Annotated in this window: 53 protein-coding genes and 1 pseudogene (2 of these 54 cut by a window edge); 39 read left to right on the top strand and 15 right to left on the bottom strand. The window is 63.1% G+C overall.

Annotation, left to right across the window (positions count from 1 at the left end):
• Both NKH63_RS12035 and NKH63_RS12030 read left to right on the top strand, forming a co-directional pair.
• Positions 1-931, top strand: the 3' portion of a protein-coding gene (locus NKH63_RS12035; protein WP_352917903.1) for a MaoC family dehydratase. Its footprint begins 74 nt before the window's first position; the window shows 931 of its 1,005 coding nt (coding positions 75-1,005); its start codon lies off the left edge, out of view; its stop codon occupies positions 929-931.
• Positions 928-2,142 carry a CoA transferase gene (locus tag NKH63_RS12030; RefSeq protein WP_031193340.1) on the top strand — a complete coding sequence of 405 codons (1,215 nt, stop codon included), beginning with the start codon at positions 928-930 and terminating at the stop codon, positions 2,140-2,142. The genes NKH63_RS12035 and NKH63_RS12030 overlap by 4 nt, the downstream gene beginning before the upstream one ends.
• Positions 2,143-2,254: 112 nt before the next feature.
• Here the strand turns inward: NKH63_RS12030 and NKH63_RS12025 are convergent, their stop codons facing one another.
• Together NKH63_RS12025 and NKH63_RS12020 are read right to left on the bottom strand one after the other, a co-directional pair.
• Positions 2,255-3,271 carry a LacI family DNA-binding transcriptional regulator gene (locus tag NKH63_RS12025; protein ID WP_352484090.1) on the bottom strand — a complete coding sequence of 339 codons (1,017 nt, stop codon included), beginning with the start codon at positions 3,269-3,271 and terminating at the stop codon, positions 2,255-2,257.
• Between the two features lie 5 nt (positions 3,272-3,276).
• On the bottom strand, positions 3,277-4,074 hold the full coding sequence (locus NKH63_RS12020; protein WP_352917902.1) for an SDR family NAD(P)-dependent oxidoreductase: 798 nt from the start codon (positions 4,072-4,074) through the stop codon (positions 3,277-3,279).
• A gap of 294 nt (positions 4,075-4,368) precedes the next feature.
• Here NKH63_RS12020 and NKH63_RS12015 point away from each other — a divergent pair, with 294 nt between their 5' ends.
• The 9 genes from NKH63_RS12015 to NKH63_RS11975 all read left to right on the top strand — a co-directional run bounded on the left by NKH63_RS12015 (position 4,369) and on the right by NKH63_RS11975 (position 13,587).
• Positions 4,369-5,811 carry an extracellular solute-binding protein gene (locus NKH63_RS12015; protein ID WP_023716812.1) on the top strand — a complete coding sequence of 481 codons (1,443 nt, stop codon included), beginning with the start codon at positions 4,369-4,371 and terminating at the stop codon, positions 5,809-5,811.
• A gap of 37 nt (positions 5,812-5,848) precedes the next feature.
• Positions 5,849-6,772: a carbohydrate ABC transporter permease gene (locus NKH63_RS12010; protein ID WP_352484091.1), complete on the top strand. Its 924-nt coding sequence runs from the start codon at positions 5,849-5,851 to the stop codon at positions 6,770-6,772.
• Complete coding sequence (locus NKH63_RS12005) at positions 6,769-7,602, top strand: carbohydrate ABC transporter permease (protein ID WP_023716810.1); 834 nt, start codon at positions 6,769-6,771, stop codon at positions 7,600-7,602. The genes NKH63_RS12010 and NKH63_RS12005 overlap by 4 nt, the downstream gene beginning before the upstream one ends.
• Positions 7,599-8,507, top strand: coding sequence for an SMP-30/gluconolactonase/LRE family protein (locus NKH63_RS12000; protein WP_352515634.1), 909 nt, complete (start codon positions 7,599-7,601; stop codon positions 8,505-8,507). Before NKH63_RS12005 ends, NKH63_RS12000 begins: the two co-directional genes overlap by 4 nt.
• Complete coding sequence (locus tag NKH63_RS11995; protein WP_352588911.1) at positions 8,504-9,331, top strand: SDR family NAD(P)-dependent oxidoreductase; 828 nt, start codon at positions 8,504-8,506, stop codon at positions 9,329-9,331. Before NKH63_RS12000 ends, NKH63_RS11995 begins: the two co-directional genes overlap by 4 nt.
• A gap of 357 nt (positions 9,332-9,688) precedes the next feature.
• Positions 9,689-10,621 carry a substrate-binding domain-containing protein gene (locus NKH63_RS11990; protein WP_352917901.1) on the top strand — a complete coding sequence of 311 codons (933 nt, stop codon included), beginning with the start codon at positions 9,689-9,691 and terminating at the stop codon, positions 10,619-10,621.
• 107 nt (positions 10,622-10,728) lie between these two features.
• A complete protein-coding gene (locus NKH63_RS11985; protein WP_352493998.1) occupies positions 10,729-11,715 on the top strand; it encodes an ABC transporter permease in 987 nt (328 codons plus the stop codon).
• Positions 11,716-11,719: 4 nt separating this feature from the next.
• Positions 11,720-12,514 carry an ATP-binding cassette domain-containing protein gene (locus NKH63_RS11980; protein ID WP_023716805.1) on the top strand — a complete coding sequence of 265 codons (795 nt, stop codon included), beginning with the start codon at positions 11,720-11,722 and terminating at the stop codon, positions 12,512-12,514.
• A gap of 50 nt (positions 12,515-12,564) precedes the next feature.
• Positions 12,565-13,587 carry a LacI family DNA-binding transcriptional regulator gene (locus NKH63_RS11975; RefSeq protein WP_352548708.1) on the top strand — a complete coding sequence of 341 codons (1,023 nt, stop codon included), beginning with the start codon at positions 12,565-12,567 and terminating at the stop codon, positions 13,585-13,587.
• A gap of 552 nt (positions 13,588-14,139) precedes the next feature.
• Here the strand turns inward: NKH63_RS11975 and NKH63_RS11970 are convergent.
• A complete protein-coding gene (locus NKH63_RS11970; protein ID WP_023716803.1) occupies positions 14,140-14,721 on the bottom strand; it encodes a TetR/AcrR family transcriptional regulator in 582 nt (193 codons plus the stop codon).
• A gap of 252 nt (positions 14,722-14,973) precedes the next feature.
• Here NKH63_RS11970 and NKH63_RS11965 point away from each other — a divergent pair, with 252 nt between their 5' ends.
• The 7 genes from NKH63_RS11965 (at position 14,974) to NKH63_RS11935 (ending at position 24,811) form a co-directional block, all read left to right on the top strand.
• Complete coding sequence (locus NKH63_RS11965; protein WP_023716802.1) at positions 14,974-15,249, top strand: hypothetical protein; 276 nt, start codon at positions 14,974-14,976, stop codon at positions 15,247-15,249.
• Complete coding sequence (locus tag NKH63_RS11960; RefSeq protein WP_352917900.1) at positions 15,243-18,422, top strand: efflux RND transporter permease subunit; 3,180 nt, start codon at positions 15,243-15,245, stop codon at positions 18,420-18,422. The genes NKH63_RS11965 and NKH63_RS11960 overlap by 7 nt, the downstream gene beginning before the upstream one ends.
• Positions 18,423-18,438: 16 nt before the next feature.
• On the top strand, positions 18,439-19,593 hold the full coding sequence (locus tag NKH63_RS11955; protein WP_023716800.1) for an efflux RND transporter periplasmic adaptor subunit: 1,155 nt from the start codon (positions 18,439-18,441) through the stop codon (positions 19,591-19,593).
• A 256-nt stretch (positions 19,594-19,849) separates the two neighbouring features.
• A complete protein-coding gene (locus NKH63_RS11950; protein ID WP_352548712.1) occupies positions 19,850-20,587 on the top strand; it encodes a GntR family transcriptional regulator in 738 nt (245 codons plus the stop codon).
• Between the two features lie 50 nt (positions 20,588-20,637).
• The gene (locus tag NKH63_RS11945; protein ID WP_352548714.1) at positions 20,638-21,744 is read left to right on the top strand and encodes a mandelate racemase/muconate lactonizing enzyme family protein; all 1,107 of its coding nucleotides are present in this window, start codon (positions 20,638-20,640) and stop codon (positions 21,742-21,744) included.
• Positions 21,745-21,968: 224 nt separating this feature from the next.
• Positions 21,969-23,291 (top strand): NAD(P)H-dependent oxidoreductase, encoded by a 1,323-nt coding sequence (locus tag NKH63_RS11940; protein ID WP_352917899.1) that lies wholly within the window; start codon positions 21,969-21,971, stop codon positions 23,289-23,291.
• Positions 23,292-23,311: 20 nt separating this feature from the next.
• Positions 23,312-24,811 (top strand): xylulokinase, encoded by a 1,500-nt coding sequence (locus NKH63_RS11935; protein WP_352548716.1) that lies wholly within the window; start codon positions 23,312-23,314, stop codon positions 24,809-24,811.
• Here the strand turns inward: NKH63_RS11935 and NKH63_RS11930 are convergent.
• Complete coding sequence (locus tag NKH63_RS11930; protein WP_031193335.1) at positions 24,801-25,763, bottom strand: sugar-binding transcriptional regulator; 963 nt, start codon at positions 25,761-25,763, stop codon at positions 24,801-24,803. The genes NKH63_RS11935 and NKH63_RS11930 overlap by 11 nt on opposite strands.
• A 293-nt stretch (positions 25,764-26,056) precedes the next feature.
• Here NKH63_RS11930 and NKH63_RS11925 point away from each other — a divergent pair, with 293 nt between their 5' ends.
• From NKH63_RS11925 to NKH63_RS11900, 6 genes are all read left to right on the top strand, one after another.
• A complete protein-coding gene (locus tag NKH63_RS11925) occupies positions 26,057-27,040 on the top strand; it encodes an ABC transporter permease (protein WP_502896325.1) in 984 nt (327 codons plus the stop codon).
• Positions 27,041-27,189: 149 nt separating this feature from the next.
• A complete protein-coding gene (locus tag NKH63_RS11920) occupies positions 27,190-28,128 on the top strand; it encodes a sugar ABC transporter substrate-binding protein (RefSeq protein WP_352484098.1) in 939 nt (312 codons plus the stop codon).
• Between the two features lie 33 nt (positions 28,129-28,161).
• Positions 28,162-29,670, top strand: coding sequence for a sugar ABC transporter ATP-binding protein (locus NKH63_RS11915; RefSeq protein WP_023716792.1), 1,509 nt, complete (start codon positions 28,162-28,164; stop codon positions 29,668-29,670).
• Positions 29,671-29,721: 51 nt separating this feature from the next.
• On the top strand, positions 29,722-30,660 hold the full coding sequence (locus tag NKH63_RS11910) for a Bug family tripartite tricarboxylate transporter substrate binding protein (protein WP_352917897.1): 939 nt from the start codon (positions 29,722-29,724) through the stop codon (positions 30,658-30,660).
• Positions 30,661-30,941: 281 nt separating this feature from the next.
• A complete protein-coding gene (locus NKH63_RS11905; RefSeq protein WP_023716791.1) occupies positions 30,942-31,706 on the top strand; it encodes an SDR family oxidoreductase in 765 nt (254 codons plus the stop codon).
• An 8-nt stretch (positions 31,707-31,714) separates the two neighbouring features.
• Positions 31,715-32,500: an SDR family oxidoreductase gene (locus NKH63_RS11900; protein WP_352484100.1), complete on the top strand. Its 786-nt coding sequence runs from the start codon at positions 31,715-31,717 to the stop codon at positions 32,498-32,500.
• 56 nt (positions 32,501-32,556) lie between these two features.
• On the opposite strand, the pseudogene NKH63_RS11895 reads toward NKH63_RS11900, so the two are convergent.
• A pseudogene (locus NKH63_RS11895) lies at positions 32,557-33,631 on the bottom strand (D-alanine--D-alanine ligase family protein).
• A gap of 21 nt (positions 33,632-33,652) precedes the next feature.
• Between NKH63_RS11895 and NKH63_RS11890 the strand changes: the two are divergent.
• The 6 genes from NKH63_RS11890 (at position 33,653) to NKH63_RS11865 (ending at position 40,017) form a co-directional block, all read left to right on the top strand.
• Positions 33,653-33,883 (top strand): hypothetical protein, encoded by a 231-nt coding sequence (locus tag NKH63_RS11890; protein WP_352588893.1) that lies wholly within the window; start codon positions 33,653-33,655, stop codon positions 33,881-33,883.
• A gap of 306 nt (positions 33,884-34,189) precedes the next feature.
• Positions 34,190-35,164, top strand: coding sequence for an ABC transporter substrate-binding protein (locus NKH63_RS11885; RefSeq protein ID WP_352493991.1), 975 nt, complete (start codon positions 34,190-34,192; stop codon positions 35,162-35,164).
• Between the two features lie 73 nt (positions 35,165-35,237).
• The gene (locus NKH63_RS11880) at positions 35,238-36,314 is read left to right on the top strand and encodes a quaternary amine ABC transporter ATP-binding protein (RefSeq protein WP_352917896.1); all 1,077 of its coding nucleotides are present in this window, start codon (positions 35,238-35,240) and stop codon (positions 36,312-36,314) included.
• A complete protein-coding gene (locus tag NKH63_RS11875) occupies positions 36,311-38,293 on the top strand; it encodes an ABC transporter permease (protein ID WP_352917895.1) in 1,983 nt (660 codons plus the stop codon). The genes NKH63_RS11880 and NKH63_RS11875 overlap by 4 nt, the downstream gene beginning before the upstream one ends.
• Before the next feature lie 160 nt (positions 38,294-38,453).
• Positions 38,454-39,485 carry a calcium-binding protein gene (locus tag NKH63_RS11870; RefSeq protein WP_352917894.1) on the top strand — a complete coding sequence of 344 codons (1,032 nt, stop codon included), beginning with the start codon at positions 38,454-38,456 and terminating at the stop codon, positions 39,483-39,485.
• Complete coding sequence (locus tag NKH63_RS11865; protein WP_352917893.1) at positions 39,472-40,017, top strand: hypothetical protein; 546 nt, start codon at positions 39,472-39,474, stop codon at positions 40,015-40,017. The genes NKH63_RS11870 and NKH63_RS11865 overlap by 14 nt, the downstream gene beginning before the upstream one ends.
• 123 nt (positions 40,018-40,140) lie before the next feature.
• On the opposite strand, the gene NKH63_RS11860 is transcribed toward NKH63_RS11865, so the two are convergent.
• Genes NKH63_RS11860 through NKH63_RS11840 form a run of 5 tightly spaced genes read right to left on the bottom strand, consistent with a single transcriptional unit; the run spans position 40,141 to position 44,931 of the window.
• A complete protein-coding gene (locus tag NKH63_RS11860; protein WP_352917892.1) occupies positions 40,141-41,322 on the bottom strand; it encodes a M20 aminoacylase family protein in 1,182 nt (393 codons plus the stop codon).
• A gap of 42 nt (positions 41,323-41,364) precedes the next feature.
• A complete protein-coding gene (locus tag NKH63_RS11855) occupies positions 41,365-42,138 on the bottom strand; it encodes an amino acid ABC transporter ATP-binding protein (RefSeq protein WP_352908484.1) in 774 nt (257 codons plus the stop codon).
• Positions 42,125-43,045 carry an amino acid ABC transporter permease gene (locus NKH63_RS11850; RefSeq protein WP_352639048.1) on the bottom strand — a complete coding sequence of 307 codons (921 nt, stop codon included), beginning with the start codon at positions 43,043-43,045 and terminating at the stop codon, positions 42,125-42,127. The genes NKH63_RS11855 and NKH63_RS11850 overlap by 14 nt, the downstream gene beginning before the upstream one ends.
• 8 nt (positions 43,046-43,053) lie before the next feature.
• Positions 43,054-43,923: an ABC transporter substrate-binding protein gene (locus NKH63_RS11845; RefSeq protein ID WP_352895553.1), complete on the bottom strand. Its 870-nt coding sequence runs from the start codon at positions 43,921-43,923 to the stop codon at positions 43,054-43,056.
• A gap of 33 nt (positions 43,924-43,956) precedes the next feature.
• Positions 43,957-44,931, bottom strand: coding sequence for a substrate-binding domain-containing protein (locus NKH63_RS11840; RefSeq protein WP_352484111.1), 975 nt, complete (start codon positions 44,929-44,931; stop codon positions 43,957-43,959).
• Between the two features lie 108 nt (positions 44,932-45,039).
• Between NKH63_RS11840 and NKH63_RS11835 the strand changes: the two genes are divergently transcribed.
• Complete coding sequence (locus NKH63_RS11835; protein ID WP_352484112.1) at positions 45,040-46,377, top strand: aminotransferase-like domain-containing protein; 1,338 nt, start codon at positions 45,040-45,042, stop codon at positions 46,375-46,377.
• Positions 46,378-46,403: 26 nt separating this feature from the next.
• On the opposite strand, the gene NKH63_RS11830 is transcribed toward NKH63_RS11835, so the two are convergent.
• On the bottom strand, positions 46,404-47,762 hold the full coding sequence (locus tag NKH63_RS11830; protein ID WP_352917891.1) for a trimethylamine monooxygenase: 1,359 nt from the start codon (positions 47,760-47,762) through the stop codon (positions 46,404-46,406).
• A gap of 261 nt (positions 47,763-48,023) precedes the next feature.
• Here NKH63_RS11830 and NKH63_RS11825 point away from each other — a divergent pair, with 261 nt between their 5' ends.
• On the top strand, positions 48,024-48,740 hold the full coding sequence (locus NKH63_RS11825) for a helix-turn-helix domain-containing protein (RefSeq protein ID WP_023716777.1): 717 nt from the start codon (positions 48,024-48,026) through the stop codon (positions 48,738-48,740).
• 168 nt (positions 48,741-48,908) lie between these two features.
• Here NKH63_RS11825 and NKH63_RS11820 read toward each other — a convergent pair whose 3' ends face one another.
• Genes NKH63_RS11820 through NKH63_RS11805 form a run of 4 tightly spaced genes read right to left on the bottom strand, consistent with a single transcriptional unit; the run spans position 48,909 to position 52,665 of the window.
• Positions 48,909-49,949, bottom strand: a complete 1,041-nt coding sequence (locus tag NKH63_RS11820; protein WP_352850444.1) for a heme-dependent oxidative N-demethylase family protein — start codon at positions 49,947-49,949, stop codon at positions 48,909-48,911.
• Positions 49,950-49,958: 9 nt separating this feature from the next.
• Positions 49,959-50,924: a PDR/VanB family oxidoreductase gene (locus tag NKH63_RS11815; protein WP_352917890.1), complete on the bottom strand. Its 966-nt coding sequence runs from the start codon at positions 50,922-50,924 to the stop codon at positions 49,959-49,961.
• Complete coding sequence (locus tag NKH63_RS11810) at positions 50,921-51,517, bottom strand: dimethylamine monooxygenase subunit DmmA family protein (RefSeq protein ID WP_352917889.1); 597 nt, start codon at positions 51,515-51,517, stop codon at positions 50,921-50,923. Before NKH63_RS11810 ends, NKH63_RS11815 begins: the two co-directional genes overlap by 4 nt.
• Before the next feature lie 14 nt (positions 51,518-51,531).
• Positions 51,532-52,665 (bottom strand): aminomethyl transferase family protein, encoded by a 1,134-nt coding sequence (locus NKH63_RS11805; protein ID WP_352850450.1) that lies wholly within the window; start codon positions 52,663-52,665, stop codon positions 51,532-51,534.
• A 248-nt stretch (positions 52,666-52,913) separates the two neighbouring features.
• Here NKH63_RS11805 and NKH63_RS11800 point away from each other — a divergent pair, with 248 nt between their 5' ends.
• The 7 genes from NKH63_RS11800 to NKH63_RS11770 form a co-directional block, all read left to right on the top strand.
• Entirely contained in the window at positions 52,914-53,201 is a 288-nt protein-coding gene (locus tag NKH63_RS11800) for a hypothetical protein (RefSeq protein WP_023716771.1), read from the top strand.
• An 11-nt stretch (positions 53,202-53,212) separates the two neighbouring features.
• The gene (locus tag NKH63_RS11795; protein WP_023716770.1) at positions 53,213-53,590 is read left to right on the top strand and encodes a hypothetical protein; all 378 of its coding nucleotides are present in this window, start codon (positions 53,213-53,215) and stop codon (positions 53,588-53,590) included.
• 17 nt (positions 53,591-53,607) lie between these two features.
• The gene (locus NKH63_RS11790; protein ID WP_023716769.1) at positions 53,608-53,769 is read left to right on the top strand and encodes a hypothetical protein; all 162 of its coding nucleotides are present in this window, start codon (positions 53,608-53,610) and stop codon (positions 53,767-53,769) included.
• Between the two features lie 15 nt (positions 53,770-53,784).
• Positions 53,785-55,185, top strand: coding sequence for an APC family permease (locus NKH63_RS11785; RefSeq protein WP_031193329.1), 1,401 nt, complete (start codon positions 53,785-53,787; stop codon positions 55,183-55,185).
• A gap of 309 nt (positions 55,186-55,494) precedes the next feature.
• The gene (locus tag NKH63_RS11780; protein WP_502895880.1) at positions 55,495-56,124 is read left to right on the top strand and encodes a hypothetical protein; all 630 of its coding nucleotides are present in this window, start codon (positions 55,495-55,497) and stop codon (positions 56,122-56,124) included.
• Positions 56,121-56,441, top strand: a complete 321-nt coding sequence (locus NKH63_RS11775) for a hypothetical protein (RefSeq protein WP_031193328.1) — start codon at positions 56,121-56,123, stop codon at positions 56,439-56,441. Before NKH63_RS11780 ends, NKH63_RS11775 begins: the two co-directional genes overlap by 4 nt.
• A 95-nt stretch (positions 56,442-56,536) precedes the next feature.
• Positions 56,537-56,585: the beginning of a class II glutamine amidotransferase gene (locus tag NKH63_RS11770; protein WP_023716765.1), read on the top strand. 845 nt of this gene lie beyond the right edge of the window; only the first 49 of its 894 coding nucleotides appear in the window; it begins with the start codon at positions 56,537-56,539; its stop codon lies beyond the right edge, outside the window.

Here is a 56,585-nt window from a genome sequence, read left to right as displayed (position 1 = left end):
CGGAGCGCCGGTGATGCGGCTGAGCGATGGCCTTGCCGCTGCCCACCATGCAATCGTCGGCGGCAGGCTGAGGCTGGCCTTCGATGCGGCACTGTCGGCATCCGTGACCGGACTAAAGCAGCCTTTTGCCGCGCCGGCGCTGGTCTGGGACGTGGCGATCGGCCAGTCGACGCTGGTGACGCAGCGGGCGATCGCCAACCTCTTCTACCGCGGTCTGATCTTTCGCCGGGCGCCGGCGATCGGCGACAGTTTGAAGACCGTCACCACCATCATCGGGCTGCGGTCCGCCGCCGCCAGGCCGGGGCGTGCGTCGCGCGGCCTGGTCACCATGCGGATCGCCACCAGCGATCAGGAGGACCGACCGGTACTCGATTTCTGCCGGTGCGCGCTACTACCGGCCAGACAGGCAGGGGATGGTGCCGCGCAGGGCGAAACCGATCCGCCGCGATCCGAGTTCATGGGAGCGCCGGCGGCGATCGGCGGATGGAACCTCGACGCTTACCGCAAGGCGGTGCCTGGCCCGCATTTCAACGATCTCAGCGCCGGCACCATCCATCGCCTTGCCGGCGGCGATGTGGTGAGCAGCGCGCCGGAGCTGGCGCGGCTGACGATGAACCTGGCGACGATCCACCATGACCGCACCCAGACGGGGCAGCGCCTCGTCTATGGCGGCCATACGATCGGGCTGGCAGCGGCACAGTTGACCCGTGCACTGCCGTCGCTGGTAACCATTTTGGGCTGGCAGGACTGCGATCATCTGGGGCCGGTGCACGAGGGCGACACGCTGCACTCCGAAATCGGCATCGGGCGCTGCGAGCCTCTGCCCGGCGGCGGTGGGCTGGTGCATTTGCGCTCACTGGTGCGGGCGACCGCTTCCGATGGCGGGATTTCCGACGTGCTCGACTGGCGATCAGTGGGGCTGTTCGCATGAGCGGCGGCATTCTCGCCGGCCTTAGCATCGTCGAGGGCTCGGCCTTCGTGGCGGCACCGCTCGGCGGCATGACGCTGGCACAATTGGGGGCCGACGTGATCCGCTACGACCAGATCGGCGGTGGGCTCGACCATGGCCGGTGGCCAGTGGCGGACAACGGCCAGAGCCTGTTCTGGGCCGGCATGAACAAGGGCAAGCGTTCGATCCAGATCAACCTGCAGTCGCCCGAAGGGCAGGACGTCGTGGCCAGTCTGATCGCGAGACCGGGGCCGGGCAACGGCATCTTCCTGACCAATTTTGCGGCGCGCGGCGCCCTCTCCTACGAGGCCCTGAAGCACCGGCGCAACGACGTCATCATGATCGCGCTGACCGGCAACAATGATGGAACCAGCGAGGTCGACTATACCGTCAACGCGGCAACCGGCTTTGCCGAAATCACCGGCGCGCGCGGCGCCACGGAGCCTACCAATAGCGTGCTGCCGGCCTGGGACATCGCGATGGGCGAGATGGCGGCGGTGGGCGTGCTTGCCGCCGACCGCCACCGCAGCCGCACCGGCAACGGGTCATTGGTGAAACTGGCGCTATCGGACGTAGCGCTGGCCATGACCGGCAATCTCGGTCGGCTGGCGCAGGCCGAACTTGGAGGCAGTGCCGAAAAGGACGGCAACTATCTCTATGGTGCGTTCGGGCGGGATTTCCTCACCGCCGACGACCGCCGCGTCATGGTGATGGCGCTGACCGGCCGGCAATGGGCCGTACTGCTGCAGGCGACCGGGCTGGACACGGCAAAGCTCGCGGCAACAAGCGGCGCCGACCTCGACAGCGAAGGCGGGCGTTATGCGGCGCGCGAGGCGATCGCCGCCCTACTGGCGCCGTGGTTTTCGGCACGGAGCTTCGCCGACGTGCGGCGCAGCTTCACGGCATCCGGCGTCTCGTGGGGGCCTTACCAGACATTCCGGCAATTGTTGGTCGAGGATCCGCGCTGCTCGACGGACAACCCGATGTTCGCAAAGGTCGATCACCCCGGTCTCGGATCGCTGCTGACGCCGACTTCGCCACTGGATTTCTCCTCGGTGGAACGGCTTCCTGCAGTCCGCGCGCCCGTACTTGGCGAGCACACCGACGAGATCCTGACCGAACTGGGGTTGAGCGACGGCGAGATCGGAAGCCTGCACGACCGCGGCATCGTCGCCGGTCCGGCGACGGCTTGAGCCGCGAAGGCTTTAGCGCAATTCCAGGAAAGGTGTGAAACGGTTTTCCGTCCGGAATTGCGTAGAAACAAAGAGATAGAGCGGTTCGGCGTTTCCGAAACGATGAACCGCTTTAGCGAGGCGGCGGCGCCACGGATTCGCGGTAAACCAGCTTCGGCGGGATATCGATGACGACATCCTGCGGTTCGCGCCCCTGGATCATGGCTTCGAGCTCGACGACGGCGCGCGCGCCCATTTCGGCGAGCGGGGTAATGATGGCGGTCAGCGGCGGCGCGGTAAAGATGGCGTCCTCGCCGTCGAGCGTGACCACCGAAAGATCGTCCGGCACGCGCACGCCGCGCACACGGGCCGCCGCCAGCGCACCGATGCCGACCAGCATGTTGAAGGCGAAGACGCCGGTCGGGCGTTGCGCCTCATCGAGCAGCCTGTGCAAGGCATCGTAGCCACCGCGGCGCGAGACCGGGCCGGCAATTTCGACGACGGCTGGCAGGCCGGCAGCCTGGCAGACTTCGACGAAGCCATGGCGCCGGCGTCGCGAGGTGTCGAGTTCGGGCAACGCGCCGATGAAGCCGAGGCGCCGATGGCCGGCCTCGATCAGGGTCTGCGCGGCAAGCCGTCCCGAAGCCTGGTCGTCGACGGTGACGCTGCGGCCGATGCTGGAACGGCGGTTGACGAAGACGTGCGGCACCGGATTGTTCTCGATGGCAGCGATCATCTCGCTGGTTTCGGCGCTGACGGCGATGATCAGCCCGTCGATGCGGCGTTCGCTGACCAACCGCATATAGGCGGCGGCGGAGGTGCGCTCGTCCGCAACCTCGGCAATGAGCATGACGTAGCCGGACCGTTCGGCCTGGCGCATCGCACCATGCACCGTCTCGGCATAGATTGGATTGGTGAGGTCGGGCAGCAGAATGCCGAGTGCGCCGGTGCGCTGGGTGCGCAGGTTGCGAGCAAGCGCATGTGGGCGATAGTTGACCCGGCTTGCCTCGTCGATGATTGCTTGGCGCGTCTGCGGCCGCACGCTGATGCCGCCGTCGTTGAGCACCTTGGAAACGGTGGAAACGTCGACGCCGACAGTGCGGGCAATGTCCTTCAGCGTGGCGCGCCCCGGCGGGCTGATTGGCTTCAAAGGCTTCAGCCCTTTCCGTACATGGCGAGCAGTTGCGCGTCGGGCGCATAGCGGTAGCAGCGCGAGGTCAAGCCGCCATCGACGGCCAGCGACTGGCCGGTGACGAACGAGGCCTCGGACGAAATCAGCCACGAGACGGCGGCCGCGATCTCCTCCGGCTCGCCGATGCGCTCGAGCGGATGCTGAATCGACATTTCCTTTTCAGCCACCGCGCTGTCGGGGCTGTCGCGGATCAGGCGTTGCACCAGCGCCGTACGGACGGCGCCGGGCGCGACCGCATTGGCGCGGATGCCGATCGGCCCGTATTCGACCGCGATATAGCGGGTCAGCGCATCGATGCCGGCCTTGGCCACATCATAGGCCGCCCACATGTTGAAGGCCGAGCGGCCATGCACCGAGGAGACATTGACGATCGAACCGGTCGCCCGGTCTCGAACCCACGTCCGGATGGCTTCGGACGAGCCCCAGAAATGCGACATCAGGTTGACGGCGAACAAACGCTCGACCTCGGGCTCATTGGGTTCATGCAGATTGCCCATCAAGGCGATGCCGACATTGTTGACCCATCCGCGCAACGGCGCGAGTTGTTCCGCCGCCTCGCGGGCGGCTTTCAGCACCGAGCGGTCGGATGCGTCGCCGCACACCGCATGATGGCCGTTGCCAAGCGTCTTGCCAAGCGCCTCGGCTGCCGCCCGGTCAAGTTCGAGGCCGACGACATTCCAGCCGTCGGCGGCCAATCGGATCGCTATGGCGCGTCCTATGCCGTCGCCCGCACCTGTCACGACAACGCTTCCCAGGCTCATCGACGACCTCCCTGTCGGTTCGGGCTTCGGATGCGCTGGAAGGCCGCCATTCAGTCGCCTGGCACATTGTTGTTTGCCAGCGTGTAGAGGCCGTGCGCGACAGCTGTCAAGCGCCTGCGCCCGAGACAATTTTCACCCATAGAGCACGGCATCGATAACACGACGTGTTTGTTCAAGCAATCGTTTGAGCGATCATTAAGCAATCGATTGACTATTTAGATCGCCGGATGCAATCTGCCGTCCGGACCGATGCAGTCCCGTCGGCAGAACAAAGAAGAAACTGGGGAGTGAGACATGAGCGGAAAAGAGCAGACGGATCACCCGCGGCCCGGCGAAAACGCCGCCGTGGATACAGGCGGCCTGACGCGCCGCGACCTGATGCAGCGCGCCGGCATGCTGGGCCTGGCAACGGCGTTTGGAGGACTTGGCGGCACCGTGCCGCTCTACGCCGCCGGTTTCGACATGAAGAAGTTCGCCGGCACCAAAATCAACATCCTGATGACCGGCGATGAGAACGACCATCGCGCGCTCGCCGACATGATGCCGAAATTCGTCGAGGAGACCGGCATGGAACTGGAGATCACCTCGCCGGCACTCGGCGCGCTGATCGAAAAGACATTGCAGAACCTCAAGGCAGACAAATCCTCGTTCGAATTGATCGAGTATCTTGGGTTCCTGACGACCCAGCAGGTCGGCGGCGGCTATTACGAGCAGCTCAACGCCTATATCGACGATCCCGCAAAAACGCCGCCGGACTGGGATTTCGCCGATCTCATCCCGGCGGCGATGAAGAATGTCGGCATTTTCGACATGGCCTCCGGCACGGTTGGCAAAGGCAAGGACGTCTACGGCATACCCGGCCTGCATTCCGGGTCGGTCATCTATTTCTATCGCAAGGACCTGTTCGACGCGGCAGGCCTGCAGCCGGCCAAGACCTGGGACGAGTTCAAGGCTGCCGCCGAGAAGCTCAACACCGACGACGTGGCCGGTTGCTCCTTCATCGGCGCCAACGATTTCTCGCTCGCCGCGGTCGACTGGTACACTCGCTTCATCACCACTGGCGGCGTGCTGATGACCGGCAGCGCCAAGGAGAAGAATTTTAAGCCGCAGGTCAATTCCAAGGAAGGCATCGGCGCCTTGCAGATGCTGATCGACCTGCTGCCCTATGCGCCGAAGAATGTGACCAAATACGGCTTTGCCGAAAACGTCGACGGCTTCTCCACCGGCAAGATCGCGCAGATGATCTTCTGGTCTACAATTGCCGGGCCGATCCTGAACAGCGAGAATTCCATGGTCGCCGAGACCACCGCGACCACCCCGGTTCCTTCCGGCGACGGCAAGTCGCCGCGGGCAATCCAAGGCGGCTGGGGGGTCGGCATCCCGAAGAATATCGACCCGGCGAAGAAGGACGCCGCCTGGCTGGCGCTGACCTGGATCACCAGCAAGGCGGTGAACCGCTATTCCATCGAGAAATACAACATCGATGCGAACCGCACCTCGGCTTTCACAGATCCCGAGCTGGTGGCGAAGTTCCCCTACCTCAAGGACGCGCTGACGGCGATCGAGACGGCCGACACCATACCGACGTCGCTGATCCCGGAATTCTTTCAACTCAACGATGTCATGAACGTCGAGTTCAACGCGGCGCTGATCGGCACGCAAGATGCCAAGACTGCCTGTGAAAAAGTGCAGACCCAGTGGGAGGCGATCTTGCGGAAGGCAGGCCACCTTGCCTGATCGGTGCCCGCGCGGATCGCTGTGGATGTGATTTTCGATGAGCCTTGCGACAACCGCCGCCACCCAGACGAAATTCGTCTTCGGCACACGTGACGAGCCGGGGAGAGCCGTGTGGCTGCTCCTCGGCCCGTGCCTGCTTTACCTGATCGTCTTCAGCATTTATCCGCTGTTCCACAGCCTGCGCCTGTCGCTTACAGATTTGACCGCCGCGACCGGCACCGGCAATTTCGTCGGCCTCGCCAATTACCGTGCCCTGCTGGTCGATCCGCTGTTTTGGAACGCCGCCATGAACAGCGCCATCATGGTGTTTTTCTCGGTTTCCATCCAGGTCGTGCTCGGCGTCGCACTGGCGATGTTCTTCAACCTGCAGCTGAAGGGCGCCTGGATCGTGCGCGGCATCCTGTTGCTGCCGATGCTGATGACGCCGATCATCGTCGGGGTGATGTGGCGCGCCCTGCTCAATCCGGACTGGGGGCTGGTCAACTGGGCGATAAAGCAGATCGGACTGACGCCACCCGACTGGCTGGGCTCGGTCGGCATGTCGATGGTGACGGTGATCCTCGTCGACTGCTGGCAATGGACGCCATTCGTCTTCATCATCGTCTTTGCGCGCCTGCAGGCGCTGTCGCAGGATGTCTTCGAAGCCGCCCAGGTCGACGGCGCCGGCCCATTCGTCACCTTCCGGCGCATCACGCTGCCGATGCTGACGCCGGCCATCGTCTTCGCCGCCGTGTTCCGCGCCGTCGATGCTTTCCGTTCGTTCGACCTGATCTACGGGCTGAGCTATGGCGGGCCAGCGCGCAGCACGACGACGCTGTCCTTTTTCTCGTTCCAGAACGGCTTCCAGTTCCAGAATTACGGCTATGCCGCGGCGGTCGCCTACATGATGCTTTTGATCCTCGCCGTCGGCACGACAGTGATGCTCAGATACGTCCAGATCCGGCCCGGGAACTCGCGATGAAGATCCGCCCGGGCCGGGTCATCGCCTACCTCTTTCTCATCGTGCTCGGCATCTTCGGCGCCGCGCCCTTCCTCTATCTGGCGGTGCTGTCGACCAAGAAGCGCATCGAGATCCTGGCGCAGGTGCCACCGACGCTCAACCTCAACTGGACGCAGATCGTCAAGAACTACAATGAGGTGCTGTTCAGCCAGGGGATGCTGGCCTTCACCCTCAACTCCATCATCGTGGTCGGCATCGCAACCGCAGCCGCGATTCTGATCGGCACGCCGGCGGCCTATGCGTTTTCAAGGCTGCGCTTCAAGCATAGCGAGCAGCTGGCAAGCACCATCCTGTCGATGCGCTTCATGCCGCCGATCGCTGTCGCCATTCCGCTGTTTCTGATGGTCAAGACGGCCGGCCTGCAGGACAGTTATCCGGGCCTGGTCCTGCCCTATATCGCCTTTTCGCTGCCGCTCGTGGTGTGGATCATGATCGGCTTCTTCGACGAAATCCCGAGCGAGATCGATGAAGCGGCGATGATCGACGGCTGCACGCGCGTCGGTGTGCTGTGGCACGTCATGCTGCCGATCGTGCGGCCGGGCCTGGTGACGGCAGCGCTGTTCGGCGCGCTGTTCATCTGGAACGAGTTCCTGGTCGCACTCTACGTCATCGACAGCCGTGCCTTCCAGACCATATCGCTGGGTGCCGCGACCCTGGTCAGCGCGCAGCGACCGATCGACTGGAACATCGCCGCGACGGTCGGCGTCGTCACCGTCATCCCGATCCTCCTCTTCTCGCTTTTCGTCCAGCGCTACATCGTGCGCGGACTAACCGCAGGGGCCGTGAAATGAAGAACGATCTTTCGCCGGAACTGGTGACGGACAATCTCGGATGGCCGGAAGGGCCGACCGTGATGCCGGACGGCAGCCTGGTCTTCGTCGAAAGCTACCGCAGCCAGCTGACCATTGTCGGCAAGGACGACAAGGCAAGGCAATTCGCCTATGTCACCGGCGCGCCGAACTCCTGCGTGCTTGGCTCCGACGGCGCGCTCTATGTCTGCCAGAACGGCGGCACCGTCGGTCCGTGGCGCGCGCCTGAGATGACCGTGCCATCGATCCAGCGGGTGCGGCCGGGCGCCGGGCCGGAAATTCTGGTGACCGAGGTCGAGGGCGTCAAACTCAATGGCCCGAACGATCTGGTCTTTGCGCCGGATGGTACGCTGGTCTGGACCGACCCCGGCACCTATAATCCCGCCAGTCCCGACCCGAGCTACATTTTTGCGCTGGCACCGGACGGCAAGGCGACAATCAAGGTGGCCTTCCCAGAACCGGTGTTTCCGAACGGCATCGTCGTCGAGGCCGACGGCTCGATCGTCTGGGACGAATCTTACACCGGCCGTGTCAGGCGACTGAAGGGCGACGGCAGCATCGAGGATCTCGGCCGCATGCCGGGGGATAACCCGATCCTCGACGGCATGACGATCGCCGCCGACGGTTCGCTGCTGGTCACGGATCTGGTCGGCGGCGGCATCCATGTCGTCGCCCGCGACGGCGCCATCAAGGGCTTCATCAAGTGCGGCGGCGCGCCGACCAATCTCGCCTTCGATGGCGAGACGCTGTGGGTGACCGACGCCAGCGTGCTGGCATCGAGCGACAAACCGTCCTATGCCGGGCGCCTGTGGCGGCTGAAAGTGCCGGGCGGCGGCGCCCCGACCTACAAAGGCACGATCAAAATGGCAGCGGAGGCGGGCGCATGAGCCCGCGCGAACCGTTTCCCGGACTTTCCTATCAAGGCAAGGTCGCCTTCATCACCGGCGGCGGCTCGGGCATAGGCCGCGAGACGGCGCTGACACTGGCCGATCTCGGCGCCGATGTCGCCATCCTCGACTGGACCGCGGGCGCTGCTGCAGACACCGCCAGGCAGGTCAAGCACATCGGTCGGAAAGCGATCGCCTTCGAAGGCGATGCCGGTCATGAGAAGACCGTCGCCGATGCCTTTGCGGCGACGCGCAAGCAGCTTGGCGAAATCGATGTCGCCGTGGCCTGTGCCGGCGTGCTCGGCGTCGGCGGGCCGGTGTTCGAGACCTCGGTCGAGGATTTCGAGCAGGTGATGGGCGTCAACGTGCGAGGCTCATTCCTGGTGGTGCGCGAGGCGGCCAAGGGCATGCGCAAGCAAAAGAGCGGCGCCATCGTGCTGCTCTCCAGCCTCGATGGGCTGCAGGCCGAGCACGGCATGTTCTCCTACTGCGTGTCGAAGGGAGCGCTGCTCAACCTTGCCCGCGCGGCGGCGCTCGACCTGGCGCGGGACCGGGTCACGGTCAATTGCGTCTGCCCGAGCGTGACCCATACGCCGCTGCTGGCCGGACGGCTGGCAGCGCTGCCGAATGGTGACGAGATCCTCGCCTCCTACGCCGAGCGGCATCCGCTCGGCCGGGTGCTGACACCGCGTGACATAGCAGCGGCGATTGCGTTCGTTGCCTCGCCCATAGCCAATGGCATTACAGGCGCTGCCATTCCGGTGGATGCAGGCATCGGTGCCACATGGGACAATTTTCGCGACCCGGCCTGGATCAAGGGCTGATCTTGACATCCGGAATCTGAGGTCTTCGGTATCAAACAGGCCCGCAGCGCCCACGACAAGGGACGTCATGGTCGTTTGGAGTAGATGGGCGCCGGGAGCAATCCGGCCGACGCAGTCCAGGAATCGCCTGCCTGGAAAATATCACGCAAACTGATGCAATCTGATGGTAGGGCTGATGGCGCCTGCGGATGCGCCAACTACCACTGGCAGATGAAGGCTTGCCATCGATCGAAAAAGGGGATGCTCTGATGCACCCAGGTCGACGCTGGCAGAATACGATCGCGGTTTTTGCCGCGCACGGTTTTTCGCCGCGATCGTCGTGGGAGGAGGAGTTCGGTTCAAATGGGAGGAAATCAAATGCTGACGAGGCTAAGACTGCTTGTACTTGGCTTGGTGGTGGCGCTGGCCATTCCGGCCGCGGCACAGGCCAAGACATTCTACTGGATTTCGCATGGCGGCCCGGCCGATCCGGTCTGGACCTACTTCCTTGCCGGCGCCAACCAATGGGCGACGGACACCGGCAATACCGTCAACACCTCGTTCCACAATGGTGACGTGGCGTCGCAGCAGGAAGCCGTTCGCGCCGCAATCGCCGCCAAGGCCGACGGCATCACCACCACCAGCCCCGATCCGGGCAGCCTTGTCGAGATCGTCAAGGAAGCGCGGGCGGCGAACATCCCGATCATCAACTTCAACACGCCCGACCCGAAGGCGGATTTCAACGCCTATGTCGGCGGCGACAACGTCACCTTCGGCAAGCATTGGGCGCAGTATCTGGTCGACAAGGGCCTGGTGAAGAAGGGCGACTTCGTCTGGATGCCGGTCGAAATTCCCGGCGCCACCTATGGCGTCCAGGAAGAGGAAGGCATCAAGAGCGTCTTCGAGCCGCTCGGCATCACTTATGAAATCACCGAAGCGACGCTCGACCAGGCCGAAGTGATCAACCGCATGGTCGATTACCTCACCGCCAACAGGGCCAAGGTCAAGGCGGTCATCGGTCTCGGCGACCTTGTCACCGGTTCGATCAAGCGAGTGTTCGACCAGGTCGGCGTCAAGCCGGGCGAAATCCCGGTTGTCGGCTGGGGCAACTCGCTCGATACCACCCAGGAAGTGCTGAACGGCTACGTCAATGCCGGCCAGTGGCAGGATCCGCAGGCGACCAGCTACGTCGCGCTCTCGCTCGCCAACATGGCGGCGAGCGGCATTCCGCCCGGCTTCGACGTGATCACCGGCGCGCTGTACGAGAAGGACACCGCGGCAGTCTACGACAAGATCCTGTCCGGCAAATAAATCCGCGATCGAGTTGGTCACGGCCGCTCCGGCGGCCGTGACTGTCTCATCATTCCGCCGAAGCCGGTTGCCGTCTCGGCCAGTTCCAATCCTATCGCGGGTCCAAGGTGGAAAATCGTTCCCTTATCCAACGCTCGATCGCGCGGCCAGAGTTCGGGCCTTTCGTGCTGCTTGTCGTCGAGATTGCCGTGTTCTGGGGCATCAATCACGACTTCCTGTCGCCGCAGAACATCTCGAACACGCTGGCCTTCACGGTCGAACTCGGGCTGATCGCGCTGGCGATGACACTGCTGATGACATCGGGCGAATTCGACCTCTCGGTCGGCTCGGTGTTCGGCTTCTCGCCGGTCCTGATGTGGACGCTGTTCAACAGCGGTCTCACCTCGCTCGAAGCCGCCTTCGCCGTTGCCCTGGTGGTTGCCGCCTTCATCGGGCTGGTCAATGGCTGGTTCGTGACGCAGCTCAAGATCCCGTCCTTCCTGGTGACGCTGGGCATGCTGCTGGTGGTGCGCGGCACCGCTTTGTTCGTCACCAACGGGTTTCCGCAGCGGACCTGGAGCGCCGAGGGGAGCTGGCTGGCGGAAGCCCTGGTCGGCGATTTCTTCATCGGGCCGTTCCGTATCTATATGTCGCTGTTCTGGTTCATCGCGGCCGCCGTCGCGCTCGGCTACGTGCTGACGCAGAGCCGGATCGGCAACTGGATCCAGGCGGCCGGCGGCAACCCGAGTGCCGCAAGGGCGCGCGGCGTCAATGTCAGCGGCGTCAAGATCGGCCTGTTCATCCTGTCGTCGATCCTGGCCTCGCTTGCCGGCGTCATCAGCTCGCTGCGCACCTCGGCGGCCAACCCCAACAGCGGCACCGGCTACGAGCTCGAAGTCATCGCCATGGTGGTGATCGGCGGTACGGCGCTGACCGGCGGGCGCGGCACCATCATCGGCACAGTGCTCGGTATCCTGATCCTGCGCGTGATGCGCAACGGCATCGTGCTGATCGGTGTGCCGGGCCTTGCCTACAACATCTTCATCGGCGCTATCATCCTCGGCATGATGGCGCTCCACTCCTGGCTGGAACGCCGGCATCAGGCAGGGACTTGAGACGATGGTCGAGCCGCTGATCCGCATGACGAACATCCGCAAGTCCTATGGCCGCGTTCAGGCGCTGGTTGATGCCAATTTCCATGTCAACGAAAGGGAGATCGTCGGACTGCTCGGCGACAATGGCGCCGGCAAGTCGACGCTGATCAAGGTGCTGTCGGGCGCGGTCCCGCTGACCAGCGGCGACATCTTCATCCGCGGCAAGAGGGTAAATTTGCGCAGCACCAGCGACGCCATCGCCCACGGCATCGAGACGATCTACCAGGACTCGGCGCTGGTGACGCAACTGTCGATCGCCCGCAACCTGTTCCTTGGACGCGAGCCGATCAAGCCGCCGCGTTTCCTCAACCGCATGGACCAGGAGGCGATGAACGTGGTTGCCCGCGACCTGCTCAAGCAGGTCGGCATCTCGAAGAACATTCCGCCGACGACGCCGATCGGCTCGCTCTCCGGCGGCGAGCGGCAGGCGGTGGCGATTGCACGCGCCATGCATTTCGACAGCGACCTCATCATCCTCGACGAGCCGACCAACAATCTCGGCGTCGCCGAAACGCAAGGCGTTCTAAGCTTCGTGCGCAGCGCCCGCGATTCCGGCCATTCCTGCATCTTCATCGCCCACAACATCCACCACGTCTTCCAGGTGGTCGACCGCATCGTCGTCATGCGCCGCGGCAAGGTGGTCGCCGACGATATCGACCCGAAGAAGACCAGCGTCGCCGAAGTCGAACGCGTCATCACCGGCATGTCGGACAAGGAGATCCACGACGCGCTGGTCGAGCGCACAAAGCGGCACGACTGACCGCCGGCTGACCGCCGAGGCACTGGATCGCATCGCCACATGGTTGCGAGATGAAAGCCACCGTTTCGGATATTGCCAGGAGCTGCGGCCTGTCGACCGCGACGGTCGACCGTGTGCTCAACAACCGGCCGGGGGCGAGTGCCGCCAACCGGCAGCGCGTGATGGAGGCAGCCAAGCAGCTCGGCTATCTGCCGGTTGTCGACCAGGTCGCGTTGCCCTCACGGCCGGCACATCTCGAATTCTTCCTGCCGATCGGCAGCAATGCCTTCATGGCCGATCTGGCCAGGCACATCGAGGATTATGCGGCGCGCCTGCCGCTGGTCGCCTCCTGCCGCATCCACAAGCTCGCCGGGATCTCGCCGAGCGCCTTACAAGGGGCCGTCGAAAACCTCTCGCTCAAGGCGAACGGTGTCGGCGTCATCGCCATCGATCATCCGAGAACGCGCAACATCTTGCGCGAGATCGTCGAGGCCGGCATCCGCCTGGTCACGCTGGTGTCCGACGTTCCCGGCGCGCCCCGCTCGGCCTATGTCGGCATCGACAACCGGGTGGCCGGCCGTACCGCGGCGCTGCTGATGGGACGGTTCCTCGGCGGCCGCCAAGGCCATCTGGCGATGGTGGTCGGCTCACGTTCCTATCGCGGCCACGAGGAACGTGAAATGGGCTTTCGCTCGGTGCTCGGCGAGGAGTTCCCCAATCTGACCGTCACCAGTGCCGTCGAGATCAACGACGAGCCGGAGGTCAGTTATACCGCGACCATGAAGGCGCTGCACAACGAGCCGGAGCTGCTCGGCATCTACTGTATCGGCGCCGGGCGCTCGGGCGTGGCAAAAGCATTGCTCGAAGCCAGGCCGCAGAAGAAGCCGGTGTTCATCTGCCATGACCTGACGCGCGAAACGCGCGGCTATCTTGTCGACGATCTGCTCGACGTCGTCATCGACCAGAATGCGCGGCTGATCGCGGAACAGTCGGTCATTCGCCTGCTCGGCTCGATTGCCTCGTCGGCGCCCTATCTGACGCGGAAATTCATCGAGCCGCGCCTGATCTTCAAGGAAAATGTCCCGGTGCAGTGATGCCGCGCGAGGGCGATGTTCGCTCGGCCTCGATCGTTAAAATTCGGCTGATACCGCAAATCTGCACATCAGCTATGCAACTTTTGTGGTTGCCGAATCATTGGGCAATCGATACTTTCGCAGGTGTCGGCCATCTACTCCTCCCAGATGCGATGCCGACGTTGAATTCGGTGCACCTCCTCCCGCACCGCATTCGAAAATCAAGCCCGCTGCCACCTCCTCCCGGCAGCGGGCTTTTTTCGTTCCGGCTCTGAGGTATCGGCAAAGGCTGGGGCCATGACTATCACCGGGACGAGTACCGATCCGCGAATCGATGGGCCTTCGCTGAGATCGCCACGGCATTTCCGGGCGGAATCCTGTCACACTTGTCACTCTCACCAATTCGCTGCCGGCCCTATCTTGCCCTCACAACCAACAAGCAATACGCCGCGCAAGGAATGGCGCGGCGGCAGACGGAGAAGTGTGGTGACAACACATCCGAATGGGACGAAAGAGCGCTCGGCGGCGCGGCTCGTAACCAACGAGCTGTCAATGGTTTCGCCGCTTGCGAGACTATCTGGCCCTGAAAGAAGTGATCAGGCCTTCCGCCATGCGGACGAACTGCGCGCTCGGGCCTTCGGCGCCGACGCTTTGCAGGCTGACACGGGCGCCCTCGAGCAGAAGCGACAGCGTGTCGGCGAGAAGTTCGGCCTGGCCGATGCCGGCATCGCGACACAGCGAGACCAGCCGCTCGCGCTGCGCTTCCTTGAGTTCCTTGATCACTTGCCTTGCCGGATGATCGGTCTCGCTCAGCTCGATGGCGGCGTTGGCCATGTCGCAACCGCGACGATCCGACATCAGGCAATCGGCCGCCATCCGGACCCAGGCGTGCAGTTGCGCCAGTTTGTCGCCCGGATTCTCGGCCTCGAACTTTTCCCACATCGCGTTGGCGCTGCAGGCGGTCGCCCGCAGACATTCGATGATCAGGTCGTCCTTGGACTCGAAATGCCGGTAGAGCGTCATCTTGTTGGTACCGGCGGCCTCGGTGATGGCGTCGATGCCGACGCCGCGAATGCCATGCTTGTGAAACATGTCCCGTGCCGTCTCCAGGATCCTGTCCCGGGGGCGAACACGCTCCACAACACCGTCTGTCATCAAAACCTCCGTGATTGCGTTTCCCGAAATTCCCTCGGTGCACCTCTTGACTAGGGTGTTACCGGTCTGTAACGTTAGAGATGTTACTTACCTGTAACACCCGCATTGCATCATGTCAAACTCGCAAGTGCCGGCCATCAGCCCCGCCCAATCGGCAAGGGGACGAACCGCACCTTACGGCCTCGGCCGGCGAGCAAGAGAACACCCGATCCGCGGCCTGCCGCGGATCGCCAAAAACCAGGAGCCGCTTCGATGTCGCAGCGCAATGATCTGACGATCGATGAAGTCGTGAAGGATCCGATGATCCGCATGCTGATGAAGGCCGACCGCGTCGATCCGCGGTCTTTCGAGGCGATGCTGCGTGCGCTGGCGGACGAGCAGGCCGAGCGCCGCAACGCGCCGCGTCGCCCGCTGCAAGATTTCGGCTTTCTCGAAGATTCCGGCTCAACGCGCAGCCGGCGACTGTCCAGGGTGGCCAGGGCCTTTGGCCGGGCCAGAGCATCGGGCGAGGCGTGCATCTCATGGTAAACTTCTTCATTCATCGTCCGATCTTTGCGTCGGCGATCGCCATCATCATGGTGCTCGCCGGGGGCATTTGTTATTTTCTGCTGCCCGTCTCGCAGTTTCCCGACATCACGCCGCCCCAGGTCGTGGTCAGCGCCCACTACCCGGGCGCCAGCGCGCAGGTTGTCGCCGACACGGTGACGACGCCGCTCGAACAGCAGATCAACGGCGTTCAGGGCATGACCTATATGTCGTCGTCGAGCTCCAATGACGGCTCCTCGACGATCACCATCACTTTCGAGGTCGGCTATTCCCTGAGCACCGCCGCCGTCGACGTCCAGAACCGCGTTTCGCAGGCGGCTTCCTCGTTGCCGGCCATCGTCAACCAGGGCGGCGTGACGATCAAGAAACAGAACCCGAACTTCGTCCTGATCGTCGACCTCACCTCCCCGGACGGCTCCGTCAACCCGGTCACTTTGAGCAATCTCGCCTACCTGCAGGTGGTCGATCCGCTGAAGCGCCTGCCTGGCGTCGGCGACGTGCAGATCTTCGGCGAGCGGCGCTATTCGATGCGCGTTTGGCTCGATCCCGACAAGCTCGCCAATCTCGGCATCACCGCCGTCGACGTGCAGAACGCCGTCGCCGAGCAGAACGTCCAGGTGGCGGCCGGCAAGATCGGGCAATCGCCGGCTCCGGCCGGCACCGCTTTCGAGATGCAGGTCAACGCCGTCGGCAGGCTGAGCGACCCCAAGGAGTTCGGCGACATCGTCGTGCGGGCCAATACCGCCAACGGCTCGTTGGTGCGGCTCCGCGACGTTGCGCGCATCGAGCTCGGCGCGCTGCAATATTCGTCGTCGGCCTTCTTCGGCAAGGACCCGACGGTGGTGCTCGCGGTCTACCAGATGCCGGGCTCCAACGCGCTCGATCTGCAGCAGCGCGTCAAGGACAAGATGCAGGAGCTGTCGGCCCGCTTCCCGAAGGGGGTCAGCTATGCCATGCATTACGATACGACACGTTTCGTATCGGCGTCTATGCATGACGTGCTGATCACGCTCGGCGAGGCGCTGGTCCTGGTCGTCGCGGTGGTGTTCATCTTCCTGCAAAGCTGGCGCACCACGATCATCCCGACGATCGCGATTCCGGTGTCGCTGGTGTCGACATTAGTCGTCATGTACATGTTCGGCTTCTCCCTGAACATGCTCAGCCTGCTCGGCATGGTGCTGGCGATCGGCCTCGTCGTCGACGACGCGATCGTCGTCGTCGAGAATGTCGAACGCCAGCTCGAGGCCGGCCTCAAACCGCTGGCTGCCACGCGTACGGCGATGGCCGAGGTCACCGGACCGATCATCGCCACGACCGCCGTGCTGATGGCCGTGTTTGTGCCGGTTGCCTTCATCCCCGGCGTTTCCGGCCGGCTCTACAACCAGTTTGCCCTGACGGTCGCGATCTCCTTCGGCATCTCGGCCTTTGTCTCGCTTACGCTTACTCCGGCGCTCAGCGCGGCGTTCCTGCGCCACCGGCCTGAAACGCAGTTCGTGCTGTTCCGCTGGTTCAACATGGGCTTCGAACGGCTGTCGCATGCGTATGCGAATGGCGTGCGCATTCTCATCCGTCTGCGCTGGATCATGCTTGGCCTGTTCGCGGCCGGACTTGTCGCGACCTACTTCGTCTGGCAGCGCCTGCCCTCGACCTTCCTTCCGGTCGAAGACCAGGGCTACTTCTTCGTCGTTATCCAGCTCCCCGACGGGGCCTCGCTGGAACGCACCGATGCAGTGGCGCAAAAGGCACGCGATATCCTGCAGAACACGCCCGGCGTCGACATTGTCGGCTCGATCAGCGGCTTGAACTTCCTGACCAGTGCCGCGCAGTCGAACTCGGCGGTCGAATTCGCCATCCTGAAGCCATGGGACCAACGCGGCCCCGACCAGAGCGCCTCGAAGCTCGTCGCCGACGTGCGCAACAAGCTGCTGCAAATTCCGGAGGCTTTTGCGCTGAGCTTCGACCCGCCTTCGATCCCGGGCATCGGCACCACCGGTGGCTTCGAGTTCCAGGTCGAGGATCTGACCGGCCGCGGCAGCGTGGCGCTCAACGATGCGACGCAAGCTGTGATTGCCGAGGCGCGCAAGCAGCCGGAGCTCAACCCACAGCAATTGTTCTCGTCGTTCTCGACCTCGACGCCGCAGTTCAACTACGATCTCGATCGCGCCAAGGCAAAGCTGCTCGGGCTCAACCTGCCGGACGTCTTCAACACGCTGCAGATCTATCTCGGCTCGCTTTATGTGAACGACTTCAACCTGTTTGGCCGCACCTTCCGGGTGACGATCCAGGCCGACAAGGACTCTCGAGCCGGTCCGGCCGACATTTCGCGGCTCTATGTCCGCAATGCGTCGGGTGGCATGGTGCCGCTGAGCACGCTGGGCAAGCTTGTGCCTATCGTCGGCCCCGAGACCGTGCCGCACTACAACAACAATGCGTCGGCCCTGATCAATGGCGGCGCCGCCCCCGGCTTTTCGTCCGGCCAGGCGGTGGCGGCAATGGAACGTGCCGCTGCCACGGCGTTGCCGAGAGATTTCGGCTACGAATGGACCGGCATCACCTATCAGGAGCTCAAGGCGGGATCGATCGCATCCGTCGTCTTCGGCCTCGCCATCGTCTTCGTTTTCCTCATCCTTGCCGCGCAATATGAGAGCTGGGCGATGCCGTTCATGGTGCTGCTGGCGGTGCCGCTCGCATTGTTCGGTGCGTTCGTCGTGCTGTGGCTGCGCGGCATGCAGATCGACGTCTACTCGCAGATCGGCTTCGTCATGCTGATCGGACTGGCGGCCAAGAACGCGATTCTGATCGTCGAGTTTGCCCGGCGCCGGCGCGAAGAAGGCCTCAGCATCGTCGACGCCGCGATGGAAGCGGCGCGGCTGCGGCTGCGGCCGATCCTGATGACCGCCTTCGCCTTCATCCTCGGCGTGCTGCCGCTGATGTTCGCTACAGGTGCAGGTGCCGCGAGCCGGCAGTCGATCGGCACCACTGTCTTTGGCGGCATGGTCGCGGCGACCATCCTGTCGCTGGTGTTCGTGCCGGTCTTCTATGCGGTGATCGAGCAGCTGCGCGAGCGCCGCAGCGAGAGCGAACCGGTCTCCGAAACGACTGAACAACCAACCGCCGAACCCGCCTTCGAGCCATTGGCCGAAGCGGCTGAATAGGACTGGAGAATCGATCATGCGTAAATGGAAAATCGCGCTGGGAACGGCCGTCGCCCTTGGGGCGATTTCGATAGCGAGCGTTCACTTGCTCGACATGGGCAGTCTCAGCCTCAACGCCGGCACGGCCGGGGCGGCGACACCCAAGCCGGAAGCCTTTGTCATGCCGGTGCCGGTGGTGAGCGTCGTCAAGAAGACGATCCCGATCTATCTCGACTACGCCGCCCGGGTAGAGCCGATCCGCAGCATTACGCTGCAGGCGCGCGTGCCGGGCTATCTGCAGGAGCAGGTCGCCACCGACGGCGGCGACGTTGCAAAGGGCGACCTTCTCTACAAGATCGCCCCGGAGGATTTCCAGGCTGCCCTGGAGCAGGCGAAGGCGCTTATCCAGCGCGACACGGCAACACTCGACTATGCGCGCTCCAATCTCGGGCGCGGCAGCGAGCTCGCCAAGAGCGGCTATCTCGCCAAGGACGTGTTCGACCAGCGCACCAGCACCTTGCGCGAGGCTCAGGCCTCGCTCGCCGTGAACCAGGCCGCCTTGCGGACCGCCGAGCTCAATTTGAGCTATACCGAAATCCGTGCTCCATTCGCGGGACGCATCGGACGCAGCCAGGCTTCCGTCGGAACGCTGGTCAGCGTTGCCGGCACGGTGCTCAACTCGCTGGTGCAGCTCGATCCGATCTACGTCACCTTCAATCCGAGCGAAACGGACCTGACCCAGATCGAGGAAGCTCGGGCTGCGGGACCGATCAGTGTCGACGTCCTGCTTCCCGGTGAAACCGAACCGCGCCAGAAGGGCGATCTTACCTTCATGGACAACACAATCGATCGCTCGACCGGCACGATCACGGCACGGGCGACGGTCGGCAACGGCAAATTCACGCTGCTGCCCGGGCAGTATGTCCGCGTCCGGCTGCACGTCAAAGAGCAGCCCGATGCGCTGATGGTGCCGCAGACGGCACTCGGCTCAGGCCAGCTCGGCAAATACCTCTATGTCGTCGGCAAGGACAACACCGTCGACCAGCGCATCGTTTCGCTCGGACCGACCAATGGCGATCAGGTGGCCATCTTGAGCGGCGTAGCCGAAGGCGACCAGGTGATCACCGGCAATCTGCAGAAGATCGGTCCGGGAATGCCGGTCTCGCCGCTACCCCAGAAACCGGCCACCTGATAACCCCCATCAGGTCCGGTCCCGCGGCGCCTTCGGCTCCCACGCCGAGGGCGCCGTTTTTGCTGAGCAGGGTCGGCAAGATCGGCCTCATCGGCACACTCGACCTTGGCAGGAGCCATGAAGGCGCAAGTAGAGCGCGCCGTGACGTACCCGTCTGCCGCAAGCAGCTGGCCAGCGGAGAACCTGTACCCGCAATTACCTCTTGTTAGATTGTCGACAATCTGCTGTGTTGCTTTTGGTCTCCTGGAGCAGCCGGATGGCAACGCTGGATTTCAGTCCGATCGCGGATACGACACGCCGGGCCGAGATCGTGGCGCTGCTCCGGCGCGCGATCCTGACCGGCCAGCTGGAACCGGGGCAGAAGCTCAACGAACTTAGGATTTCCGAGCAGATGCGGGTGAGCCGTGCGCCGCTGCGCGAGGCGATGCGCGAACTGGTGCAGGAAGGCATCCTGACCAGCATCCCCTACGCCGGAACCTTCGTCATCGAGGTGACCGCCAAGGACATCGACGATGCCTATTCGCTCAACAAGGTGCTGGACGAATTCGCCATCGAGCGGACCTGGCCGCTTCGCGACCAGCGCTTCTTCGACGAGATAGACCGGCGGCATGCGGCGGTGAAGCAGGCGACGCGCGAGCTGGACACGACGCGACAGATCGAAACGGCGCTGCAACTGCATGGCCTGATCCACGAATGGGCCGACAATTCGGTGTTGCTGGAAACCTGGCAGCGGCTGGCCAGCCGGCTGCAGATGTATTTTGCGCTGCACCAGAGGGCGCGCAACGAGCCGGTGCCTGCCGAAGACGCTCACGAAAGCTATGTGCAGTTGCTCAAGGGCAGCGACATGCGCGCTGCACAGCGCCACGCCAAGGAGCATATCGATTTGGATTTCGAGGAACTGCTCGCCTATGCGCGCGAGTTGGAAGAGCGTGGCTCAAAGGGCGCCGGCGCGGATCGTGCCGGCCTAACGCGCAATCGGCCCAAAGGCGGCTGAGCCCGACAAGTTTGGCGGTCATCCCGGAACACAGACAACGGACAGAAGACGTGCAGATCAAAACCATCAAAGCCTACCATGTCGTGCAGCCCTTTGTGGACGGACCTTACCGGATGTCGAAGGGGCGCGTCGCCGATGCGTTCGACGCTGTGATCGTCGCCGTCACCGCAGATAGCGGGCTCACCGGCTGGGGCGAGATGGCGCCGCTCGGCAATTTTTACTCGCCGGCGTTCGCCGCCGGCACGCGCGCCGGCGTCGTCGAGATCGCGCCGCATCTCATGGGCCATGACCCACGCGGGCTTGCCGGGATCAACAGGCTCATGGATACGGTGTTCAAGGGCCATCCCTACGTCAAGTCGGCGCTCGACATGGCATGCTCGGATCTCGCGGCGCGCGCCGCCGACGTGCCGCTGGTTACGTTGCTTGGCGGACGCGAGAGCGAGACGGCCGAACTCTACAAGGTCGTCACCCATGGCACGGTCGACGCGATGGCTGCACTTGCCAAGCGCATCGTCAAAGACGGCTTTCATCGACTGCAGGTCAAGGTCGGCGGCAACGTCCATGACGACATCGAACGCGTCACAGCCGTCGCCGCCGCGGTGCCGAAGGGCACCGTCATCTTCTGCGACGCCAATGCCGGCTGGACGCCTTACCAGGCACGCCAGTTCGTGGATGCGACGCGCACCATCGACTACACGTTCGAACAGCCCTGCACGACGATCGACGAATGCATGTCGGTGCGCCGCTCGCTTGACAAACCGATGGTGCTCGACGAATCCGTCGCCTCGCTGGACGACATGCTCGACATCCACCGCAAGGGCGCTGCCGACGGGCTGACGCTGAAGATCTCGCGGCTCGGAGGAGTGACCAAAACGCGCCAAATCCGCGACCTCGCCGTCGATCTCGGCTTCATGATCACCGTCGAGGACACTGGCGGCGCCGAGATCGACACATCGGCCATGGCGCATCTGTCGCTGTCGACGCCCGAGGAGCGCCGGCTGCACGCCATCGCCTTCCACGAATGGGTGACGGTGCGCACCGCATCCAATATGCCGCCGGTCTGGGGCAGCCGCATGGGCATTCCGGACGGGCCGGGACTTGGCATCGATGTCGTTCCCGACCTGCTCGGCGCGCCCTTCTTCGAGATCGGCAGCTGAGGTAGAGACCGCGCCACCTCAAGGCAACGTCGAGCAACCCGCATCGGTCGGCGCCGTCCGGCTACCTGCAGAGGTCGTGCCCTGACCGGCAGCTGACCCCAAGCGATCGGCCATTCCAGACGGGAATGTCCCAATTGCAGGTTGAAATATTTTTCATTTGGAAATAGGAATGTTCAAAACGTTGATTTGGACGCTGCGGCGCGTCAAGAACTGGAGGAAGCGACATGTCCCATCCGCAATTTGCAGCGGAACTTCTGCAGCGCGCTGAACAGCAGGGGCCGATCACCATCGGGCTTGCCGGCGCCGGTCAGATGGGCACCGACATCGTCGTCCAGGTGGCACTGATGCCGGGCATGCGGATCGGCGCTATTTCCGAGGTCAGGCCGCAGGCAGCGATCGACGCGGCGCTGCTCGCTGGCCACGACCGTTCCGACATCGTCCAGGCCGGCAATGCGGCGGCGATCGACCGCGCCATCGAGGCCGGCAAGATTGCGGTGACCGAAGATTTGCACGCGCTGGCGGCGGCTGGCCGGATCGACGTCATCATCGACGCGACGGGCAATCCCAATATCGGCACGCTGTTCGCGCTGGAAGTGATGAAGAACGGCAAGCACATCGTCATGCTCAATGTCGAGGCCGACATCACGATCGGCCGCTTCCTCAAGGACGAGGCACGCAAGGCCGGCGTCGTCTATACCGGTGCCGCCGGCGACGAGCCGGCCTGCACGCTGGAGATCATCGGCTTTGCCAAAAGCCTCGGCTTCAACATCATCGCCGCCGGCAAGGGCAAGAACAATCCGCTGAAGATCGACGCCATGCCGGCCGATTACGAGAAAGAAGCGGCCGAGCGCAACATGAATACGCGCATGCTGGTCGAATTCGTCGACGGCTCGAAGACGGCCATCGAAATGGTGGCGATCGCCAATGCCACCGGCCTGGTGCCCGACGTGCCGGGCATGCACGGCCCAACCGCAACGCTGGAGGAGCTCGCCAGCGTGCTCTGCCCGCGCGAGGATGGCGGCGTGCTGCATCGCAAGGGCGTGGTCGATTATTCGATCGGCAAGGGCGTGGCGCCCGGCGTGTTCTGCATCATCGAGACCCAGCATCCGCGCGTGCTGGAGCGCATGATCGACCTCAAGGTCGGCAAAGGCCCCTATTTCACGATCTTCCGGCCCTATCATCTGACCAGCCTGGAAGTGCCGCTGTCGGCGGCGCGCGCCGTCGTCTACAAACGGGCCGACATGGAGCCGCTCGACCGTCCGGTCGCCGAGGCGGTGGCGGTTGCCAAGAGCGATCTTGGCGTCGGCCAGTCGCTCGGCATGATCGGCGAGAACGACTATCGCGGGTTCGCCATGACATGGGAAGATGCACGCGCCCGGGGCGCGCTGCCGCTCGGCCTTGCCGAACGGGCCAAGGTGGTCAAGCCGCTCAAGATCGGCGATTTCCTGACCTATGAAAATTGTGTACCCGACGATTCGATGGTGATAACCCAGATCCGCCGTCGTCTCGATCAGTCGGACGGACGGTTCGCTACCAACGCGGCTTGACCCCGCCGGATCTCCGCCTGATGGACGATATCGTAATCGGGATCGACGCCTCGACCACGGCCGTGAAGGCGATTGCCTTCACCCGCGACGGCGAGGAGCTGTTCCAGGCACGCGAGACTTATCCGCTTTCAAATCCGAAGCCCAGCCATTTCGAGCAGGACGCCGAACATTGGTGGACGGCGCTGCTCGGCGCATTGAAGCAGGTCACTGAGGCGGTCGGCGCTTTCCGCGTGGCGGCGATCTCCATTGCCCACCAGCGCGAGACCTTCACGCTGGTCGACAGCGCCGGCAAACCACTTATTCCGGCGATCCTGTGGCTGGACGAACGCGCCCGGCCGCAGGTTATCAGGCTTTCGGCCGAACTCGGCCGCGAGGCGATCCGCGACTGGAGCGGCAAGCCGCCGGACCCGACGCCGGCGCTCTACGCCATCGCCTGGCTTGCCGAACACCAGCCTCAGATGCTTCACCAGGCAGCGGCACTGGTCGACGTGCACGGTTTCTTCGTCCAGCGGCTGACCGGGCGATTGGTCACCAGCACCGCAAGTGCGGATCCGCTCGGGCTCCTCGACGTCGAGAGAGGTACCTGGCATCCCCGCCTCGTTGCGGCCGCCGGACTGCAGATGGAGCAATTGCCCGACCTGGTCGCGCCGGGCGCAATTTGCGGCGGGCTTTCCGCAACCGCGGCGCAACTGACCGGCCTGAGGGCCGGCACGCCGGTCGTTGCCGGCGCTGGGGACGGCCAGGCGATGGGCCTCGGCATGGGCGTCTACGGCGAAGGCAAGAGCTATCTCTCGCTCGGCTCCGGCGTGGTCAGCGGCTGCTATTCCGGCAAGGTGAAAACCTCGGACGCCTTTCGCACGCTGGTCTCGCCGACCGGTTCCGGTTTCATGTTGGAGACAGTGCTGCGTTCGGGCATGCAACTGGTCGACTGGATTGTCCGCACGACCGGTTCGCCGTCGGCGGCAGCACTGGAGAAAGCGGCGCTGGAGGTTGCCGCTGGCAGCGAGGGCCTGCTCGTCCTGCCCTATTGGGCCGGCGTCATGAGCCCCTATTGGGATGGTGCCGCGCGTGGCGCCATTGTCGGCCTGTCGCTCGACCACCGGCCGGAGCATCTTTTCCGCGCTGTCCTGGAAGGCATCGCCTTCGAGCAGGCCGTTGCCACCGAGGCCATGGAAGCCCAAGCCGGCGGACAGGCGGCGATGATTGCCGCCGGCGGCGGCACCAATTGCGTACTCCTCATGCAGATCATGGCAAGCGTGCTCGAGCGGCCGATCTCGGTTTCGCCGGTCAACGAAGCCGCCGCACTCGGCGCCGCCATGCTGGCGGCCGCCGCGGTCGGCTGGTTTGCCTCGCCGGAAGCCGCCGCAAAGGCAATGGCTGCCGCTCCCACCATGCATGTCGACCCGGTCGATGGACTTGTTGCCGGCTATCGCGGCCGCAAGGCAATCTACCGCGATCTCTATCAAGCGACGCGCGATATCCACGTGCGGCTGAGTGCTCTCAACGCGACTAGCGGTTGAGCAGCCCCTTTGCCGCATCCTCGTCGGTGATCAGAACCGATACCTTGGTGTTGGCGAGTGCTGCCCGCATGATGGCAATCTTTTCCTGCCCTCCCGACACCAGGATGATGCTCGGGATATCCGACAGATCCTGCAGCGGATAGGCACAGACGCGGCGGTTCACCTCGTGGTCGACCGGGCGGCCCTCGGCGTCGATGAAATGACACAGAATATCGCCGACGGCGCCGGCCGCCTGCAGTTCCTCGAGTTCGCTTGGCTTGATGAAGCCGTAATTGGCGATCGGGCTGTCGTTGGAAAACGAGCCGACGCTGAGCACGGCAATGTTTGCCCGGCGTGCACGGAAGACAACGTCCTGAACGCTGCGCTGGCTCATGAACGCGTCGCGCTGTTCCGGCCGGTCGGCATAGACCGGCACCGGCAGCAGGAAGCACTCCGCACCGATCTTCTCGGCGAAATCCCAGGCGCTTTCTGTCGGGTTGAGCGGCTGTGCATGGGTCAGGCCGCCAAGCATCGAAACCACCGTGGTCCTGGCGATAGGCCGCCTTGGCAACTCATTGATGGCGAATTTCAGCGTCCGCCCCCAGCCCAGCGCAATGACATCGCCGGCATTCACATGGTCGGCCAGATAGGCGGCGGCGGCGTGGCCGATCATCAGCGGTGCGTTGCTTCGGTCGGCAGCCGACGGCACCACAACAGCCTGGCTGAGCCCGAACCTCTGCTTGAGGCTTTCCTCCAAAACCACGCATTCGACGACGCTGTCGCGGATGCGAAACTGGACGACACCCTCTTCGCGGGCGGCGGAGAGAATGCGATGTACCTTGATGCGGCCGACGCCGAGAATTTCGGAAATCCGCTCCTGTGTAAGACCCTCGACATAATAGTGCCAGGCGGCGCGGGCCTTGAGTTCGGCGTCGGGAAAGCGCGAGGCTCTTTCGTTCTCTACGATCGTCATCTGTTTGCCTTGCCGCAGCCGCCGGCTCTGCTCATGATATTCCAATCCGGCGGCTTCGAAATGCCCAAGATTTCCGAGACCTTGCGTAAGGCAAACCGGCGGACAGCGCAAACCGTCGTCGAATGAAACGGCAGGGTCTTGACAATTTTCCGACGAACAGTTTAGCTGAACAAAATTGCATGTTAAAGATAAATTGTTCACATGGAGGGGCCTGGTGAACAAAGTGGCCCGGTGATGCAGCGCCGGATTGCTGTGGAGGAGACGAAGTGGCTGTGAGCAACGACGCAAGCGAGTTGAAAGCACGCTCTGGTACGCAGGCCACGACGGGCGCAAAGTTTTCGGCTGTCTTTGCCGGAACCATGGGCCCGCTGATCGGGCTGGTCCTGCTGTGCCTGGCGCTCTCGCTGACCACCGATACGTTCCTGACCATCCGCAACATCCTCAACGTGCTCGACCAGGTTACCGTACTCGGCATCATGGCGATCGGCATGACGCTGGTCATCCTGATCGGCGGCATCGACCTGTCCGTTGGCTCGGTGCTGGCGCTGGCTTCCATGGTGATGGGCTTCGTCGCCCATCCGGACTATCTCAATCTCGGCCTGCCGGCCGGCATCGCCGCAGCCCTCGTCGTCGCCGGCCTTTGCGGGCTGGTTTCGGGCCTGCTGGTGACGGTCACCAAGCTGCCGCCCTTCATCGCCACGCTGGCCATGATGTCGGTGGCGCGCGGTCTCGCCAATATGATCACCGACGGCTCGCAGATCGTCGGCTTTCCCGACTGGTTCACCAGCCTGTCGATCATCCGCCATTTCGGCTTCCTGTCGGTCACCGTCGGGCTGATGATCGTGCTTGCCGTCATTTTCGCGATCTTCCTGAATTATCGTGCCACCGGCCGCAGCCTCTACGCAATCGGCGGCAGCGCCGAAGTCGCCCGGCTGTCCGGCATACCGGTCAAGTCGCTGACAAACTGGGTCTATACGATCTGCGCCGTGCTGGCCGGTCTCGCCGGCATCGTGCTTGCCGCCCGGCTCGATTCCGTCCAGCCGAGCTCCGGCCTTGGCTACGAGCTCGACACCATCGCGGCGGTGGTTATCGGCGGCGCCAGCCTGTCGGGCGGCGTCGGTTCGATCGGCGGCACCGCCATCGGCGTCCTCATCATCGGCGTGCTGCGCAACGGGCTGAACCTGCTCGGTGTCTCGCCCTTCATCCAGCAAGTGGTTATCGGCGTGGTGATCGCGCTGGCGGTGGCCACCGACACCTGGCGGCGCAGAGCACAATGAAAAATGGGGCACAATGAAGAATTGGGCTCAATGAGATTCACCCGGATATTCGGGCGAAAACGGATCGGTGATCCGAAACTGGGAGTTGTTCGGCCACGGGGCGCCGCGATGCGCGGGCAGGACAGATTGAACATCAACGGAGGAATAACATGCTGACTAAACGTTCATTGCTGCTTGCCGCCGCGGCCATCATCCCGCTGCTTAGCCTGTCCGACATGGCCTCGGCCAAGGAAGCCAAGAAGCTCGGCCTCGCCGTCGCCAATCTGCAGGCCGACTTCTTCAACCAGATCAAGCAGTCCGTCGAAGCCTACGGCAAGGAAAAGGGCATCGAGGTCGTCACCGTCGACGCCAAGGGCGATTCGGCGACCCAGGTCAGCCAGGTGCAGGATCTGATCACGCAGAATATCGATGCGCTGATCTACATTCCGGCCGGCGCCACCGCCGCCACCGTGCCGACCAAGACGGCCAAGGCTGCCAGCATCCCAGTCATTAATGTCGACCGCAACGCCGACGGCGCGCCCGGCGACACCTTCATCGCCACCAATAGCGTGGCATCGGCGAAAGCGGTTTGCGACTACATCGCCAAGCAGGCCGGCGGCAAGGGCGAGCTGATCATCATCCACGGCCAGAAGGGTACGACGCCCGAGGTCGATCGCTCGAAGGGCTGCGGCGAAGCGCTGAAGGGCTATCCCGACATCAAGGTCGTCGGCGAATTGTGGAGCGAAGGCTGGCACCAGGACGAAGGTTTCAAGCTGACGCAGGATCTGTTGCAGTCGCATCCCGACGTGTCGATCGTCATCGGCCAGGCCGATGCGCTGGCGCTCGGTGCGGCGCAGGCGGTCAAGGTCGCCAATCCCGGCCACAAGGTCTGGGTTGCCGGCTTCGACGGCGACGTGGCGGCGCTCAAGGCGCTGAAGGACGGCGTCTTCGACGTGACGGCGACGCAGCAGACCCAGGGCATGGGCCGGCTTGCCGTCGATGCGGCAATCAAGCTGGTGGCCGGCGAGACCATTCCCGCAGAACAGCTGCAGGATGCGACGCTGACCACCAAGGACAATGTCGAGCAGTTCATCGCCAAGCATCCCTGATTTAGACCAGTCCGGCAGTCGACGAGCGCAACAATGTCCACCGAACCTCGCCACACGCACAGCCCCAATCTGGGTCTCGTCGTCAGCGGCCTCTGCAAAAGCTACGGACCGGTGCAGGTCCTGGCCGATGCGAGCTTCGAGGTGCGGCCGGGCGAGGTCGTGGCGCTGCTTGGCGAAAACGGCGCCGGCAAGTCCACCGTCTCGAACATCATCGCCGGGTCGACCAAGCCCGATGCCGGCACCATCACCTGGCGGGGGAACGCTTATTCCCCCGCCAATCCTGCCGCGGCGATCGACGCCGGCATCGGCATGATCCACCAGGAGCTGAAGCTGCTGCCGGATCTGTCGGTCGCCGAAAACGTCTATGTCGGGCGCCTGCCGATGCGCGGCGGCCGCATCGACCGCGCGGCAATGAATGCACGGGCATCAGCCCAGTTGAAGCGCCTCGGGCTCGATGTCTCGCCCGAGCGCAAGGTGCGCACGCTGCGTATCGCCGCCCAGCAGCAGGTCGAGATTGCCAAGGCGCTGACGCTCAATGCCGAGCTGCTGATCTTCGATGAACCGACGGCCGCCCTTGGCGGCGAGGAAACGGAGCTCCTGTTCCAGCAAATCCGCAAGCTCAAGGCGGAAGGCATGTCCTTCATCTATATCAGCCACCGGCTGGACGAAATCGCCCAAATCGCCGACCGTGTGGTGGTGATGCGCGACGGGCGCATCGTCGCGCGGCACGAGCGCGCCGATATTCCGGTGCGCACTGTCGTCGAGCAGATGGTCGGCCGCAGCGTCGAGCGGATGTTCCCGACTTTGTCGGCGCCCCGCAATGACACGCTGCTCGAGGTCGAGAACCTGTCCTCGCCGGAACGCAGCTTTCAAAATGTCAGCTTTTCAGTGCGGGCCGGCGAAATCCTCGGCATTGCCGGGCTGATCGGCGCCGGCCGCACGGAGCTGGTGAGGGCGATCGCCGGCGCCGACCCGATCTCATCCGGCTCGGTGCGCGTCGCCGGCAAGCCGGTGCATCTCAATGGGCCGGCGGCGGCGATCAAGGCCGGCGTCGTGCTGGTGCCGGAAGACCGCAAGGCGCAAGGCGTGGTGCTCGACCAGACGATCGGCGAGAATCTGGCGATCGGCAATTTCGACCATGTCGCGCCGAATGGCTGGGTGTTCCCGAAGGCGGTGCAGAAATTCGCCGAGGCCGGTATTCGCCGGCTCGGCGTCAAAGGCCGGCCGAACCAGGCGGTCAGCAAGCTTTCAGGCGGCAACCAGCAGAAGGTGATCATTGCCAAATGGGTGTCGCGCCCGCCCAAGGTGTTTATCCTGGACGAGCCGACGCGCGGCATCGACGTTGGTGCCCGCGCCGCGATCTACGATGTCATCGCCGACCTTGCCCGTTCCGGCATGGCGGTGGTGGTGGTGAGTTCCGACCTCGAGGAAGTGCTCGGCCTGTCGCATCGCGTGCTCGTGCTGAGCCGCGGCCGTCAGCGCGGCATTCTCGACCGCAGTGATGCGAGCAATGTCGCCGTCATGGAACTCGCCACGAGCTAGTGGATGGAATCTAACGCGTGGTGCCCACGTCTAACGGCGCATGAGGACACGATGGAAATCGCAACAAACCTGGCCGCGTCCGCACGAGACTATCCGGCCAAGCCGGTACGCATAATTGACCCGTTCGGGGCGGGCGGCGGGCCCGATCTGTTAGCCCGTGCCCTGGCCCCGAAGCTTTCTGAGCTGTGGGGCCAACCGGTGACAGTGGAGAACATCCCAGGTGCGGGAGCCACTGCGGGCCCTGCCCAGGTCGCGAAGTCACCGGCTGACGGCTACACGCTGCTGATAAACACCAACGCTCAGGCATACGGCGCGGCGCTCTTGAAGGACCTCCCGTATGACCCGTTGAAGGATTTCATTCCGATCATTCCGCTCACGAGGCAAGCGTACGTGCTCGTCGCAGGTAAGGCGACTGGTGTCACCACCGTCGGCGGGCTCATTGCGGCGGCGAAGGCGAAGCCAGGTGAGCTCAAGTTTGGATCCACCGGTATAGGCACCGGCACACATGTTGGAGTCGAGAAATTCAATCAAGCGGCGGGAATCAAGGCGCTGCATGTGCCTCCCTCGCCGAACGATTCGAACGCCGATACGATCGCCAGCGCGATAGCGGCGCGCTTCACTTACTATTTGGTGCCAATCTCTCTTGCCCTACCGCACATTCTCGACGGCACACTCGTTGCGCTGGGCGTGAGTACCGCGCGGCGCTCAACCTTGCTCCCGGAGGTACCGACAATCGCGGAGGCGGGCATCGCGGGATTCGACTTCCCGATCTGGTATGGAATATGGGTGCCGGCTGGCTCTCCGACCGGCGTGGTTGACCAGCTTGCGAATGACATCGGGCGCGTGCTCGCCGGGCCGCATCTGCGCGAATGGATCGCTAACCACGGGGGCGAGCCAATGAGCATGACGCAGCCCAAGTTCGTGCGCTTCGTGGAGAGCGAGAGTGAAGGCGCGGCGCGACTGATGAAAGCCGCCAGTGTCAAGCCTTAATAGCCGACCGTCTGACGAGCTGTCTGGGTAATTCGCGCAATGAAGGATATTCCCGTGCGCATGCGCCAGCCTCGCATGCACCTTTCGCCAAAAGGGAATTCCAAGCCGGACTCTTATGCCAGGCCGATACCACCAGGACAGCTTAGCGGAGCGAAACCGGAGAATCGAAACAAAGCGCAGCAGGTGGTATCCTCCCGGGCACCAGACCGCGCGGGGCGCCAGCAACAGAGTTGGCGCCCCTTTATTTCCGGAGGACGGCGGTTGGAGCAGAGGGACCGACGATGAAACTATTCGAACTTCATGGTGACGTAGCACTTGTGACAGGCGCCGGCAGCGGCATCGGGCAAGCAATCGCCATCGGTCTGGCCGAAGCCGGCGCCGACATAGCCTGTTTCGGTCACGCCTCCAAAGGCGGGCTGGAGGAGACCGCACACCAGATCACAGCACTCGGCCGCAAGGCACTGGTGCTGACTGGCACGGTGACTTCAGAGGCCGATTTGGCGGCTGCGATCGAGCGTACGGAGGCTGAGCTCGGCGCGCTGACCGTCGCGGTCAACAATGCCGGCGTTGCCGCTGCCGAGCCGGCCGAGACGCTGTCGCTGGAGAAATGGCAGAAGCTCTACGACGTCAATGTCAGCGGCGTGTTCCTGTCCTGCCAGGCCGAGGCCCGTGCCATGCTGACGCGGCGCAAGGGCTCGATCATCAACATCGCCTCGATGTCGGGCTCGATCGTCAATCGCGGCCTGACCCAGGCGCATTACAACTCGTCGAAGGCCGCGGTCATCCACATGTCGAAGAGCCTCGCCATGGAATGGGCCGATCGCGGTCTACGCGTCAACGTCGTCAGCCCCGGCTATACGCTGACCCCGATGAACAAGCGACCGGAGGTCGCCGACCAGGTCAGGATCTTCGAGCGCGACACGCCGATGGGCCGCATGGCGGCGCCGGAAGAGATGGTCGGCCCGACCGTGTTCCTGGCCAGCCGCGCCGCGAGTTTCGTCACCGGCATCGACCTGATCGTCGATGGCGGCTTCGTCTGCTGGTAGGAGAAAAAATGCAGAAGCGATTCCAGGGAAAAACGGCGGTCATCACCGGCGCGAGCGGCGGCATTGGCGCGGCAATGGCCAGGCGCTTCGCCGTGGAAGGTGCTGCGGTCGTCGTCAGCGCCATCGACGCGCGCGTTGAAGAGGTTGCCGCCGATCTGAAGACTGCGGGCGCCAAGGTTGCGTGGATGCGCATGGACGTGACCAAAAAGGAAGAGGTCGTCGCGCTTTACGATCTGGCCGAGCAACAATTCGGCCGCGTCGACATCTCAGTGCAGAATGCCGGTGTCATCACCATCGCCAGGATCGAGGCGATGACCGAGGCAGAATGGGACAAGGTGATGGCGGTCAACACCAAGGGCGTGTTCCTGTGCTGCCAGGAGGCGATCGCGCGCATCCGCAAGCATGGCGATGGCGGCCGGCTGATCAACACCGCATCCGGCCAGGCGCGGCAGGGCTTTATCTACACGCCGCATTATGCGGCCTCGAAATTCGGCGTCGTCGGCATCACCCAGAGCCTCGCCAAGGAAGTGGCGAAGGAGAAGATCACCGTCAACGCGATCTGCCCCGGCATCATCGACACCGATATGTGGGCCTATAACGATGCCGCATGGGGCAAGTTGATGGGCGACTATAAGCCCGGCGAGCTGATGGCCGAATGGGTGGAGAACATCCCGATGGGCCGCGCCGGCAGCGGCGAGGACGTCTCCGGCCTGGTCAGCTTTCTCGCCAGCGACGATGCGGCCTATATCACCGGGCAGACCATCAATGTCGATGGCGGCCTGATCATGTCGTAAGATACGACACAGGCCAACGTTCCATCCGCCGGGATCTGAAAGCCGCTTCGCTGCATTCAGGCTGCTCGGCCGGCCCGCGCCAATCCATGTTCCACGAGCCGGTCGATGATTTCGGAATAGCTGACGCCGCTTGCCGCCATTGCCTTGGAGTACATGCTGATATCGGTGAAGCCGGGGATGGTGTTGATTTCATTGACCAAGAACTGCATGTCCGGTGTCAGGAAAAAGTCGATGCGCGCCATCCCGTCACAGCCGACGGCTCTGAAAGCCCTTGCAGCCACATCCCGCATGCTTGCCTCGACCTCGGGCGGCAGTTCGGCCGGCACTTTTAGCGCCGCGCCGTTCTCGTCGATGTATTTGGCATCGTAGCTGTAGAAACCGTGGCTTTCCGCCGGCACGATCTCGCCTGGCCGCGAGACGAACAGGTCGCCTGCCGGGTCCTCCAACACGCTACATTCGATCTCGCGCCCATGAACGAATTCCTCGGCCAACAGCTTGCAATCGTGCTGGAAGGCTTCAGCAAGCGCCCCATCGAATTCCTGGCTGGCATTGACCTTTCTGACCCCGACAGACGATCCCTGACGCGCCGGTTTGATGAAGAACGGCAGGCCGAGTTCGCCTTCGAGTGTGGCGAGGGCGGGCGCCGCACCTTCATGGACCGTCACTGAGCGCGCGATTGGCAGACCCGCCGCTTTCAGGAGCCGCTTGGTGACATCCTTGTCCAGCGCGGTTGCTGAACCCAGGATCCCGCAGCCGGCAAGCGGCACCAGAGCCACCTCGGCCACCCCCTGTACCGAGCCGTCTTCGCCATGGGGGCCGTGCAGGATGGGAAACAGGATGTCGATCGTTGGCAGATCATAGGGCGTGCCGGGCCGGGATCGCCATCATCCGTCCGCGCCCACCCGGAAGCAGGCAAACTTCCGTGCCGCCTGCAGGTTTCGCGAGCTTACCATCCTGAAAGCTGCTCAGCCGCCACCGTCCCTCGCGCGTGACGAAGATTGGGACGGCATCGTATTTGGCAGGCAGCAGCGCACGCATGACATTGGTTGCGGAAAGCACCGAAACGTCATGTTCGGCGGAACGTCCGCCAAAGAGCACGGCAATGCGCAGTCTGTTTAAGGAAGAGGTCATGAAAGCCTCGGAGATGATCTGGTGTTGAAAGGGTCAGAAGCCGACGGCAATACCGCGGTTGGCGCTGAAGTAAGGCGCTTTGGTCTGCTGCATTGTGTCGATGTCCTGTCGTCGCGGCTGGTACCCGATGACTGGCAACCTTGGCTTTTTTTCGAGCCGATCTACGGTCCATGTAAAAAGACGGCCGTGAAATTGGCGCAGCGTTATTCGTTGCGCGACGTGAACGTTGGTATATATAATTTCATCCCATGAAAGCGGCTCTGGGCGAGTTGCCGAGCCAACAGCCGAGATCATGGGACTTTGATGGTTTGCACCTCAAGACCGGCGATCGATCCGCGGATGACTGCTTCCGCAGCAAACCATCGGCAGTCATGACGCGGCCGGTCCCGCGCACATCTTCACCAATTTGGGCACCACCCCGTTTTGCGCCGGCATCCGCTTCGGCAGCATTGTGGCGCCGACGGCCTTGCGCAACGACCAGCTTTTCCAACACAATCAAAAAAGACGCAAGAAGGGAACTAACGATAACTTCCACCAGAGCTTGACAGGAGAACAAGCATGTTACTTCGGAGCATGATTTCGAAACTATCAATGGGAGCCTTGGCGCTTGCCGCAGCAAGCGCGCTGACACTACCGGCACAAGCAGCGGCGCCGGAATCCAACGACCCGATCAAGATCGCGCTGTTCGACTGGACCAGCGTCAATCTGAACGCCAAGATCCTCGGCGGCATCCTCGAAAAGCTCGGCTATACCGTCGAGTACCCGACCGCCGACTATCTCTCCAGCCTGACCACCGGCCTGACCAATGGCGACATCGATGTCGGCATGGAGTTCTGGGACACGACGGCCGGCGAAGCGATGAAGGCCTCGGATGCAACCGGCCAGACCGAACGCCTCGGCAAGCTCGGGCCCAAGGCCAAGGAGGAATGGTGGTTTCCCGAATATATGAAAGAGAAATGCCCGGGCCTGCCGAACTGGGAGGCATTGAAGGACCCGAAATGCGCCGAGGCCTTTTCGACGGCGGAAACAACACCGAAGGGGCGCTATCTCGGCGGCCCTGTGACATGGGAAGGTTTTGACGACGAGCGCGTCGAGGCGCTGAAACTGCCCTTCACCGTCATCCATGCTGGCACCGATGCAGCGATGTTCGCCGAACTGGACTCGGCCTATCAGCGCAAGGCGCCGATCATGCTGTGGATCTATTCGCCGCATTGGGCACCGGCCAAATACAAGGGCGAATGGATCGAATTCCCCGACCATACTGTAGAGTGCTACACCGACCCGAAATGGGGCGTGAACCCCGATGCGAAATACGACTGTGGCAAGCCGCATGGCGAGATCTGGAAATATTCCTGGGCCGGCATGAAGGACAAATGGCCGGTCGCCTACAAGGTCGCGAAAAACTACACGGTCGATACCGACGAGCTCAACAAGATGAGCGGCGAGATCGATCTCGAAGGCAAGACGCCGGAAGACGTCGCCGCCGCCTGGATCGCCGCCCACGAAGGCGACTGGAAAGCTTGGGCCGAGTGACCGTCTGACTGGAAATCCGACGGCCCGGCCATTCGTGGCCGGGTCTCGATCCCTATTCCAGAAGGACGATTGCATGACCGATACGATTGAAGGCGCGGCGAAAGCGGGCAACGATGCCCGCCCGATAAAGCTTGCCTGCCGCAATGTCTGGAAGCTGTTCGGGGCGGACGCGGCCAATTTCATCCGCCGGCGCGACGGCAAGGCCAGCCTGGCGGACATCGCCGCTGCCGGACTGGTTGGCGCGGTGCGCGCCGTCGATCTCGAAATCCGGCAAGGCGAGATCTTCATCATCATGGGACTTTCGGGATCCGGCAAGTCGACGCTGGTGCGCTGCATGTCGCGGCTGATCGAGCCGACCCACGGCAAGGTCGAGTTTGAAGGCAAGGACCTGCTCAAGATTTCCGATGCCGCGCTGATCGAGCTGCGACGCCACCGCATGGGCATGGTGTTCCAGAATTTTGCCCTGCTGCCGCATCTCAACGTACTGGAGAACATCGCCTTTCCCTTGGGCATCCAGGGGCAGGACCGGCCGACGCGCGAAAAGCGGGCTCGCGAGGTCATCGAGTTGGTCGGCCTGCGCGGCCGCGAGCATTTCTATCCACGCGAGCTTTCCGGCGGCCAGCAGCAGCGTGTCGGCATCGCCCGCAGCCTCGCCACCAAGCCGGAAATCTGGTTCCTCGACGAGCCATTCTCGGCGCTCGATCCGCTGATCCGCCGTGAGATGCAGGACGAGCTGATGCGGCTGCAGACCATGCTGCACAAGATCATCGTCTTCATCACCCATGATTTCGACGAGGCCATCCGGCTGGCCGACCGGATCGCCATCATGAAGGACGGCGAGGTCATCCAGATCGGCACGCCGGAAGAGCTGGTGGTCAACCCGGCGACCGATTATGTCGCCGAATTCACGCGCGACGTCGACCGCGCCAAGGTGATCTCGGCCAAGAGCCTGATGCGCGCCTGCGACGCCGCTGAACATGGCGGCACGGTCGCGCCGGATGCCAAGATCGCCAGTTTCTCGGCAGATATCGTCTCTGCCGGCAAGCCCTTCGCGGTGGTCAACGGCACCGGCAAGCCGATCGGCGAGGTAACGCCGCAGGCGGTGATCGATCTTCTCGCTGGCATCGAACGTCCCGGAGCCGGCGCATGACGGTCACGGCAAGCGCGAGCGCAGCGAGGCCGCGGCAGGGTCAGACCTGGCTGGTGATCTGGGCCTGCGCGCTCGCCGCCGTGCTTGTTGTCTTCCTGCTGCAGGAAAGCCTGCCCTGGACGGTCAATTACCCAGCCAATGCCGTCATTCCCGTCGCCGACTGGGTCAGCGCGCTGATGAACTGGGTGAAGTCGAATTTCTCCTGGCTGACGCGCTCGATCACCGCCGTGCTCGGCGTGCCGCTCGATTTCGCGCTCAATCTTCTCGCCAAAAATTTCAAGATCGGCCATGGCGCGGATATGATCGTCTTGCCGCGCCTGTCCTGGGTCGGCGTCTGCGCTGCCGCCTACCTTGCCGGCCGCGCCGCCGGCGGCTGGAAGCTGGGTGCGCTGGTCGGCGGGTGTTTTCTCTACATCGCGCTGTTCGGGCAGTGGACCAGCGCCATGCTGACGCTGGGCCTGATCTCGATCGCTGTGCCGTTTTGCATTGTCACCGGGCTGTTCGCCGGCATCTGGGCATGGCGCAAGCCCTGGGCAGAAAGGCTATTGATCTCCCCTGCCCTCGATCTGATGCAGACGATCCCAACCTTCGCCTATCTCATCCCGATGCTGCTTTTGTTCGGCAACAGCCCGGTCTCGGCAATGATCGCGACGGCAATCTTCGCGACACCGCCAATGGTGCGGGCGACGATGCTGGGCCTGTCGCGGGTGCCGTCGGAGATCGACGATTTCAGCGAGATGGCCGGCTGCACGGCACGGCAGAAGCTGTGGCGGGTGCTGTTGCCGTCGGCGCGGCCGACGCTGATGGTCGGCGTCAACCAGGTTATCATGCTGGCGCTCAATATGGTGATCATCGCCTCGATGATCGGCGCCGGCGGCCTCGGCTATGATGTGCTTTTGGCGCTGCGCGCGCTCAAGGTCGGCGAGGCGATGGAGGCAGGCCTCGCCATCGTCGCACTGGCAATTGCGCTCGACCGGCTGAGCCAGGCGATCGCGCACAATCACGCCAAGGGCAATGTCCGCCATCAGCCCGGCACCAGCTTCTGGCGGCGCTATCCCAACCTGACGCTGGCCGTCGCCATCCTCGCCGTCACCACGCTGCTCAGCCTGTTCGTGCCGGCCTTCGCCGCGGTGCCGAAGGCGATCACCTTCACCACCGCACCTTTGTGGAAGGCGGCGGTGAACTGGATCACGATCAACTTCTTCGACACGATCGAGGCGTTCCGCGTGGCGCTGATCCTCAATGTGCTGAACCCGGTGCGCGCCTTCTGCGAGGGCTTTCCGTGGCTGGGCGCGGTTTGTCTCCTCGGCCTTGCCGGATACCAGCTCGGCGGCTTGCGCCTCGCCGCCCTGGTCGCGGCATTGACAGCGTTCTGCGTCGTCACCGGCCTTTGGGAAAAGACCATGGCGACGGTCTACCTGTGCGGCATCTCGGCCTTTATCGCTTGCCTGATCGGCATCCCTATCGGGCTGATGGCATCGCGCAGCGACCGCTTCGAAAAGATCGTGACGCCGGTCATCGACACGCTGCAGGTGCTGCCGTCGTTCTGCTTCATCATTCCGGTGGTGATGCTGTTCAGAGTCGGCGACGTCACCGCGATGATCGCCACCGTCGCCTTCGCCGTGGTGCCGGCCATCCGCTACACCAATCACGGGATCCGGCAGGTGCCGCCGGCGCTGATCGAGGCGGCGAAGGTTTCCGGCTGCACCAAGCGCCAGACCTTCTTTCGCGTGCAGCTGCCGCTGGCGTTGCCGGAGATCATGCTCGGCGTCAACCAGACTATCCTGATGGCGCTGGCAATGATCATCATCTGCGCCATGGTCGGCACCCGCGATCTCGGCCAGGAAGTGTTCATCGCCCTGTCCAAGGCCGATTCTGGCCGCGGCATCGTCGCCGGCCTGGCCATCGCCTTCATCGGCATCGTCGCCGACCGGCTGTTCAATGCATGGACGGCCAAGGCGAGAGCGAGGCTGGGATAGCCGGGAATAGGACGGCCACAGGAAGCTGCCGCTAATGGCGCCCCGGTGACGAGTTACCGATCCCTACGCCTAACGACATAGCCCTTCGGGATTATTGCTCGCTCTTGGCTCACATCGTACGGCTGTGATGGGACGGGTAGGCTCAACAGGAGAGCGGATAATGTCTAAACGCGTTCCCTTTACTACCGGTGATCTAGCAGATCATCAGTGGGGTATCGATGACGCCCTCACAGGCGATCCAAACACGAATATCTTGACCGGCGACGCCGGCGGCAGCCTGCTCGATTTCTCGAGAGGCGGCAACGATACCTTTACGGAAACCGCACCGTCGACCTACACCTTCTACGGTGACGCGGCTCGGAGCTTGTTCAATTTTGCTCGGGGCGGTGACGACACCTTCACCACGGGGCTTTCGTCCACCACGACGACTGCCTATGGTGACGCGGGCGACGATATGTCGGACCACAGCAAGGGCGGCAACGATACCTTCAACAGTGGATTGGCAAGGCAGGTAGTCGATACCTTCTATGGTGACGCCGGCGGCAACATGCTCGGCCATGCTCATGGGGGTGACGACACTTTCCTGACCCAAACCAAACAAGGAGCCGACCACACCTTCTACGGTGATGCAGGCGGCGAGATGTCCGATCGCAGCAAGGGCGGCAACGACACCTTCGAGGGCTCGAAAGAAGCCAATAACATTTTCTACGGTGACGCCGGCAGCAACATGTCCGGCAATGCGCGGGGCGGCGACGATAGCTTCACGGGCAAGAGCGATTCATTCAACACTTTCTACGGCGATGCCGGCGGCGACATGTCGGACGACAGTAGGGGTGGCAACGATACCTTTACGGGCCGCTCCTTTTCCACCAACACTTTCTTCGGCGACGCCGGCGGCAACATGTCTGGCCATGCTCTGGGCGGCGACGACTATTACACAGACACGTTTGGGGATCTCGGGAGCAAAACTCTCTATGGCGATGCGGGCGGCGATCTTTCCGGTTTTGCCACGGGCGGCAACGACACCTTCACGAGCGTGGGTGGGTCCCGGGTAACGTTCTACGGTGACGCGGGCGGCAGTATGTTCGACCATGCGCTTGGGGGCGATGACGTGGCCGTGCTGCAAGGCACCGCCCATAATGTGGGGTATGGCGACGCCGTGACGGCTCGGCAACGCTGTGGGCGGCAATGACACCCTGACCGGCGGGAACAAGAGCGCCTTTCCTGACGTTCTAAACGAGTTGTCCGGCGACGCGCGCGCTATGTCCGGCTCCGCCCAGGGCGGCAATGACATTCTTACCGGGGGCCAGAACAGCGAAAGCGGCCAAGTTCGCAACTTCCTGTGCGGCGACGCTCTGCAAATGTCCGGTTCGGCTCAGGGCGGCAACGATGTCCTGTACGCAGGGAGCGCGGCACCTGGCTGCACGGTCATCAATGACATGTGGGGGGATGGACAACTGAGCGAGTTGGCTCAGGGCGGCGCAGACCAATTCATATTCAAGGACGATGGTTCAATGACGGTCGGAACCCAAAACACCATCTACGACTTCAGCCAGACCCAAGGCGACACTATCGTGTTTAGTGGCGTGGAGGGCGTGCAATCGTTCGATGATCTCACAATTGCGCAAAGTGGAACCGACACCATTATTACCGCGGGAGTCGATCAAGTTACTCTCGCAAACTTTGCGAGCCCGCTGACAACGAGTGACTTTTTGTTCGTCTGAAAGTGAAGCTCTTATCGCATTCGAAGAGGGGGAATGCGTGAGAATTCGTTGAGCATCGTCGCGCGGCCGGTCGCCCCAATTCTGCTCGACCGGCCGATCGACAATCCCAGCCGCAAGTATGGATCAAGCGGCCAGGAATCTCTCGGTCAGTCGAGCCCAGAGCGCTGCGCCGACGGTCAAATTGCCGTCGTTGAAATCATATTTCGAGCTGTGCAGGATGGCTGAATCCTCGCCGTTGCCGAGGCGGAGGAAGCAACCGGGTTTGTGCTCGAGGAAATAGGAAAAGTCTTCGCTGCCGGGGATCAACGGGCAGACGGACACCTTGTCTTGACCAACGAGTTCAACAGCGACGTCTGTCGCAAAGGACGTCTCGCTCTCGGAATTGACCACCACCGGGTAGCCGCGCTCGTAGTCGATCTCGACGGTTGCGCCATGCGCCTGCGCCACAAGTGCTGCGATACTGCGAATACGCTGCTCGAGCCTATCGCGAATCTCGACCGAGAAGGAGCGGACGCTGAGCGTGATCTCGGCCTGTTCGGGGATGACGTTGGAGGCCGTGCCGCCGTGAATGGTGCCGACGGTGACGACAGCCGTCTCGATCGGGTTGACGTTGCGCGACACCACCGTCTGGAGGGTCATGATGATGTTGGCGGCAGCGACGATCGGGTCGACCGTCAGGTGCGGACGCGAGGCGTGGCCGCCACGCCCGGCGATCTTGATGGTGACGGTATCGCTCGCTGCCATCAGCGGCCCCGCGCGCACCAGGAAGGAACCCGCCGGCGCGCCCGGATGGTTGTGCAGCCCGAAAATCGCATCGCAGGGAAAGCGCTCGAACAGGCCGTCGGCGATCATCGCCTGCGCCCCGCTTCCTTTGCCGGCTTCCTCGGCCGGCTGGAAGATGAGGTTCACCGTGCCGTTGAAATGGCGCGTGCGCGCCAGGTATTCGGCCGCGCCGAGCAGCATCGTGGTGTGGCCGTCATGGCCGCAGGCGTGCATCTTGCCGCTGGCTTGGCTGGCATAAGGGAGATTGGTCGCTTCGGTGATCGGCAAGGCGTCCATGTCGGCGCGGATGGCAATGCTGCGGCCGCTGCCTTGGCGCAAGCGGCCGACGACCCCGAGCCCGCCGACATTGCGTGTCACCTCATAGCCCCAGCTTTCGAGCCGTTCGGCAACGTATGCAGCCGTTTCGTGCTCCTGGAAGGAAAGCTCGGGATGCGCGTGCAGGTGCTGGCGAGCCGCAGCAAGCTCGGCGGCCTTGTCGGCGAAGTCGGAAACATCGGCGAACTGGTTGGAGGTCTTTGGCATGAGGGGTCCTTTGCCGAGCACGTAATGGCGCCGGCTTTTCTGTTAGATGAAACGGCTTAAAAAGGCCCGCGTGCGCGGGTGCCTGGGTTTGGCGAGAACCTCGTCCGGAGGCCCGGCCTCGATCACATTGCCGTCGTCCATGAACACCACCCGATCCGCCGCTTCGCGGGCGAAGCCGATCTCATGCGTGACCACGATCATGGTCAAGCCCTGCCTGGCAAGATCGCGCATGGTGGCGAGCACCTCGCCGACCAACTCCGGATCGAGCGCCGACGTCGGCTCGTCGAAGAGCATCAATTTCGGGCGGATGGCGAGCGCACGGGCGATGGCGACGCGCTGCTGCTGGCCGCCTGAAAGCTGGCGCGGATAGGCGTCGATCTTGTCGGCGAGACCGACACGGGTCAGCAGTTCGCGGGCGTAGCCGATCGCTTCCTTGCGGTTCTCCCGGTGAACGCCGACCGGAGCCTCGATGACGTTCTGAAGGGTCGTCATGTGTGGATAGAGATTGAACTGCTGGAACACCATGCCGATCTTGCGCCGCTGCGCCGCGATCGCCCGATCGGAGAGCTTGTCGAGACGGCCGTTGTGCAGCCGGTAGCCGATCTGCTCGCCGTCCACCTCGATCGCCCCTTGGTCGATCGCCTCGAGATGATTGATGCATCGCAGGAAGGTCGACTTTCCGGAGCCGGACGGTCCGAGAACGACCACCACCTCGCCAGGCGCGACGTCCAGGTCGATGCCCTTCAGCACCTCGAGCGGGCCGAAGGCCTTGTGAACGTTGCGCGCCCGGACCAAGGGCGTGTCATGCGCGCTCATTGGCGGCCTCCAGGGTGGCGGTCGCCGTCTTCTCGCGGGCGCCGCGGTCGCCGCGGCTGTAATGGCGTTCGATCGCACCCTGCGCGACGTTGAGAACCGAGGTGATCAACAGGTACCAGAGCACCGCAACCATCAGCAGCGGAATGATTTCGAAGGTGCGGTTGTAGATCGACTGCACGGAGTACAGCAGGTCGGCCATGGCGATGACGCTGACCAGCGACGTCGCCTTGATCATGCTGATCAGCTGATTGCCGGTCGGCGGCACGATCGAGCGCATCGCCTGCGGGATGATGATGCGCCGCAGGGCCCGCGCGCGGGTCATGCCGAAGGCTTCAGCCGTTTCGGCCTGCCCCTTGTCCACCGACAGCAGCCCACCACGAATGATCTCTGCCATATAGGCGGCCTCATTCAGCGCCAGACCGAGGATAGCGGCCGTCAAAGGCGTGATCAGGTCGTTGGTGTTCCAGCTCGCAAAACCGATGGAAATGCGCGGAAACAGCGTCGAAAGATTGTACCACAGGATGAGCTGCACCAGCAGCGGCGTTCCCCGGAAGAACCAGATGAACAGTCCGGATAGAAAAGATGCCAGCCTGTCTTTCGACATGCGCGCGATGGCGAGCAGCAGGCCGAGCACGATACCCAGGATCATCGCCACGACCGTCAGGCCGAGCGTTACGGAAAGCCCCTGCATGACCGTCGGATCGAAGAAATACTGGGCGACGACTGGCCAACCGAAATTCGGGTTGACCGCGACGATATAGGCGAAGCCGGCCGCCACGGCGACGGTGAACGCCCAGAGCACCAGCCGGACAAGCGGAAACGGCCGGTGGGCTCGCTTGACATCGCGCAGAGCGTCGTCGGGACGTCGCGGCACCTCGGACGCGTAGGCAGCGGTCGCGTCGGTCATGGCAGCCTCTACTGTCCCTGGTTGATGCCGGGCGCGTCGATCATGTTCTTCTCGAGACCCCACTTCTTCATCACCGCGGCGTAGGTGCCGTTCTTCATCAGGATCTTGAACGCGTCGAGTAGTACACCGCCCAGCGGCGAGCCCTTCTTGAAGACGGCGCCTTGATAGATGTCCTTGAAGCCATTGGCCTGGCCGACACCTGAAAGTTCCAGTTGGCCCTTCGCCTGCTCGACGAAATAGGTCAGTGGCGCCTGCGAGGAGAAGAATGCGTCGGAGCGCTTCGACCGGACGGCCAGTATCGAGCTCGGCTGGTCGGTGAAGGATTGCACCTCGACGGCCGGCTTGCCGCCCTCGGTGCATTTCTGCGCCTGCTGCTTGATGACCTTTTCGGCTGAGCCACCCGACATCACGGCGATGCGCTTGCCGCACGCCGTGTCGAGCGAGGTGATGCCTTGCGGATTGCCCTTCTCGACGGCGAAGACGACGTATTCGCGCACCCAATCGATGAAGTCGTTGGATTTCTGGCGGTCGGGATAGTCGCCGACAGGTCCCATCGCGAACTGATAACGGCCGGCATTGATGCCGCTCAGCAAGGCCGGCAAGCCGGCGACCGAGGCGTGATCGACTTCGACACCGAGCAGCTGGCCGATGGCGTCGGAAATGTCCCTGGTTGCCCCGGTCAGTTCGGTGCCGGTGACGATCTCATAGGGCGGGAACGAGCCGTTGTTGACGGCCGTGATCTTTCCCGCCGTGCGGATCTCTTCCGGCAGCCGGGCCCGCAAATCTTCGTTCACCGATTGCTTCTGGATATCCTGGGCGAAGCTGGCCTGCGCCAGAATGGTGACGAGCGAGGCGAATATGAAGCTGATTGTCCTCATGGCATTCTCCTTCGTGTTCTTCGTTGCGCGTTGTCAGGCTGCGGTGGCCCGCGACCTGGCGTCGAAAGGAAACAAGGCTTCGGCGGAAATCGGTTCCGTCAGAATGCCCTGGGCATGTAGCTCGGTGACGAAATCCTCGATCATGCGCCGGTTGGCGGGCAGGCCGCTGGCGTTCCAGGAGGCAGGCAGGTCGCGCCCCGCATGAAGCAGCTCCTCGAGGATCCAGGGCGAGGTATCGGCATATTTTCGGCGCTTGCCCGTCCAGACGCGCTGGCTTTCGTCGATCAGCCTGGCGAGTTCCTGCGGCAGCCAGGGGTGCTCCCTGGCCAGGACGGCCTTGACGGCGACCAGATGCATGCCCGGGACATAACCGACGTCGGCGAAATAGGCGCGTTCGGCCGCGCGAAAATCGCGCAGCACTTGCCGGAAGCCGGAAGCCGGGCCGAAAAAGCCGTCCGGCATGAAGGGTGTGAAAACGGCGTCGAGCTCGCCTTGCGCCAGCAGCTCCATCATCGGGCGCTCGCCTGGCGCTGCTTCGATGCGACCCGGCCTGCCGAATCCGTCGAGGCGGTCGGCGACCGGGTGCTCGGATGTCAGCCTGCCGGCAAACCAGTAGGCGTCCTCGACGCCGACACCTTCGCGGCGAAGTGCCGCCCGCGTCCATGTGTTGCCGGAATCGCGCCAGCCGGTGACGCCGATGCGTTTGCCGGCAAGGTCGGAGAGCCGTACCAGCGGACTGTCACTGACCGTGATGATGCAGCGGTGGCGAAAGCCGCGCATGATGAAACACGGTATTCCAACCACCGTATCCCGGCCCGACGCCATGGCCGACACATAACGGCTGAACGAGACCTCCGCCGCATCGTAGTTCGGATCGGTACCGAGATCCGCGATCAGCGTGGCGACGCGGTCAACCTTCACCGACAAGCGGCTGGAGGTGACGTCACCGAGGACCAAGGGCGTGAGATAGTCCCAATCACGGGTGGCTATAGTGATGGAAACGGGCATCGGCATGAACTTCAATACTATGTTTGACCGGCGATTGGTAAATGTTTATTTTTGGCCGATCAAATGTTATTATGTTACTGAACATTAACACTGGCAGTCGTTGATTCGATGGATTTCGATGCAGGATGGTTCGCTGAACGCCTCGGCGACCGCACGACGCGCGGCATCGCGCGCGAGACCAGTGCGCTGATCAGAAGCGGCGCGCTGCCTGTCGGCGCAAAGCTTCCGCCGGTGCGCGATCTTGCCTATGTGCTCGGCGTCAGCCCGGCGACGGTCTCGCAGGCGTGGAGCGAGCTGCGGCGCTACAAGATCATCGGCGGCCGCGGGCGCAACGGCACCTGGATCATGGGCAACCGCTTTGCCGCCCGGCCCGAGCGCCACATGAGCGGCGGCAATTACGGTGCGGACATTCTGAACCTGGCGATCGCGGAGCCCGATGTGAAGCTCTTGCCGCCGCTCGACATCGCGCTGGCGCATGGCGCGCGCGCCGAAAAGCTCAACAGCTACGACCGGGTGCGCATCCTGCCCGAGCTGGAGGCCGCGGTGCGCCCGTCATGGCCGTACGATCCCGGCGCGTTCCTGGCCACCAATGGCGGTTACAACGCCATCTACACCTTGCTGCATGCGCTGGTCCCGACGGGGGCGCCGGTGGCCATCGAGAATCCGACGGCGCTTCGCCTGCTCGACATCCTCGAAGATCTCGACGTGCCGATCATCCCGGTGGACTGCGACAGTGACGGCCCCTTGCCCGACGCGCTCGCCAACGCTCTGCGGCAGCGGCCGGTCGCGTTCCTGTTCCAGCCGCGCGTCCATTCGGTGACCGGCGCCTGCATGTCGTCGGCGCGGCTGGAAGTCATCGGCGACCTGCTCGCCGGCACCGACGTGCTGATTGTCGAAGATGACGGCGTTGGCGATATTGCCGATGCGCCGCGCATTTCGCTTGGCCGGCGTTTTCCCGATCGCGTCGTCCACATCCTGTCCTATTCCAAGACCCATGGCCCGGACCTGCGGCTCGCCGTGCTGTCCGGATCGGCGACGATCGTCGAACAGATCCAGTCCTATCGCAGCTTCAGCTCGGGATGGACCAGCCGTATCCTGCAGGCGGCCACCGCCTGGCTGCTGCAAGACCCGGCCACGGCTGTCTTGGTCGAGCAGGCGAAGGAGGTGTATCGCCGCCGCCGCGAACGGCTCGCCGGCGAACTGGCGAAACGCGATGTCGCGATCGACGCCGGATATGGTCTCAGCGTCCTCATTCCGGTTGCTTCGGAACCTTATGCGATGGTCACGCTGGCCGCGCACGGCATCGCGGTCCATGCCGGCGCGAAGTTTTCGACCGGAAAAACGAACGCCGTCCGCGTCGCGACCAGCATCCTGGACGAGGAGCACCTCGAACACGTCGCAAATTCCCTGGCGCTGGCAGCCGACCCGGCGCGGGACGTTGTGTGAGGCAAGGCAATCGTCGTTCGGACTCCCTACTCCGCCGCCACGCCCTTCACTTCGAGATAGCTCTCCATCGAATCGTCCATCGCCTGCAGCCAGGGCGTATGGTGCAGCGGCGCCATCGTGCCGGTCATCAGCGAGCGATAGGAATGGTCGCGGAAGCCCATGATGTCTTCCGCCTTGTGGTGCTCCCACTCCATGAAGGTCTGATTGACAGCCTCGATATCGAAGCCGGGATAGTCGGTCTGCTTCATCAACTCCCTGGTGTAGTCGCCCTGGAACCAGATCATCTGCTCGGCGTCTTCCAGCGTTTCCTCGCGTGCCCGCCACTTTTTGCCGTGCTCGGCCATCGCATCGGCCGAGGGCAGTTTGATGCGGCCCATGATGACGTCGCGGGCGAACCAGGCCTGCGCGTCGAACATGTTGAAGGTGTAGAACTGGTCCTGCATGCCGATATAGGACAGCTTCGGGTTTTTCTCCCAGACGACGCCCTCGTAGAGCCCGTCCGGCCACATGCGGTTGGCGGTCTTCAGCTTCAGGTCTTCGGTCAGGAACGGGAAGGAGTGGAGATAGCCGGTGCACAGGATGATGGCGTCAACGTCTTTGGTGCTGCCGTCCTTGAAATGCGCGGTCTTGCCGACGACTTTCTGCAGCAGCGGCACTTCCTTCCAGTTCTCCGGCCATCTGAAGCCCATCGGCTTCGAGCGGTAGCTGGAGGTGATCGATCTGGCGCCGTATTTGTAGCATTGCGAGCCGATGTCCTCGGCCGAATAGGAGCGGCCGATGATCAAAATGTCCTTGCCCTTGAATTCCATCGCGTCGCGGAAGTCATGGCTGTGCAGGATACGGCCGTTGAAGGTCGAAAAGCCCTCGAAATAAGGAACGTTGGGCACGGAGAAATGCCCCGAGGCGACGACGACATTGTCGAATTCTTCCGAATAGGTGACGTCGTTGGTGCGGTCATGCGCGGTGACGGTGAACTTCTTCGTCGCGTCGGAAAAGGTGACCATGCGCACCGGGCTGTTGAAGCGCACCCATTGGCGCACGCCGGATTTTTCGACGCGGCCCTTGATGTAGTCCCACAGCACGGCACGCGGTGGATAGGAGCCAATCGGCCGGCCGAAATGCTCCTCGAACGTGTAGTCGGCAAATTCGAGGCATTCCTTCGGGCCGTTCGACCAGAGGTAACGGTACATCGAGCCATGCACCGGGTCGCCATGCTCGTCGAGGCCGGTGCGCCAGGTATAGTTCCACAGGCCGCCCCAGTCGGACTGCTTTTCGAAGCAGACGATCTCGGGGATGTCGGCGCCCTTGTCGGCGGCCGACTTGAAGGCCCTGAGCTGGGCCATGCCGGACGGCCCGGCTCCGATAACGGCAACACGATCTTTCATTCCGGGCCTCCCGATCTCATTTCTCTAACGAAACAAATTTCACTGACAGGACAGTAATTACCCCTTCGATGCTGTCAACTGGCCTTGTCGCGAAACCCTCGTTTCGCCGAGCTGGATTTTCCAAGCGACGCAGTACCTCGGGCGAAATCCAGACATTGCGCAATTCGACACGGGCGGCTTGCGGTAGCAGTTGCGCTTCTGTATCGGCACCGAATATGTTCACCGTGAGTGAAATGAATCGGCAAGGTCCGGGGTGGCGAAATGGCGAAAAAAGCGACCAGTCTAAAGCCTGCGGCAGCCGCCGCGGGCAAAGCCAAGCCGTCGGTTGCTGTAATCGATCCGCGCAAGATGCGCGCGCCGCTCACCCAGAACCCGCACGCCATTCGCGACACTCGCGAAAAAGTGCTGGAGGTCGCGATCGGCCGCGAGGTGCGGGCATTCCGCAAGAAGCTCGGCATCACCGTCGCCGATCTGGCGGCCGCCACCGACATTTCGCTTGGCATGCTGTCGAAGATCGAGAACGGCATCACCTCGCCGTCGCTGACCACGTTGCAGGCGCTGTCGCGGGCACTCGGCGTTCCCGTCACCGCATTCTTCCGCCGCTTCGAGGAAGAGCGCAGCGCCGTCTTTGTCAAGGCCGGGGAAGGCCTTGACGTCGAGCGCCGCGGCACGCGCGCCGGCCACCAGTACAATCTGCTCGGCCATATCGGCTCCAACACCAGCGGCGTCGTCGTCGAACCCTATCTGATCACGCTGACCGAAGATTCCGACGTGTTTCCGACCTTCCAGCACGAAGGGATGGAATTCCTCTACATGCTGGAAGGCGAAGTCGTTTACCGGCACGGGAGCAATCTCTACCCTATGAAGCCCGGCGACAGCCTGTTCTTCGACGCCGATGCGCCGCACGGGCCGGAAGTGCTGACCGTTCTGCCGATGCGCTATTTGTCGATCATTTGCTACCCGCAGAGCGCGGGGTGAGCGGGAGGCAAGCGACCCCCTCACCCGGATTGCCAACCGAATTGTGAAGGACAATTCGGGGCAATCCGACCTCTCCCCGAGGGGAGAGGAGATTGGCAGCGCCGGCGCTAGCCTCTTCTCCCCAGCGTGGAGAAGGTGGCCGCGAAGCGGCCGGATGAGGGGACTTGCTTAATCCGGCCCAAACCCCGGCGACGTCGCACTGCCGTCATCCAACTTCGACAGCCATTCGACCAGCGTCGCGCGGTAGCGCGTCAGGCCCTTGTAGGTGGCGAGTTCCTCGGGCAGGTCGCGGATGACGCGGTGCAGGCGCCGTGCCCATTTCGGCTGCATCACCAGCTCGTCCATCTTGATCAGGTAACAGCGGATCGGGAACACGATCGCATTCGAGCGCGGCAGCCGCCAGAAGCTCTGCAGCTCGACGCGCAGATGGACCTTGTCGCCGACATTTTCCGGCGTCACCGTGGCGCGGTCCGGACCCCATTTGTGGTAATTTTCCGGGCTGGTATCGAGGCGCGGATTGATGGTCATCGTCCAGTTCAGCCGGCGCGCCGGCTTACCCTGCTGGATATTGGTGAGGAACTTCAGCGCCCGGACGAATATGCCCTTCTCATGCGCCAGCGGCACCGGCGCGTGCCATTCGAAGAAGTTCATGCCGATGTCGAAATCGAGCGACCAGTCGGCCTGGGTGGTGACCATGCCGGCATCCATCCACAGATTGCCGTCGCGCTGGTCGAGGATGCAGAAATCGCCCTGGCTCTGGCGGGTGATGTATTCCATTGGCCCATAGGGCAGCGTCGAGACGTCACCGAAGGTGAAGCTGTCGTCGATGCCGAGCGGCCGGTTGATCCAGCGCCAGCGGTCGCCGTCGCGGGCCAGGGTGAAATGCTCGGGATAGCCCAGCGCCTGCTGCTCCATCAAAAGCTCAAGCAGATCCCAGCCGGCCAGCGTCATGTGCGGCAGCGACTGGCAGCGCAGCGGGTCTTCGGCGAGCACCAAAGCACGGTCCTGCATTTCGGCGACATAGTGCTCGTCGACGTCGATCAAATTCTCCAGCACGCTGTCCTTCGGCCCGACGACATGCGGCTCGATATTGACCGCATACATGTAGCTGTCTTCATGGAACGGGAATGGAAACCGCCTGATGTGCTCCGGGCTGTTCCGGAAGGTGAAGTCGTCGCGAAAGGTTTCCTTGCGAAAGGTAATGCCCAAGCTCGCCTCCTATCTTTCCAGCACCAGCGACCGGCCCTCGAAGCGCGAAACGCAGGGCATGATCTTGCAGCCCGAACGGTGGTCTTCCTCGCTCAGCCAGTGGTCGTTGTGGATGAATTTACCGTCATGCGAAATGACGTTGGTCTCGCACTGGCCGCAGACGCCGCCGCGGCAGAGATAGGGCGGATCGACGCCGGCCGCCTCGATCGCCTCGAGCAGGCTCTGCTGCTCGTCGACACTGATGGTCTTGCCGCTGAGCGCTAGCGTCACGTCGAAGGGCGCGCCGGGCTGCGGGGCCGCGAAATGCTCGAAATGCACGGTCTCGGGAGGCCAGCCGAGGGCGGCGGCACGCTCGCGCACCCAGCCGATCATGCCGGACGGGCCGCAGACATAGAGGTGCGTGCCGAGTGGCTGCGACGACAACAGCCGGTCGAGATCGACGCGCTCGTCGCGGTCGTCGTGATAGAGCCTGACCCGGCGATCGTAGCGCTCCTTGAGCAGGTCGGTATAGGTGCCGAGCGAGGCGGTGCGGCAGGTGTAATGCAACTCGAAATTGCCGCCTTCCGCCGCCAGCTGCGCGGTCTGCGCCATGAACGGGGTGATGCCGATGCCGCCGGCCAGCATCAGATGCTTCCTGGCGCGCAGATCGAGCGAGAACAGGTTGACGGGATAGCTGACCACCATCTCGGTGCCGGGCCTGACCTGCCTGTGCATGAACAGCGAGCCGCCGCGGCCGGCGTCGTCGCGGCGAACCGAGATGGTGTATTCGCCGGTATCGAGCGGCGAGCCCATCAGCGAATAGGGATTGAGCCTGGTGCGTTCGCCATCGCGCATCTCGACGACGACATGGGCGCCGCCGGAAAAGGTCGGCAAGAGCTCGCCGTCGCGCCTGCGGAAGTGAAAGCGCGTCACCAACTCGTTGACCGGAACGACATCGCTGACGATGACGTCGAGCTTGGTGGTGCCGGTGCTCATCGAAAGACCTCCTCCGTCGGAGAAATTTCACTGCGGTCCTCGGCATTGATGCAGACGCCCTGGAAAGCGGCGAGGCGTCGTGAATAGTGGTCGCGAACCAGAAGCAAGAGGCCGCAATGCGAACAGGTCGCCGGCTGCGTCGTGACATTCTCGGTGATGCCCTTGCAGTGGACGCACTGCATGCGGCGCGCCAGCGAGCCGCGATGCTCGGTCTGGATCGAGGTGTGGTCGATGCCGGCTTCGAGCGCCGCCTGCATGGCCTGGCCGATCAGCCCTTCGGTGCCGGCAAGGTAGAGCCTGAGTCCCATATGCGCGTTTGCCAGCGTCTGCTTCAGCCGCGGCAAAGCGCTGGCAAAGGAATGGCCGAGGTAGAACTGCGCCGGCTTCAGCGCTTCGAGCACATCGGCATATTTGCTGTCGCGGCCCGGAATGAAGATGATGTGGGCGCCGCCGAAGAAATCCGCCGGTGCCTTGGCGGCCAGATCGGCAATGGCCAGCGCTCCCTCTGCATCCGCTATGAAAAGATGATGCTTGCCCGGCTGCGGAGACAGGGTCCCATAGACCGGCCGGCTGATGATGCTTTTCGCTGCCATACCCGCAGTATGCCTCAGCCTTTCGCCGTGCGCTTGGTCTTCTTCGGATCGTCGAACGGAAGCGGCTCGGCGGTTGCGCTGATGGCGCCGCTCTTGTTGCGGATCTCGAGCCTGGTGCCTTGTACCGCGCAGTCGACGTCGAGCCGGGCGATGCCCATCGATTTTTTGACCAGCGGCGAATACATGGCGCAGGTCACCACGCCGACTTTTTTGCCGTCGCGATAGGCTGGCGCGCCCTCGTCGGCCGGCTCCTTGCCTTCGAGCAGCACGCCGAAGATCTTGAAGCGCTCCTTGCCCTTGAGGCGATAATGCTCCTCGGCGCCGCGAAAGCCTGTCTTGCCGGGGCTGACGGTGAAATCGAGGCCGAGCTCCCACAGCGTGTCGCCGGGGCCTTCGTTCTCGAACGGGTATTTCTGCGAATTGTCGTAGGGGTAAAACAGCAGGTAGCTCTCGACGCGCAGCATGTCGAGCGTGGTGAAGCGGCACGGGATGATGCCGGCGCTCTTGCCCTCGTCGAGGATCCTGTCCCAGATCGTGCCGGCGTCCTGGCCACGGCAGAAGATCTCGTAGCCGCGCTCGCCGGTGTAGCCAGTGCGCGAGATCATCACCGGCAAGCCGAACAGCTGCGTCTGCATGTGATGGAAATAGTTGAGGTCGCGAATGCCCGGCACATGCTTTGCCAGATAGTCGACGGCGGTCGGGCCTTGCAGCGAAAGGTCGTGCAGATTGTCATCGAAGCGCAGCGACACGTCACGACCGACCGAAGCGCGCTGCAGCTCTTCATGGCCGGTGCCCGAGCCATGCACCACCATCCAGGAATTCGGGCCGGTGCGGTAGAGGATGCAGTCGTCGGTGAACTTGCCGGCCTCGTTCAGCATGCAGGCATAGGCCGACTTGCCGGGATAGATCTTTTCGACGTCGCGCGTCGTCGCCAGGTCGATCAGGTGCGAGGCGTGCGGCCCGGTGATGTGGACCTTCTTCAAGCCGGACACGTCCATCAGGCCGGCCTTGGTGCGGATGGCGATATACTCTTCGTCGGCGTCCTTGTCGTAGGTCCACGCGGTGCCCATGCCGCTCCAGTCTTCGAGCTTCGAGCCGAGCGCGCGATGGCGGTCCGCAAGGGCCGAAAATCTCCAGGATGCCGTCATCCGCTGGTCCTCCGTTCGAAAAAACTTCTTGCTTTCCCCTGCTCCCTGGCGGGAGCGTTGCCCGAATATTGATCGCAAACGCCGAGAGCCTGCAATACCCGCAAGCAAATAATTTCATTGTCAGGCAAAATCCGGCTGGTCAAACAAACAGTTAACGTTGCGTAAAATCGTCTTGACAATTGCGGAGTTCGGCTTGAAGTTATGAAAAAAATTTCACTCTCTTGAAAGAGAGCGATGGAGGGGAACCGATGTCCGACATGCAGCAGCGCATTGAAGCCCTGTACCGTTCCGACCTTCGTGGATCGGTGCTCCTGATCGTCTGTCTGTGGGCGACGATCCTCTTCGTCCTCTTCATGACATGGCCGTACATCCCCGACGCAGGCATCAAGCTAGTCGTCGCGGTCGCTGCCGCCGCGGTGCTGATCTTCAACACGGCCGCCATCCTGGCGATGGTCAACCACTACAAGGAAGACAAGGACTTCATCTACGGCCTCGACATCAAGAATGCCGACGCTTACCGCAACCGCAAGTCCTGAGGGGGAGACGCATGGCCCGCTACACACCGCCCGAACAGAGCAAGGCCGGACAGGTTTTCGATATCGCCGTCGTCGTGGTCGCGATTTTTGTCGCGCTGTGGCTGCCGCTGAAACTGGGGCTGGCAGGGGCGGCAAAATCCATCGACGCGCTCGACGCCAAGACGTGGGAAGCGCTCGGCCAGAACCCGACCATGGCCTCGATCTGGGAAAAGCTCGGCTACACGCCGGAAACCGCGCACGACATCATCCAGAACCGGTTCCACTACATCATCGACTGGCCGACGCTGATCATCATGGCCGCAGTGCTGATCGGCTATTTCATCTTTCTGTTCCGCGCATCGGACCGCGAATACCGCGACGTCATCAACGAAAAATTCGACGACAAATAAACCGGGGAAGAATCGTCATGTGGGTGGCACTCTCTTACGCATGCTGGGGCATCTCGATCGTGCTCGCGCTGTGGATGCTCTACGACTGGTTCAAGATCGACACGACATTTTCCGAAGACGTGCTAACCTCGTCCAGGGAAGGCGAACTTGAAGCCGTGTCCGAAAAACACCGGATCTGAGTAGGGGATTGAACGATGACGGTCACGCTTGAACCGGCAGTGCAAGTGCAAGGCGACAGGGTTTCGCTGCTCAGGGTGCTCGGCCCCGCCCATGTCTGGGCACTCGGCGTCGGCATTGTTCTGGTCGGAGAATTCACCGGCTGGAATTTCGCGGCGGACAAGGGCGGCGCGCTGGCGGCGCTGATCGTCTGCTGGATCGTCGGCCTGCTCTACACCTCGGTCGCCATGATCGATTCCGAAGTCACCTCAACGGTTGCCGCCGCCGGCGGCCAATATGCGCAGGCAAAGCACATTGTCGGGCCGCTGATGGCCTTCAACGTCGCGCTGTTCCTGGTCTTTGCCTACACCATGCTCGAAGTGTCGGACGCTATCCTGCTCGGCGACACGATCGTCGCCAAGGCCGGCGTCGAAGGCCTCAACCACAATTCCTTCATCGCCGCGACCATCGTCGTGCTGGCATGGCTGAACTATCGCGGCGTGCTGATGACGCTCAACGTAAACTTCGTCATCACCGCCATCGCCTATGTCTCGATCGTCATCCTGTTCTTCTCGGTCAGCCCGTGGACGCAAGGCGCCGTGCTCAAGCTGAACGAGCTGGTCACCCCCGGCAACGCCCTGCCCTATGGCTGGATCGGCGTCATCGCCGCCTTCCAGTTCGGCATCTGGTACTATCTCGGCATCGAGGGCACCACGCAGGCGGCCGAGGAAGTTCGCTCGCCGGCGCGCTCGCTGCCTTACGGCACGATGGCCGGCATGATTACGCTTTTGATCGCCGCCGCCATGACCTGGTATGTCTGCGCCTCGCTGATGCCCTGGGAATATCTCGGCATCACCTATTATCCGCTCTGGGACGCGGGCAAGCTGACCGGCAGCCCGCTGCTGGAGAACCTGTTGTTCATCGCGACGCTGCTTGCTGCACTTGCTTCGGCCAATGGCTGCATCAACGACGCCGCGCGCGCCTGGTTCTCGCTCGGCCGCGACCGCTATCTGCCGACCTGGTTCTCGGCGGTGCATCCGAAATACCGCACGCCCTATCGCTCGATCCTGTTCCTGCTGCCGATCGCGCTGGCCTTTGCCTTCATCGCCGACCTCAACCAGGCGATCACCTTCTCGATCCTGTCGGGCGTGCTGCAATACACCTTCATGAGCATCAACATCATCATGTTCAGGAAGAAGTGGCCGCTCGGCTCGATCCGCCGCGGCTACACCCATCCCTTCCATCCGCTGCCGGCGATCGTGCTGTTCTGCCTTTGCGTGGTCACCTTCTTTGCGATCTTCCTCGGCTTCGGCTCGCAGCTGATCGCCATGGTCGCCTTCTACTTCCTGATCTCGCTCTGGTTCCATTTCTACCGCTACAGATTCGTGCGCCGCGGTGCCCAGTTCACCATGCCGTGGCCGAAACCGCAGGGGTACTGACAGGAGTAGGCTCATCCCAGAACGCAGGGCAATCGCACATGGGCAAGCGCCCCCTCACCCGGACTGCCAACCGAATTGCGAAGGGCAATTCGGGGCAATCCGACCTCTCCCCGGGGGGAGAGGGGTCGCCAGCGTTGACGCCAGCCTCTTCTCCCCAGCGGGGAGAAGGTGGCCGCGAAGCGGCCGGATGAGGGGGACTCCATACGCAATAGCCCTGCTCCAAAACGGGGCGGGCATTTGCGTGACGAGGTGCGTTAGGTGATCTCAGCATTGCTCGCCGGGGCGGTTGCCCTGGCTCTCGTCCTCCACATGACCTGGCTTGCGCGCGCCAACCGCAACAAGGCTTCGACCGCGCTTGCCGCCGACGAAGCGGGACTTCGCGAAATCATTCCCGACGTGGCCAACGTCTCGGACGGCACCGCCGGCGTCGTCACCTTCGCCGGCTCGTGGAACGGCCGGCGGGTGCAGGTACGGACCATCGTTGACACGCTGGCGATCAGGAAGCTGCCAGCGCGCTGGCTGAGCGTTTCGATCAACGAAAAAGTCGCGGTGCCAGGCACTTTCGACATGATGATGCGGCCAGGATCGCCGACGACTTTTTCCAATTTCGATCATCTCGACCATACACTGCCGAAGGCGGCGGGATTTCCAGCCGAAGCGGTGCTGCGGAGCGACCGCAAGGGCGTGCGCTTCCCTGACGCCATTATCACCGACCACCTCGATGTCTTTGTCGAGGGGCGCGCCAAGGAATTGCTGATCACGCCGAACGGCGTGCGCATCGTCTGGCTGCTGGCCGAGGCCGAGCGGGCGCGCTATGGCGTGTTCCGGCAAGCCGAATTCGGCACGGTCAGGCTCGATCCGGCGCTGGTCGAGAGGCTGCTGTCGTCGGCGTCGGCACTGCGCGATGCCATCAATCAAAGCGAACGGCAAGCGGCATGAGCAGGCAGAGCACCACCTCCCCCGCGCCACCGAACCCGTATCTGGTTCTCGGCGCCGCGATCGTCTTGCCGGCGAGCGGGCATGTCGTGCTAGGCGTGCCGGTGCGCGGCCTGCAGTTCCTGTTTTTCATGGTGATCCTGGCCTGGGTCACCGCCAAGATCGCGCCGCCGGATGCCAGCTTCATCGGCCGGCATGCCGGCGGCTTCCTGATCTATGCCCTGTCGATCCTGGATGCCTACAAGATCGCCCGCGTCCGCCATGCCAAATGGGTTCACAATGGCGGCAAGCGCAGCGATAGTGCGGCCGGCAGCGCCTGAGCCGATATATAACGACAGGAAAATTTTTTTCATACTAATTGAATTCCCGGGACTCATTCGATACATCTCCAAGGGAACAAATCTCGGAGCCTGACATGTGCGGAATCGTCGGACTGTTTTTGAAGGACAAGTCGCTTGAGCCCC

Origin of the sequence: Mesorhizobium sp. M0960 (genome assembly GCF_040319055.1) — a bacterium.
Lineage (GTDB): Bacteria > Pseudomonadota > Alphaproteobacteria > Rhizobiales > Rhizobiaceae > Mesorhizobium.
Note: the sequence above shows the minus strand (reverse complement) of the source record. Positions and strands in the feature narration are given on the sequence as shown.

Bases quoted from the DNA above. Each gene is read 5' to 3' on its own strand.
- NKH63_RS12030 (WP_031193340.1), top strand. From the start codon at position 928: ATGAGCGGCGGCATTCTCGCCGGCCTTAGCATCGTCGAGGGCTCGGCC.
- NKH63_RS12020 (WP_352917902.1), bottom strand. From the start codon at position 4,074: ATGAGCCTGGGAAGCGTTGTCGTGACAGGTGCGGGCGACGGCATAGGA.
- NKH63_RS12015 (WP_023716812.1), top strand. From the start codon at position 4,369: ATGAGCGGAAAAGAGCAGACGGATCACCCGCGGCCCGGCGAAAACGCC.
- NKH63_RS12010 (WP_352484091.1), top strand. From the start codon at position 5,849: ATGAGCCTTGCGACAACCGCCGCCACCCAGACGAAATTCGTCTTCGGC.
- NKH63_RS12005 (WP_023716810.1), top strand. From the start codon at position 6,769: ATGAAGATCCGCCCGGGCCGGGTCATCGCCTACCTCTTTCTCATCGTG.
- NKH63_RS12000 (WP_352515634.1), top strand. From the start codon at position 7,599: ATGAAGAACGATCTTTCGCCGGAACTGGTGACGGACAATCTCGGATGG.
- NKH63_RS11995 (WP_352588911.1), top strand. From the start codon at position 8,504: ATGAGCCCGCGCGAACCGTTTCCCGGACTTTCCTATCAAGGCAAGGTC.
- NKH63_RS11990 (WP_352917901.1), top strand. From the start codon at position 9,689: ATGCTGACGAGGCTAAGACTGCTTGTACTTGGCTTGGTGGTGGCGCTG.
- NKH63_RS11980 (WP_023716805.1), top strand. From the start codon at position 11,720: ATGGTCGAGCCGCTGATCCGCATGACGAACATCCGCAAGTCCTATGGC.
- NKH63_RS11975 (WP_352548708.1), top strand. From the start codon at position 12,565: ATGAAAGCCACCGTTTCGGATATTGCCAGGAGCTGCGGCCTGTCGACC.
- NKH63_RS11970 (WP_023716803.1), bottom strand. From the start codon at position 14,721: ATGACAGACGGTGTTGTGGAGCGTGTTCGCCCCCGGGACAGGATCCTG.
- NKH63_RS11965 (WP_023716802.1), top strand. From the start codon at position 14,974: ATGTCGCAGCGCAATGATCTGACGATCGATGAAGTCGTGAAGGATCCG.
- NKH63_RS11960 (WP_352917900.1), top strand. From the start codon at position 15,243: ATGGTAAACTTCTTCATTCATCGTCCGATCTTTGCGTCGGCGATCGCC.
- NKH63_RS11955 (WP_023716800.1), top strand. From the start codon at position 18,439: ATGCGTAAATGGAAAATCGCGCTGGGAACGGCCGTCGCCCTTGGGGCG.
- NKH63_RS11950 (WP_352548712.1), top strand. From the start codon at position 19,850: ATGGCAACGCTGGATTTCAGTCCGATCGCGGATACGACACGCCGGGCC.
- NKH63_RS11940 (WP_352917899.1), top strand. From the start codon at position 21,969: ATGTCCCATCCGCAATTTGCAGCGGAACTTCTGCAGCGCGCTGAACAG.
- NKH63_RS11935 (WP_352548716.1), top strand. From the start codon at position 23,312: ATGGACGATATCGTAATCGGGATCGACGCCTCGACCACGGCCGTGAAG.
- NKH63_RS11930 (WP_031193335.1), bottom strand. From the start codon at position 25,763: ATGACGATCGTAGAGAACGAAAGAGCCTCGCGCTTTCCCGACGCCGAA.
- NKH63_RS11920 (WP_352484098.1), top strand. From the start codon at position 27,190: ATGCTGACTAAACGTTCATTGCTGCTTGCCGCCGCGGCCATCATCCCG.
- NKH63_RS11915 (WP_023716792.1), top strand. From the start codon at position 28,162: ATGTCCACCGAACCTCGCCACACGCACAGCCCCAATCTGGGTCTCGTC.
- NKH63_RS11910 (WP_352917897.1), top strand. From the start codon at position 29,722: ATGGAAATCGCAACAAACCTGGCCGCGTCCGCACGAGACTATCCGGCC.
- NKH63_RS11905 (WP_023716791.1), top strand. From the start codon at position 30,942: ATGAAACTATTCGAACTTCATGGTGACGTAGCACTTGTGACAGGCGCC.
- NKH63_RS11900 (WP_352484100.1), top strand. From the start codon at position 31,715: ATGCAGAAGCGATTCCAGGGAAAAACGGCGGTCATCACCGGCGCGAGC.
- NKH63_RS11885 (WP_352493991.1), top strand. From the start codon at position 34,190: ATGTTACTTCGGAGCATGATTTCGAAACTATCAATGGGAGCCTTGGCG.
- NKH63_RS11880 (WP_352917896.1), top strand. From the start codon at position 35,238: ATGACCGATACGATTGAAGGCGCGGCGAAAGCGGGCAACGATGCCCGC.
- NKH63_RS11875 (WP_352917895.1), top strand. From the start codon at position 36,311: ATGACGGTCACGGCAAGCGCGAGCGCAGCGAGGCCGCGGCAGGGTCAG.
- NKH63_RS11870 (WP_352917894.1), top strand. From the start codon at position 38,454: ATGTCTAAACGCGTTCCCTTTACTACCGGTGATCTAGCAGATCATCAG.
- NKH63_RS11860 (WP_352917892.1), bottom strand. From the start codon at position 41,322: ATGCCAAAGACCTCCAACCAGTTCGCCGATGTTTCCGACTTCGCCGAC.
- NKH63_RS11855 (WP_352908484.1), bottom strand. From the start codon at position 42,138: ATGAGCGCGCATGACACGCCCTTGGTCCGGGCGCGCAACGTTCACAAG.
- NKH63_RS11850 (WP_352639048.1), bottom strand. From the start codon at position 43,045: ATGACCGACGCGACCGCTGCCTACGCGTCCGAGGTGCCGCGACGTCCC.
- NKH63_RS11845 (WP_352895553.1), bottom strand. From the start codon at position 43,923: ATGAGGACAATCAGCTTCATATTCGCCTCGCTCGTCACCATTCTGGCG.
- NKH63_RS11840 (WP_352484111.1), bottom strand. From the start codon at position 44,931: ATGCCCGTTTCCATCACTATAGCCACCCGTGATTGGGACTATCTCACG.
- NKH63_RS11835 (WP_352484112.1), top strand. From the start codon at position 45,040: ATGGATTTCGATGCAGGATGGTTCGCTGAACGCCTCGGCGACCGCACG.
- NKH63_RS11830 (WP_352917891.1), bottom strand. From the start codon at position 47,762: ATGAAAGATCGTGTTGCCGTTATCGGAGCCGGGCCGTCCGGCATGGCC.
- NKH63_RS11825 (WP_023716777.1), top strand. From the start codon at position 48,024: ATGGCGAAAAAAGCGACCAGTCTAAAGCCTGCGGCAGCCGCCGCGGGC.
- NKH63_RS11815 (WP_352917890.1), bottom strand. From the start codon at position 50,924: ATGAGCACCGGCACCACCAAGCTCGACGTCATCGTCAGCGATGTCGTT.
- NKH63_RS11810 (WP_352917889.1), bottom strand. From the start codon at position 51,517: ATGGCAGCGAAAAGCATCATCAGCCGGCCGGTCTATGGGACCCTGTCT.
- NKH63_RS11805 (WP_352850450.1), bottom strand. From the start codon at position 52,665: ATGACGGCATCCTGGAGATTTTCGGCCCTTGCGGACCGCCATCGCGCG.
- NKH63_RS11800 (WP_023716771.1), top strand. From the start codon at position 52,914: ATGTCCGACATGCAGCAGCGCATTGAAGCCCTGTACCGTTCCGACCTT.
- NKH63_RS11795 (WP_023716770.1), top strand. From the start codon at position 53,213: ATGGCCCGCTACACACCGCCCGAACAGAGCAAGGCCGGACAGGTTTTC.
- NKH63_RS11790 (WP_023716769.1), top strand. From the start codon at position 53,608: ATGTGGGTGGCACTCTCTTACGCATGCTGGGGCATCTCGATCGTGCTC.
- NKH63_RS11785 (WP_031193329.1), top strand. From the start codon at position 53,785: ATGACGGTCACGCTTGAACCGGCAGTGCAAGTGCAAGGCGACAGGGTT.
- NKH63_RS11780 (WP_502895880.1), top strand. From the start codon at position 55,495: ATGACCTGGCTTGCGCGCGCCAACCGCAACAAGGCTTCGACCGCGCTT.
- NKH63_RS11775 (WP_031193328.1), top strand. From the start codon at position 56,121: ATGAGCAGGCAGAGCACCACCTCCCCCGCGCCACCGAACCCGTATCTG.